The following is a 53,270-nucleotide window of genomic DNA, read 5'->3' on the forward strand; positions in this document are numbered from 1 at the left end:
GTACACGCCGGGGGCGATCGTGGAGGTGCGGCACACGGGGGCGCTGGTGCGGGGTGATGGGGTGTTCCGGGTGTCGCCGTTGGGGGGTGGGCGGAGCCGGGTGGAGTGGGTGGAGGAGCTGGAGTTGCCGTTCGGGGTGGTGGGCCGGGTGGGGTGGGTGGTGGCGCGGCCGGTGGCGGCGGTGGTGTTGAAGGTGTCGTTGCTGCGGTTGGCGCGGTTGGCGGTCAGGGGGTGAGGGCGTCGGTGGTGCGGTCGCGCAGGTGGGGTTCGTGGGTGGCGTCGGTGTGGAGGGTGAGGGTGAGGCCGGTGTCGGCGGCGACGGCGAGGATGTCGAGGAGGGTGGCGTACTGCTCGGGGGGTTCGGCGCTGAGGAGGTCTTCGGCGTGGCGGACGATGAGGGTGGTGGTGCCGGCGCGGATGGCGTCGCCGAGGGAGTCGGCGAAGGCGTCCCAGTTGCGGCCGAAGTAGTCGGGGAAGTGCAGGACCCGCGCCGTTTCGTCGAAGAGGGCGGCGCGGGTGCGGCAGGCGTGTCCGTCGATGACCGCCGGGGCCGGGCCGGTGGTGAGGGTGAGCCAGGTCGGCAGGGGTCGGGCGGCGGTCATGGGGCGGTTCCTAGAGGCGGTAGAAGTTGGCGTAGTGGTCGGGGGTGAACCAGGTGGCGCCGGTGCTGCGGTTGACGACGATGCGGTAGGCGTCGCGGGCGGCGCCGCGGGGGCGGGGGTAGACGTCGTATTCGTAGTAGGTGGCGTTGGTGGGGAGTTGGCCTTCGCGGTTGTAGTGGCGGCCGCCGGTGTAGTTGTAGAGGCCGCCGGTCCAGGTGTACCAGCCGGCGCTGGTCGGGTAGCCCTTGGATTTCCAGGTGGTGTTGGCGGTGCGGGCGTCGGCGCAGCGGGTTTGGGTGCAGCTGCCGTAGACGGCGGCCTGGGCGGGGGCGGGGGCCGATACGGCGATGAGGGAGATGAGGGTGGCCAGGATGAGGGTGAGCCTGGCGGGCCAGGTGGGGCGGGGGCGCTGCGGGGTGGGCACGGTGCCTCCTTGGGGAGTGGCGTGGTCATCCGGAATGATCACTTTGGGGTGTGGTCAAGTGCAATGTAAGACGATCAACGGGACGGTGAACAGTTAGCGGCGTTTTCGGCATGGCCGTGTCCTGGGGTTTCGTGCGTTTCGTGGGGTCGGCTGGGTGTGTGGGCGCTGGTGTGGTGTGGGGGGTCTTGACGGGGTGGGGGTCTCTTGTCAGGGGGACCGGGGGTGCGGAATTGTCGGTGGGCGGGGCTAGGGTCGGGTCTCGTGGCTGAGGAACCGTTGATTTTCGCTCGTGGGCTGGTCAAGCGTTTCGGGGATTTCACGGCGGTCGACGGGATCGACGTGTCGGTGGAGCGTGGTGAGGCGTTCGGGTTTCTGGGGCCGAACGGGGCCGGGAAGTCGTCGACGATGCGGATGATCAGTTGTGTGTCGCCGCCGACGGCGGGTGAGTTGCGGATTCTGGGGATGGATCCGGTGCGTGACGGGGTGGCGATCCGGGGGCGGCTGGGGGTGTGCCCGCAGTTGGGCAATCTCGACACCGATCTGTCGGTGTTCGAGAACTTGACGACGTATGCGCGCTATTTCGGGTTGTCGCGGGCCGAGGCGCGGCGGCGGGCGGGTGAGTTGCTGGAGTTCGTGCAGTTGGCCGATCGGGCCAGGGGGAAGGTCGAGCCGCTGTCGGGGGGCATGAAGCAGCGGCTGACGATCGCGCGGGCGTTGGTGAACGATCCGGAGATCGTGTTGCTCGACGAGCCGACGACGGGGCTCGATCCGCAGGCGCGGCATCTGCTGTGGGAGCGGCTTTACCAGTTGAAGCGGCAGGGGGTGACGCTGGTGCTGACGACCCACTACATGGATGAGGCCGAGCAGTTGTGTGATCGGCTGGTGGTGATGGACGGCGGGCGGATCGTGGCGGAGGGGTCGCCGCGGGAGCTGATCGGGCGTTATTCGACGCCTGAGGTGGTGGAGTTGCGGTTCGCGGGCGGCGCCGATGTGGCGGTGAAGCTGGATGGGGTGGGTGAGCGGGTCGATTCGCTGCCCGATCGGGTGCTGGTCTATGCGCGTGATGGTGACGCGGTGGTGGCCGAGGTGCACCGGCGGGGGCTTGCGCCGTTGAGCGTGCTGGTGCGGCGTTCGACGCTGGAGGATGTGTTCCTGCATCTCACGGGCCGGACGTTGGTGGACTAGTGACGCATCCGACGGTGCGTTCGAGGGTGCATCCGACGGTGGCGGTGCTGGAGCGGCATCTGGCGCTCTACCGCAGGTTGTTCTGGGCGTCGGCGATGTCGTCGTTCCTGTTGCCGGTGTTGTTCCTGGTCTCGATCGGGGTGGGGGTCGGCGGTTATGTGGGCGACCTCGACGGGGTGAGTTATCTGCAGTGGATCGTGCCGGGGGTGATGGCGTCCACGGCGTTCCAGATGGCGGTCGGTGAGACGACCTATCCGGTGCTGGGTGATTTCAAGTGGACGCGCGGCTATCACGCGATGCGGGCCACGCCGGTGCGGATCGGTGACATGGTGGCCGGTCAGGTGGTGTTCATGGTCGTGCGGGTGTTGCCGCAGACGGTGGTGTTCCTGCTGGTGGTGGTGGCGTTCGGCGGGTTGCGGTCGTGGTGGTCGGTGGTGACGCCGCTGGTGTGCGCGGCGGTGGTGGTGGCCTCGGCTCTGCCGGTGATGGGGTTCGCGGCGCGGATCGACAACGACGGCTATTTCGCGCTGCTGTTCCGGTTCGTGATGATCCCGATGACGTTGTTCGCGGGGGTGTTCTTCCCGGTGTCGCAGCTTCCGCTGGTGGCGCAGTGGCTGGCGTGGGTGGCGCCGTTGTGGCATGGGGTGGAGTTGTGCCGGGCGGCGACGCTGGGGGTGGCGCCGCCGTGGCCGGTCGGGGCTCACGTGGTGTGCCTGGTGGTGTGGGCGGTGGCGGGCGGCTGGTTCGCGATGAGCGGGTTCGCCCGCCGGTTGGCGGTGTAGCGCGATGATGACGCTGATGGTGGCCGGGCGGGCGGTCCGGCGTGGTCTTTTCGGCGGGGTGTCGGCGGGCCGGGTGGCCGCGGTGGTGGGCCGCAACGTGGGGGCGCTGCGGTCGGGGCCGGCTTATTGGCTGGTGTTGTTGTCGGGGTTCTTCGAGCCGCTGCTGTATCTGCTGTCGATCGGTGTCGGTGTGGGGGCACTGGTGGGGACGGTCCCGGTCGGGGGGCGTCCGGTCGAGTACGCGGTGTTCGTGGCGCCGGCGATGCTGGCGGTGTCGGCGATGTCGGGGGCGTTGTCGGAGACGACGTTCAATGTGTTCTTCAAGTTCAAGTACGCCAAGACGTATGACGCGGTGCTGGCCACGCCGGTGCGGCCGGTGGAGATCGTGCTGGGCGAGCTGGTGTGGGCGCTGGTGCGGTGCCTGTTCTACACGTTGCTGTTCCTGGTCGTGATGGTGGTTTTGGGGTTGACGTCGGTCGGGGGCGCGGTGGCGGCTTTCCCGGCGGCGGCGCTGGTGGGGCTGGCGTTCGGGGCGGCGGGGATGGCGATCTCGACGTTTCTGCGCGGCTGGCAGGATTTCGATCTGCTGACGACGGGGCAGTTCACGCTGTTCCTGTTCTCGGGGACCTTCTCCCCCGTGCACGACTATCCGGTGGTGTTCGAGGTGGTCGTGACGCTGACGCCGCTTTATCACGGGGTGGAGCTGGTGCGGGGGCTGGCGGTCGGGCCGGCGGGGTGGACGCTGGTGGTGCATGCCGCCTATCTGGTGGTGATGGCGGTGGCGGGGTTGTGGGTGGCGTCGCGGCGGATCGGGAAGCTGCTGCTGGTCTAGCCGTGGACGCCGGTGGGTGCCCGGCTAAAGTGGGTGGCCGTATGTATTCATCTGATTCTGTGGGGCGGCTGGCGGCGTTCGGGACCCAGCTCGTCGAGGTGCATCTGTGGTTGCGTGAGGAGCTTGACCGGCTGGTCGACGGCGCCGGTGACGGGCGTGATCTGCGGGCCCACTGCCTGGCGTTCTGTTCGGCGCTGGAGCGTCATCACGTCGGTGAGGACACGCGCGGGTTTCCCGCGCTGGAGGAGGATTTCCCGGAGCTCGGTCCGGCGCTGGAGCTGCTGCGGCGCGACCACGAGATGATTGCGGGGATTCTGGCGCGGCTGGCGGCGATGGCCGGGCGGCCGGGTGAGGAGAGGCTGGCCGGGGAGGTGGCCGGTCTGGCGGCGATCGTGGCCTCGCATTTCGCGTATGAGGAGAGGACGATCGTCGAGGCGCTGAACCGGCTCGACGTCCCCGAGTGGCGGGATGATCCCCCGGAGTTCCTGCGCGTCTACGGCTGACCGGCCGGGGCGCGCGGCCGGTCGGTCTCCTCGGGTGTTGCGGGCGGTTGGGGGCGGCGGCGCAGGGCGTAGCGGAAGATCTCGACGATGGCCGTCACGGTCAGGGCGATGCCCAGGCCGAGCAGGAGGCCTTTGAAGGGGTTGTCCTCGAAGGCGGCGCCGCCGATGTAGCCGATCATGGCCGAGTAGAGGGCCCAGGAGATGACGGCCAGGCCGTCGAAGAAGGCGAAGCGGTGCAGGGGGTAGCGGACGACGCCGGTGGTGAGGGTGACGGCGGTGCGGCCGCCGGGGATGTAGCGGGCCACGACCAGGAGCAGGCCGCCGCGTTCCTGGAAGGCGGTGTGGGCCCAGCGGATGGCGGCGCGTTTCTGGAAGCGGGCGCCTCCGGCGCGGCCGATCTGGTAGGAGATGTTGTCCCCGATGAACGCCCCGGCGGCGGCGGCGACGATCACCAGGCCGAGGTGGGGGGCGTCGGCGGACGCGGCGAAGACCCCGGCGGTGATCACGGCGGTTTCGCTGGGCACCACGGGGAAGAACGCGTCGATCACCGCGATGGCCGCGATGGCGGCGTAGATCCACGGGGATGTCATCACGTCGTGCAGGAGGGTCATGATGGCATCGGTCATGGCAGCCGACCCTAGGCGGGGCGCGGGCGGGGGCGCCCCCGGCGATGGTCGCCCGGCGGGGCTGACTTTCGGCAGGGGTGGGGTGCGACCTGGGGATGAGGGCGGGGTGCGGCGGCGGGGGGTAGCGTGCTGGGGTGCCTCGCCTGAGAGACCTGCCGTTGTGGCTGGTGTTGTGTGTGCCGGTGGTGTTCGCGCCGGTCAATCCGTATGACTGGCGGCCGCTGTCGGGCAACACGCTGGTGGTGTCGGTGGCGGCCGGGTGCCTGGTGTTGGCGGGTGCGGTGGCGGTGGCGCGGGCGCGTCCCCTGGCGGCGCTGGTGGTGGCTCTGCTGATGGGGCCGTGGGGGTCCAGTGAGGCGCTGGCGACGGTGCAGTTGTGGCCGATGAACCATTCGGCGAAGATCGGCCCGTTGAACGGGTTCACGCCGGCGGTGGTGACGTTGAGTTTCCTGGCCGGGATGCGGATGGAGCGGGCCCGGCCGGCGGTGTGGCTCTACGGGGTGATCGTGGTGGTGGGCGGGGTGTGCGCGGCGGTCTCGACGCTGGGGCCGGCGCCGTCGCTGGAGCCGAACGTGTGGGTGTCGGGGTTGTCGGGGGTGGTGATCTGCAGTCTGCTGCCGTGGGCGGCCGGGCGGAGTGTGCGGCATCGGCGGCAGGGGCGGTTGCGGGAGCGGCGGATGGTCGAGGAGCAGGCGCGGCTGCGGGAGCGGGCGCGGATCGCTCAGGACGTGCACGATTCTCTGGGGCATGAGCTGGCGTTGATCGCGTTGCGGGCGGGGGCGATGGAGATGGCCGCCGATCTGCCGGTCCGGCATCGGGAGGCGGCGGCGGGGTTGCGGGAGGCGGCCGGTGACGCGACGGAGCGGTTGCGGCGGGTGATCGGGATGTTGCGGGCGCAGGACGAACCGGCGACGCTGCTCCCCCACGCGCGGGCGGGCGGGATCGCCGATCTGGTGGCGCGCGCGCGGGCGTCGGGGATGACGGTGGCGCTGGAGGGGGACGTGGCGGGCGCCGATCCGCTGGGGGCGGCCTACCGGGTGGTCCAGGAGGGGTTGACGAACGCGGCCAAGCACGCGCCGGGCGCGCCGGTCGTGGTCCGGCTGGAGCGGCGGGAGGGGCGGATGACGGTGAGGGTGCGCAACGACCTGGGGCCCGGAACTGAGGTCATGCGGCCGGGGACGGGCCTGGTGGGGTTGTCGGAGCGGGTGCGGCTGGCGGGTGGCACGTTCGCGGCGCGGGCCGAGGACGGCGTGTTCGAGATCAGCGCCGGGATCCCCGAGGAGGCGCCCGCATGATCAAGGTGGTGCTGGCCGACGACGAGATGCTGATCCGGGCGGGGGTGCGGGCGATCCTGGACGCCGATCCGGGCATCGACGTGGTCGCCGAGGCCGGCGACGGGCGGGAGGCGGTGGAGCGGACGTTGTCGCACCGGCCCGACGTGGTCGTGATGGACATCCGGATGCCGGTCATGGACGGGCTGGCGGCCGCCGCCGAGATCCGCCGCGTGTGCCCGGCGACGGGGGTGGTGGTGTTGACGACGTTCGGGGAGGACGAGTACATCGCGCGGGCGTTGAAGGTCGGCGCGGGCGGGTTCCTGCTGAAGTCGGGTGATCCGCGTGAGCTGCTGGCCGGGATTCACGCGGTGGCGGGCGGGGCGGCGTATCTGTCGCCGAAGGTGGCCGCGCGGGTGATCGCCGAGTTGAACAACCGTGATTCGGGGCGGGCGGCGGCGGCGCGGGATCGGGTGGCGGTGCTGACGCCGCGTGAGCGTGAGGTGCTGGAGCTGGTGGGGGCGGGGTTGTCGAATCAGGCGATCGCGCGGTCGCTGCGGCTGACGGAGGGGACGGTGAAGACGTACGTGAGCGCGATCCTGACCCGGCTGGGGGTGGCCAACCGGGTGCAGGCGGCGATCGTGGCCTACGAGGCGGGGGCGGTCGTGCTGGAGGAGTGAGGGGTCAGGTCGCGAGGCTGAAGGGGGTGACCGCGGCGACGGCTTCGACGGGGAGGGGGCCGTAGATGTGCGGGAACTCCTCGGCCGTGCCTTCGGGGGTTTCCATCACGACCGGGACGGTCAGCCGGGTGTCGTCGATGTGGAGCAGCAGGAGCGGCTCGGTGACGCCGGCGTAGAAGCGGGTCGCGACGGCGCGGGCCTGCGGCAGGTCGCGGGAGGCGTGGATGAAGCCCTCCTGCTCCAGGGTGCGTCCCAGGGTGGAGATGCGGTATTCCCCGTCTTTCTGGGCGTGCGCCCAGTCCGAGGCCAGCGCGAGATGAAAGATCACCCTTCGACTTTATGTCAGTGGGTTCCGGACAGGTTGAGCAGGACCACGCCGCCGATGATGAGGGCGATGCCGCCGGCCTTGGCCGCCGTCATCGCCTCGCCGAGGAAGAGTGCGCCGATGGCGGCGATCACCGCGGTGCCGGCCCCGGCCCAGACGGCGTAGGCGACGCCGACGGGCATCTGGAGTTTCAGGGCCCTGGACAGCAGGGCGAAGGAGGCCACGTAGCCGATCACGACGACGACCGACCACGGTTTGTGGGAGAAGCCGTTGCTCAGTTTCAGCGCGGTGGTGGCGAGCACCTCGGAGACGATGGCTCCCGCCAGGAAAATCCACGCCACAGCTGTTCCTTTCGAGTTATTTGCACCTTTTGTGACACGTTATCGGTGCGCGCGTCCGACTGGCGAGAAGGGTCGAATGCGTGTTCTACTGGTCGTCATGCGTTGGGACGCACCCACCCTGCACGAGGCCGGGCCCGCGCGCCCCCGGGTCGAGCGGCAGGCGATCACCCGCGAGTTCGGCGACATCACCTGCTACGAGGTGAGCGCCCGCACCGCCGTCGAGGCCGTCCCGGCCGCCGCCGAACTCCCCTACGCCTGGGCGGTCAGCCCCTACCGCGGCTGCCGGACCGGCTGCCGCTACTGCGCCGCCCGCAAGGGCCACCGCTATCTCGGCCTGGACACCGGCGACGACTTCGACACCAAGATCGTGGTGAAGACCGACCTGGCCGACCGGCTGCGCCGGGAGCTGGCCGCGCCCCGGTGGCGGGGCGAGCCGGTCGCGGTCGGCCTCAACGGCGACTGCTACCAGGGCGCCGAAGAGGTCTACCGCCTCATGCCGAAGATCATCAAGGCGCTGGCCGACGCCGGCAACCCGTTCACCGTCCTGACCAAGAGCCCGCTGGTCCTGCGCGACCTGCCGCTGTTACGCGAGGCCGCCAAGGTCACCCGCGTGTCGGTGGTGGTGTCGGTCGGCTTCGTCGACGACCGGCTGCGGCGCGGCCTGGAACCCGGCGCCGTCTCCCCGCAGCGCCGCCTGGAGATCTGCGCGGCCCTCAACGAGGCGGGCATCCCGAGCGGGGTCCTGATGGCGCCGATCCTGCCCCTGATCACCGACTCCCCCGACCACCTGCAGGCGACCGTCCGCCGCGCCGCCGAGGCGGGCGCGGTCAGCCTGGTCCCGGGCGTGCTGCGGCTGCCGCCGGGGGCCCGCGACCCGTTCCTGGCGTGGCTGGCGCGCGACCATCCGGGCCTGGTGCCGCGTTATGAGGACCTGTACGGCGCGGGGCCGCTGACCCCGCCCGGCTACCGCTCGCGCATCGCCGCCCAGGTCGAGGCGCTGGCCGCCGCCTACGGCATCGGCAAGACGTCCCGGCAGTGGAAACGCCGCCGCTCCCCCGACCGCCAGCTCACCCTGGTGTGAGTGAATCAATGGTGTGAATAAACCGTTGGTCCGCGGCGGGCGGCCTTCGCTAGCGTCGCCCGCATGTCCGCGCCCTTCTCCGCCTCCGATCTCGACGCCTTCGCCCGCGACGGCTTCCTGAAACTGCCCGCGATCGTCCCCCGGGAGGTCGCCGACGCCGCCCGGGCCATCCTGTGGCAGCAGATCGGCCTGTCCCCCGACGACCCGGCGTCCTGGACGCAGACCGTCGTGTGGACGGCCGACCCGGCCGGTTTCGGCCCGTTCGGCCAGATGGCCGGCTCCCCGCGCCTGGCCGCCGGCCTCGACCAGATCGCCGGCCCTGGCCGGTGGGGCAAGCGCACCACCCTGGGCAACATCCCCGTCCGGTTCCCGGGGCTGCCCGACGCGGGCGACACCGGCTGGCACATCGACCTCAACGCCGCCCCCGACTGGTCCAGGATCGCCGTCCGGTCCCGCAGCCTGCTGCTGCTCACCCTGTTCTCCGAGGTCGGCCCCGACGACGCCCCCACCCGCATCCGCGTGGGCTCCCAGCGTGACGTCGCCGCCCTGCTGGGCGAGGAGGAGGCCGACCTGATGGCCTACGGCCCCCGCCTCGAGGAGGTCAGCCGCCACCGCCCCCTGGCCCACGCGACCGGCGAGCCGGGCGACGTCTACATCTGCCACCCGCTCCTCGTGCACGCCGCCCAGACCCACCAGGGCACCCGCCCGCGCTTCATGTCCCAGCTCCCGATCATGCTCGACCCCCACCTCGACCCCGCCGAGGACACCCCGCTGGGCGCCGCCCTCCGCTGAAAAGCCCTTCCTTCCGTTACGGCTCCGCCCGCCCCGGCACCGCCCCCGGCCCGGGGCGGGCACCGTATCCGGCGCCAACCGGCCGCGCCACCTCCCGCCGCGACGACAGCGCCCCCGGCCGGGCCGGTCCCATCGATGGAGGACCGCCACGGGCGCCCGCCGGACGCGCGAGCCGGCGGATTCAGCCCGTCCCGGACGAACGCCCCCGCCCTTCCAGCGCCTCACGCAGCACGGCCGCCACCCGGTGCCTGCCGCCGTGCTCGGCCCAGCCGAGCGGGGTCGCCCCGAACCGCGGGTCGGTGATCGCGGGATCGGCCCCGAGCTCGATCAGCGCCCTCACCGTCTCCACGTCGTCGTTCCACGCCGCCTCGTGCAGCGGCGTCGACCGCTCCCCATGGTCGAGGTCGAACCCCAGCCCGGCCAGCAACCGCACTGCCTCCGTCTTGCCCAGCCCGGCGGCACGATGGACCAGCCCCGGAAAGCGCGCCGGCGCCCGCGCGAGGACCTCCCCCCCGAACCCGGCCACCGCCGCGGCGTCGGCGCGCATGCACGCGGCGACGAAGGCGTCCATCTCCTCAAGGTCCGCCGACGCGCCCGCGGCGGCGAGCACCCGCGCGACCTCGGTGTGCCCGTTCAGCAGCGCCAGCTCATAGGGCGTGTGCCCGCCGAAGGCGGGATGCCCGCCCCGCCCGTCGACCTCGGCGCCGTGCGCGAGCAGCAGCCGGGCCCGCCGCGGCCCGCCCCGCAACGCCGCGGTGGCCAGCTCCTCACGCATCAACTGCCGCGGCGAGCGCAGCGCCGGCCCCAGCCGCACCTGCCACGGCCCGCCCCCGCCCCGGCCCAGGCCGAACTCCAGCAGCAGCTCAAGATGGGAGACGTCGTCGGAGAACGACCCGCCCAGCCCCCGGTTGTAGAGGGTCTGGCCGTCGTTGGGGTCGGCGCCGGCCTCCAGCAGCGACCGCGCCAGCGCCAGGGCGTGCGGATGGGGCGGCTGATCGGCCTCCCCTCCGCCGAACGCCCCGGTGAGCGCCGTGAACGGCGAGGTCAGCCCTTCCCACAGGAACCCGGCGTCCGGGTCGGCCCCGTGCCGGAGCAGCACCCGCGCCGCCGCCACCGGCTCCCCCGGTGTGGCAAGCCGCGCGTAGGTCAGGTAGAGCAGCGGCTCCCACCCGAACGGGCCGCCCTGGGCCCGTGCGAGCTCCGGCTCGGCGGCCAGCACGCCGGCGAGCGCCTCGGCGGAGCCGGTGGCCGCCATCGTGAAGACGTCGGCCGTGGCGAGTTCCGGATGCCGGGCCAGCAGCAGGTCGGCCTGCCCGGTCCGGCCGGGGTGGTCGGCGCCGTAGGTGAGGCAGGCCAGCCGCAGGAACTCGGCCGGCAGGTCGGCGGCGGGTTCGACCAGGTGCGGGGAGCGGGAGTGGCGGGCGATGGTGTCGAGGTGGTGTCTGAGCCGGGGCCAGCTGGCGAAACCGTACATGCGGGCGACGACGAGCTGCGCGTCCGACAGCGTGAACGTGCGCGGCGGGCGGGGATGGAACTCGGCGACCAGTTCCTCCGACCGGCCCGCGTCGACCTGCCGGAGGAGCGTCTTGGCCTGCTTGCGCAGCCAGTCGATGCGGGGATTGTCGGGCAGCGGGCGAACCGCCATCACAACCTCGTTTCCGTCGGGCCTGGCATCCGCGTGGTCAGGCCGGGAAAGAGGTCGGGCGTGGCTGTGCGAGAAGCGTCAGGTGGGCTCGGCCCTTCCCGCGGATCGGTCGCGCCCTGAGCGCGCCCTCAGCTTACGTCAGCCGTCCTGCCCCTGTCCGGCCAGGACGGGCGGCGAGCGCGGGCCCCGGGTGAGAACCCAGGCGATGCCTCGTCGCGACCAGCCCGGGAACGGGGAGGCTACTATTGATCGGCGTGACGCACACGCAGATCGATGTCAGCGCGGAGCTGGTCCGGGACCTGCTGCGCGATCAGCACCCCGATCTGGCCGATCGCCCGGTGCGGCTCGGTGCGCGCGGCTGGGACAACCAGTTGTGGCGGCTCGGCGACGATCTCGCCGTCCGCCTGCCCTGGGCGACGGAGTCCGCCGACGACCTGCTCCGCAAGGAGCACACCTGGCTGCCGGTCCTGGCCCCGCGGCTGCCGCTGCCGGTCCCCGTTCCGCAGCGCCTGGGTGAACCCTCCGCGCGGTTCCCCCGCCCCTGGATCGTCACGACGTGGGTTCCGGGGGACCCCGCCGACCGTGCGCCCGTCACCGGCGGCGCCGACGTCCTGGCCGCCTTCCTCCGGGCGTTGCACCAGGAGGCCCCCGGCCACGCGCCGCTGGGGCGGGGGCGCGGCGGCCCGCTCGCCGGATACACCGCGGGGTTCGAAAGGCAGCTCGCCGAAGCCGCCGGAGCCGGACTGGTCGGCGACCCGGACGCCGTCCGGGCCGTCTGGGAGGAGGCCGTACGGGCGCCTGCGTGGCCGGGCCCGCCGCTGTGGCTGCACGGCGACCTGCACCCGGCCAACGTCCTCACCGCCGGCGGCGTGATCTGCGGCGTCGTCGACTTCGGCGATCTGTGCGCGGGAGACCCGGCCTGTGATCTGTCCGCCGCGTGGCTGCTGCTGCCCGACGGCGCCGCCGACGACTTCCACGCCGCCTGCCAGGTGGATGCCGCGACGGTGCGCCGGGCCCGCGGATGGGCGGTGGGGCGGGCGCTCAGCGGGATCCTCATCGGCGAGGCGGGCGTGCGCGGCCGTCCGGGCGGCAAGGCCACGTGGGGGCCGCCCGCGCAGGCGGCCCTGCGCCGTCTTCTCGCCACGGCGGTCAGGTGAGCGCCAGGTCCAGTTCGTGCGGGTCGTGGGCGCTGAACACCCGTACCTCCCCCGGCAGGTCCCGCAGCCGGGCCAGGTTCTCCAGCCGTTCCCGGTGATCGGTCGCGATCAGCCGCTGGGCCACCGCCAGCACGCGCGGGCAGTGTGGCTTCCGGGCCACCTCCCCGTGGAACCAGTAGGCGTCCCCGGCGTGCAGCAGCCACCCCGAGCCGGTGTCGACGGCCACCCCCGAATGCCCGCGCGAATGCCCCGCCAGCGGCACCAGCGCCAGGTCCGGCAGGTCGCACAGCGGCCGGATGGCCGACAGGCCGAACAGCGTCTCCCCGCCGCGGTCGTCGTAGGTCATCCAGTCGACGCCGTGCGCCCACTGCCGCGGCCGGTAGCGTGCCCTGTCGGCCGAGGTGGCGGGCCGGGTCGCGGCCGAGTGTTCCGCGGCGTGCAGGTGGACGCGGGCCCAGGGGAAGTCGCGCAGGCCGCCCGCGTGGTCGAGGTCCAGGTGGGTGACCACGATGTCGCGCACGTCGCGGGGGTCGTAGCCGAGCGCGGTCACCTGGGTGCGGGCCGCCTCGGAGTCCAGCAGCGCCGGCCGGATCAGGGGGCGGTAGTAGCCGGGCAGCGCGCCGAAGGCCGCCTCTCCGGTGCCGAAGCCCGTGTCGACCAGGCACAGGCCGCGGGGGGTTTCCAGGAGCAGGCAGTGGCAGACGATGGGGAATCCGCCCGGAGGGCGCATCGTGCCGCAGTTGAGGTGGTGGACCTTCACCGCCCCATAGTGGCGGCTAAGGGTAACGTTGGGGTCATGTTTGCGCGTAAGCCCCTGGAGGAGCGGATCGCCGACCGCGTCGCCAAGCGGCCTCCACTGAAAGAGGGCCGGCACTTTGAGCACCGGCCCGCCTTCATCGTCTTCTGCGTCGTGGTGGGGGTCGTCGTCGTCAAGTTCGCGGGGGCTCTGCTGCTGATGCAGCTCGGCGTGCGCTAGGGCTCCCGTCAGGTTTCCCGTCAGGTTTCCAGGGCGCTGCCCTGCTTCCACTTGGCGAACGACATCTGCCAGAAGCCCCAGCCGTTGTTCCACTCCAGTTCGCGGTCGGTGCCGACGATGTCGACGACGTCGCCGCGCTGGAAGTTGTCGTAGTACCACTTGGCCTGCGACGGGCTGGCGTTGATGCAGCCGTGGCTGACGTTGGCGCGGCCCTGCGAGCCGACCGACCAGGGGGCCGAGTGGACGTACTCGCCCGAGTTGGAGATCCGCACCGCGTGGTTGACGACCTCCTTGTAGTAGCCGGGGTCGCCCTCCTTCTTGCCGGGGGAGATCATGATCTCGGGGTTGTGCTTGGACATCGTGAGGTGCACGCCGCTGGTGGTGGTGTATTCGCGGGTGTCGGCCTTGCCGGCGCTGATCGGCATGCGCTGCTTCACCTTGCCGTCGACGCGGACGACCATCTGGTGGGTGCGGGTGTCGACCTTGCTGATCTGCGCGGCGCCGATCTTGATGCTCTGGCGGAACGACTTGGTGCCCCACATGTCGCCCGCGCCGCGCACGCCCGTCAGGTCGGCGGTGAAGACGACCTTCTGGTGGGCCTGCCAGTACTTGGCGGTGCGGTAGATGACCAGGCGGTCGGAGATCCACCGCCAGGCGCCGGTGGCCTTCTTCTCGGCCTCGACGTGCAGGGCGGCCTCGACGGCGGCCTTGTTGGTGACGTCGTTGTTGAACGTCACCATGATCGGCATGCCGACGCCGACGGTCTCCCCCTTGATGCCGGGGGTGATGTCGATGACCTGCAGTTCCCGCTTGGGCTTCAGCGTGGTGAACTCGCTGGTCAGCGCGGCGGGGCCGCCCGCGCCGGTCGCCTTGGCCGACACGGTGTAGGTGGTGGAGGGCTTCAGCGGCTTGCTGGAGGTCCACTTGGTGCGGGTGGCGTCGAACTCGCCCTCGACCGGGACGCCCTGCGACTGGACGGTCACCTCGTCGAGGGCGCCGCCGTCGGCGGTCACCACGACGTTCTTGTCGGGGCGGACCTTCTGGGCCCCTTCGGCGGGCGAGACCTTGATGGCGGGGGCGGCCACGGCCGGCTTGTCGCCGCCTGTCACGTTCCCGCCGCCGCCCGGTGTCGGCGTCGTACCCCCCGAGCATGCCGTCAGGACCGCCGACATCACGACGGCGGCCGTGACGAAAGGCAGATTCCGGCGACGAGACTTGCTGTTCACAACTACTCCCCCACAGTGGCAAAGCGCATCTAAAACCCTATTAGGGCTTACCTGGCTTGTGAGCCACTTTCACCTGACTTGACTCACAATTCGGTAGCGATGCCACTTGAGACGTCTGACGATCAAGTAAGGTTCACCGCCGGATCAGCCGATGTCAGATCGGCGTCAGATCAGCCGGTGCGTCAGCCCGGTGTGGCGGCGTCCGGCGCCCTTCACCCTGACCGCCTGGCCCAGCGCCCTGCGGGAGCCCACCACGACGACCAGGCGTTTGGCCCGGGTGATCGCCGTGTAGAGAAGGTTCCGCTGCAGCATCATCCACGCGGAAGTCGCCAACGGAATCACCACCGCCGGATATTCCGACCCCTGGGAGCGGTGGATGGACACGGCGTAGGCGTGGGCGAGTTCGTCCAGTTCGTCGAAGGCGTAGTCGACGAGTTCGTCCTCGTCGGTGGAGACGGTCAGTTTGTGGTCGTCGGGCGTGATCGCGGTCACCACGCCGACCGTCCCGTTGAACACCCCGGCGGCGCCTTTGTCGTAGTTGTTGCGGAGCTGGGTGACCTTGTCGCCGACGCGGAAGACCCGGCCGCCGTAGCGGCGTTCCGGCATTCCCTCCCGGTAGGGCGTGAGCGCCTCCTGCAGCGCCCCGTTGAGCGCGCCCGCGCCGGCCGCGCCCCGGTGCATGGGGGCCAGGACCTGGACGTCGCGGCGCGGGTTGAGGCCGAACCGGGCCGGGATGCGGCGGGCCACGACGTCGACGGTGAGGGCGGCGATCTCGTCGGGGTCCTCGGCGGGGAACAGGAAGAAGTCGGGGAAGTCGCGCACCAGCGGGAGCTGGCCGGCGTTGACGCGGTGGGCGTTGACGACCACGCCCGACTGCTGGGCCTGGCGGAAGATCTGGGTGAGCCGCACCCGCGGCACGTCGGGGGCGGCCAGCAGGTCGCGCAGCACCTCCCCGGCGCCGACCGAGGGGAGCTGGTCGACGTCGCCCACGAACAACAGGTGCGCGCCGGGCGCGACCGCCTTGGCCAGCTTGTTGGCCAGCAGCAGGTCGAGCATCGAGGCCTCGTCGACGACGACCAGGTCGGCGTCGAGCGGGTTGTCGCGGTCGAAGGTCGGCTCGCCGCCGGGGCGCAGCTGCAGCAGGCGGTGGACGGTGGTCGCCTCGTGGCCGGTCAGCTCGGCCAGGCGTTTGGCGGCCCGGCCCGTCGGGGCGGCCAGGATCACCTTGGCGCGTTTGGCGCGGGCCAGCGTGACGATCGAGCGCACGGTGAAGCTCTTGCCGCAGCCGGGGCCGCCGGTCAGCACCGCGACCTTCTCGGTCAGCGCCAGCCGGACCGCCTGGTCCTGCTCCCTGGCCAGCTCGGCGCCGGTCTGGGTCTTCAGCCACGCCAGCGCCTGGGGCCAGTCGACGTCGGCGAAGGCGCGCAGCCGGTCGCGGGAGGAGCGCAGCAGCCCCAGCACCGTGGTGGCCAGCGAGCGTTCGGCGCGGTGGAAGGGCACCAGGTAGACCGCCGGGACGGTGCCCTCGGCGGCCGGGACCTCCTCCCGCACCACCCCCTCCTCGGCGACGAGGGCCTCCAGGCAGGCCGAGACGAGCTCCGGCGGCACCGACAGGATCTTGACGGCGTCGGCGACGAGGTTGGGGGCCGGGAGGTAGACGTGGCCGTCGTCGGCCGCCTGGGACAGGGTGTAGCGCAGGCCGGCCTTGACGCGTTCGGGGCTGTCGGCGGCGATGCCGACCGCCTGGGCGATGGTGTCGGCGGTCTTGAAGCCGATGCCCCACACGTCGTCGGCCAGCCGGTAGGGCTCGGCCCGCACGACGTCGATGGAGGTCTCGCCGTACTGCTTGAAGATGCGGACCGCGATGGACGTCGAGACGCCCACCCCCTGCAGGAAGATCATCACCTCCTTGATGACCTTCTGCTCCTCCCACGCGGCCGCGATCATCGTGGTGCGCTTGGGGCCCAGCCCCGGCACCTCGACGAGCCTGGCGGGTTCCTCCTCGATGACGCGCAGGGTGTCGAGGCCGAAGTGCAGCGTGATGCGCTCGGCCATCTTGGGGCCGATGCCCTTGATCAGCCCCGAGCCCAGGTAGCGCCGGATGCCCTGGATCGTCGCCGGGAGAACGGTGGTGTACGACCAGACCTCGAACTGCCTGCCGTACCGGGGGTGGGAGGTCCAGCGGCCGGTCAGCCGCAGCGACTCGCCCGGCTGGGCGCCCAGCAGCGGGCCCACCACCGTCAGCAGGTCGGGGCCCGACCGTTCGGTGGCCACGCGCGCGATGGTGTAGCCGGTCTCCTCGTTGGCATAGGTGATCCGTTCGAGGACGGCCTCGATGACGGAGCCCGATTCCACGCGCCAGAGCGTAGACCATAGCCTGGCCCCATGGTCTTGGAGAGTACGGCGCGGGCCCTCGCGCTACGGGTGGCCACCGAGCAGGCCGCCTCCCGCATCCCCGCTCTGGCGGTCGCGGTGATCCGCGGCGGCGAGCTGGTCTGGTCGGGCTACCGGGGACGGGTGGGCGAAGGCCCGCCGACGGCCTCCACGCAGTTCCGGATCGGGTCGATCACCAAGAGCATGGTCGCGGTCATGGTCATGCGGCTGCGCGACGAGGGGCTGCTGGATCTGCTCGACCCGCTGGAGAAACACCTGCCCGGCACGCCCTCCGGCGAGGTGACGATCGCGCAGCTGCTGTCCCACACCGGCGGGCTGACGGCCGAGCCGCCCGGCCAGTGGTGGGAGCGCACCCCGGGCGTGGCGATGCCCGAGCTGATCGGCATGCTCGACCCGATGACCGGCCGCCACCGGCCCGGCCGCCGTTTCCACTACTCCAACCTCGGGTTCGGCTTCCTCGGCGAAGTGGTGGCGCGCCTGCGGGGCCGGGGGTGGGCGCAGGTCGTCCACGACGAGGTGCTGGCCCCGCTGGGCATGCGCGACACGACCGAGCGGCCGAGAACCCCGCACGCGACCGGCTACGCCGTGCACCCGTGGGCCGACGTGCTGCTGCCCGAGCCCGAGCACGACGCGGTCGCGCTGGCCCCCGCCGGGCAGATGTGGTGCTCGCCGGCCGACCTGGCCCGGTGGGCGATCTTCGTCGGCGGCGACGGCGCCGGCGTCCTGCGCCCGGCCACGATGGCCGAGATGCGCGAACCGGCCACCGTCGAAGACGGCCCGTCGTGGACCTCCGGCTACGGCCTGGGCCTGCAGCTGCGCCGCCACAACGGGCGCCGCCTGGCCGGGCACACCGGGTCGATGCCCGGCTTCCTGGCCACCGTGTGGGCCGACCCCTCCGACGGCGTCGGCGTGTTGTTCATGGCCAACACCACCAGCGGCGTCAAGGGCAACGCCCTGACCGGCGACCTGCTCGACATCCTCGACGAGCACGAGCCGCCGCTGCCGGCCGAATGGCGGCCCGCCCCGGTCGACGACGACCTGCTGGCCCTGACCGGCCCCTGGTACTGGGGGCCGGCCCCCTACGTCATGCGGGCCCTGCCCGGCCGGGGCCTGGCCCTGACCCCGGTCGGCGAGACCGGGCGCGCCTCCCGGTTCGCCGCGCTCGCCGACGGAACCTGGCTGGGCCTTGACGGTTACTACGCCGGCGAGACGCTCCGTGTGGTGCGCACCGGCGAGGGCGTTCACCTCGATCTCAACACGTTCGTGTTCACTCGCGAGCCCTACGGGCCGCCCGGACCGGTGCCCGGCGGCGTCGACCCGGAGGGCTGGCGCTGACGTTACCCGCACAATGTGTTGATTGTCCAAGTTTGACCGATTCTGGGAGTTGTACTACCTTCTGGGGAACTCGAGGCGGTGTGACCTACGTAACCGCAGGTCAGCCGCCGAAGGAAGACAACTAGAGATCGCCGAATCCGCGCGCCCCGCGCGGAACCGGGGAACCAGCGAGGACCCGGTGATCACCTCTCTCCCGATCACCACGCACACCCACCGGGTCCTCTGGGGTGAATCGGCCTGTCAGCCCCTCACGACAGGCCGTAGGGCGGCTTCCACGCCCGAGTCCGTCAGCTAACCCGGTAGGCGCATGGAAGCAAGGAGTCAACCCCACCCATGCGAGCCCCCAAACCTGGAATTCGTGCTGTCCTGGCAACCGGCCTGATGACGGCGGCCCTGGTCACCGGCGGCACCGTCGCCGCCGTCGACCTGACCCCCGTCGCCCGCGCCGAAGCCGCCGCCGCCCCCGCCGGGGCGGCGCCCGAGGGAGTCACCCTGGCCTACAGCCCTCTGCTGGAGGTCGCCAAGCGACTGCCGAAGGTCAGCGCCCAGCAGGTGCTCAACCTCGCCACCAGCCAGGTCGGCACCAGCGAGAACGTGTACGGCGGCGGGACCAAGTTCCACGACTGGTACATGAACTCCGACCGCGCGGCCGAGACCATCGCCCGTGACGGCGGAACCCGCCTGGGCTACCTCAACGCCCCCTGGTGCGACATGTTCGTGAGCTGGGTCGGCAACCAGCTCGGCATCAGCCCGGTGCTCGGCCAGGACGCCTACACCGTCCGCCACGCCGAGTGGTTCGCCGAGAACAACCGCTGGGGCACCGTCCCCGCCCCGGGCGCGGTCGTGTTCTTCGACTGGAACGGCGGAAAGGACATCCACGACATCCAGCACGTCGGCTTCGTCATCCAGGACAACGGCGACGGCACCATCGAGACCGTGGAGGGCAACACCGGCAACGGCGTGGTCGAGGTCCGCGAACGGCAGACCGCCGACGTCGTCGGATACGGCTACCCGGTCTACACGGCCTGATCACACGGCCTGATCACACGGGTTAGAAGTTCTCCCCCAGCCAGGCCCGCCAGGCCTTCTCGGCGAGCGGCCTGGCGATCTCCCCCGGAAAGGCGTGGTGCTCCGCGACGACGGCGTCGCGGTAGCCGTGGATGAGCGTGATCAGCGACGTAGCGGTCACCACGCACAGGAACCCCGACTCGGCGAACACGACCTGCGCGTCGTCGGGGTTCAGGCCGGGCACCGCGACACGGCCCTTCTCCGGTGGCTGCCCCAGAGAGAAGGCGTCGAGAAAGGCCGCCCACACCCTCGCGGCATCGGGGGTGGGGCGGCCGATCTCGAACAACGCGTAGTCGGCCGTGAGGCCGCGGAAATGCCGCAGATAGGCCTGGAGTTTGCGCAGGTAGAGGCCGTCGCCCACGGACACGGCGTCGTACTGGTCCTCCCAGTCGCCGCTCATCACGCCCGAGTGGACGAACCGCAGGACCGTGCTGCCGCCCGCCCGGCCCTCCAGCAGGTATTCGAACGCCATGAACGACCCGTCGGCTGCCGTGTCGGTCGTGAACGCCAGCCGCTCGCCCGGATCCCAGCCGGTCACGGTGGCGTGGGTGGTGAACCCGGCGACCGTCTGACGGCCCGCGCCGCCGACCCCGGGTTCGAAGTCGTTGGCGCCCATGAACCACGAGTCGACCCCCGGCCCGGTGGCGATCGCCTCCCACACCTCCTCGGTGGTGGCGGGCAGGACGATTTCCTCACGGACCTCGAACTCGTGTGCCATGCCGGTCAGCCTAGCGAGACAGGTTCCGGTAGGCCCGCACCGAGAGCGGCGCGAAGACCGCCGTGATCACCAGCGGCCAGGCCAGCGCCAGTTCGACCGCGTGCGCGGCCGCCCAGGTGTCGTTGGCCCAGCCGGGGTTGCCGAACAGCTCCCGGGCCGCGGCCGCCGTCGACGACAGCGGGTTCCAGTCGGCGATCGCGCCCAGCCAGCCCGGCATCGTGGCCGGCGAGGTGATGGCATTGGACAGGAAGCCGATCGGCCACACCAGGATCTGCAGCGCCATCACCGCCTCCGGATTACGGATCTTCAGCCCGAGCCAGATCCCCGCCCACAGCAGCGCGAAGCGCAACCACAGCAGCAGCCCCACGGCCGCCAGCGCGTCGCCGAGGCCGTTGCGGGCGCTCCAGCCGACGGCCAGCCCGCAGGCGATCAGCACCGCCAGCGACAACACCGTGGTCAGCATGTCGGCCGCCGCCCGGCCCGACACCACCGCCGAGGAGGCCATCGGCAGCGACCGGAACCGGTCGGTGACGCCCTTGGTGACGTCGTTGCCGATGGCCGTGAAGGTGCCCTCCAGCCCGAAGACCATCGTCATGGCGAACATGCCGGGCAGCAGGAACTCCCGGTAGTCGCCGCCGGGCACCTCGATGCCGCCGCCCAGCAGGTAGGCGAACAGCAGCAGCACCATGACGGGGAACAGCAGGCCCGCGACGAGCTGGCCGGGGTTGGCGGTCCAGTGGGTGACCTCCCGCCGGGTGACGGTCCAGCCGTCGGCGAGGGCCCAGGTCAGTCGGTTCACGCGTGACTCCTTTGGACGGGGGCGCAACGGAACGGGATTCTCACGCGGCGCCCCTGGTGAGGTGCAGGAACACCTCGTCGAGGGTGGGGCGGCGGATCGCGACGTCGTCGGCGGCGATGCCGCTCGCCGCCAGGTCGTGGACGACGGCCGTCAGGGTCGCCATCCGGTCGGGGGCCGGCGCGCTGACGCGCCGGGTGTCGGGGTCGGTCTCGGCGGACGGGCCGAGCAGGGCCGCGGCGGCCGGGAGGTCGGCCGGGTCGTGCACGACGATCTCCACCCGGTCGCCGCCGAGGGTCTTCTTCAGCTCCTCCGGGCTGCCCTCGGCGACCTGGCGGCCCTCGTTGACGACGGTGACGCGGTGGGCGAGCTGGTCGGCCTCCTCCAGATATTGCGTGGTCAGCAGCACCGTGGTCCCGTCGGCGACCAGGGCGCGGACGGCCGCCCACACCTCCGCGCGGCCCCGCGGGTCCAGGCCCGTGGTGGGCTCGTCGAGGAACAGCACCGGCGGCGACAGGATCAGCCCGGCCGCCAGGTCCAGGCGGCGGCGCATGCCGCCCGAATAGTCCTTGACCGCCTTGCGGCCGGTGCCGGCCAGCCCGAACCGGTCGAGCAGCTCCCCGGCCCGGCGCCCGGCGGCCTTGGGGCGCAGGTGGGACAGGCGGCCGAACATCTCCAGGTTGGCCCGGCCCGACAGGGCCTCGTCGAGGGCGGCGTGCTGGCCGACCAGGCCGATGCGGCGGCGCACCTCGCGGCCGTCGCGGGCCACGTCGAACCCGGCCACCCGCGCGGTGCCGGCGTCGGGGCGCAGCAGCGTGGTCAGCACCCGCACCGCCGTGGTCTTGCCCGCCCCGTTGGGGCCGAGCAGCCCGTGCACCGTGCCCCGCGGGACGGCCAGGTCGAACCCGTCGAGGGCGGCCCGCGCGCCGTAGCGCTTGACGAGCCCGTGCGCCTCTATCGTGTACGTCATGCCGTACAGCGTACCGTACGCCATACGGTTAAGTGTCCCGAGTACGCTGAGCGGCATCATGACGACCGAATACATCGGGCGGGGCGACCCCGCGCGCACGCTCGCGCTGCTGTGGCGCGACCCGTCCCGCGCCCGCGAGCGCGCCCCCCGCAAGGGCCGCCCCGAACTGACCGCCGACCGGGTCATCGCCGCCGCGATCGAGGTCGCCGACGCCGACGGCCTGGCCGCGTTGTCCATGCGCAAGGTCGCCGACCACCTGGGCGTGGGCACGATGTCGCTCTACACCCACGTCCCGGGCAAGGCCGAACTGATCGACGTCATGCTCGACACCGTCTTCAAGGAGACCTTCGCCGACGCGGAGATCCCGCAGGGCTGGCGGGCCCGGGTCGAGCGCATCGCCCGCGACAACCTCGCCCTCTACCGCCGCCACCCGTGGATCCTCCAGGTCGCCGTCAGCCGCCCCCCGCTCGGCCCCGGCACGCTGGGCAAGTACGAACACGAACTGTCGGCCCTCGACGGCATCGGCCTGACCGACCTGGAGATGGACAACGTCCTGACCCTCATCGGCGCCTACGTCCACGGCGCCGCCCGCGGCGTGGTCGAGGCCGCCCGCGCCGCCCAGGAGACCGGCATGACCGACGAGGAGTGGTGGCGCGCGCACGAGCCGTTCCTCGCCGCCGCCGGCGACATGTCCGCCTACCCCCTGGCCGGCCGGGTCGGCAGCGCCAGCGGCGAGGCCTACAACGCCCCGGCCGACCCGGCGGGCGCCTTCGAGTTCGGCCTGGCCCGGCTGCTCGACGGCATCGCCGCCCTGATCGAGGGGCGGTAGGGGCCGCCGTTACCCTGACTGCCATGACCCCTGAGCGGCTGGCACGGTTCGAGGCCAACCGGCGTCGCCTGTTCGGGGTCGCCTACCGGCTGCTCGGGGAGGCGTCCGCGGCCGAAGACGTGGTGCAGGACGCCTACCTGCGCTGGGCACGCTGCGACACGGCGGTCTCCCCGGAGGCCTGGCTGACCAAGGTCGTCACCAACCTGTGCCTCGACCGGCTCACCTCCGCGCGCGCCCGGCGCGAGCGCTACGTCGGGACCTGGCTGCCCGAGCCGATCCTCACCGGCGGCGCGCCCGACCCGCTGGAGGTGGTGGCCCAGCGCGAACTGCTGTCCCTGGGCGTGCTGGTGCTGCTGGAACGGCTCACCCCGCCCGAGCGCGCGGTGTTCGTGCTGCGGGAGGCCTTCGGCCACAGCCACCGCGAGATCGCCGACATCCTGGAGGTCACCGAGCCGCACGCCCGCCAGCTCTACCACCGGGCACAGCGGCACGTCGCCGAGGAGCGCACCCGGTTCACCCCCTCCCCGGAGCAGAGCGCCCGGCTCCTGGAGCGCTTCATGGCCGCCACCCTGGCCGGCGACGTGGCCGCGCTGGAGCGGATGCTGGCCGACGACGTGGTCGCCTGGGCCGACGGCGGCGGCAAGGCGCCGGCCACCCGGGGTCCGGTGGCCGGCCGCGAGCAGGTCGTGCGCCACCTGCTCGCCCTCACCCGCTACGCCCAGCGGATCCGCCTCGAACCCGAGACGGTGAACGGACAGCCGGCCCTCGCCTTCTACCTCGACGACCGGCTGTCCGGGATCACCGTCGTCGAGTTCGACCACGACCGCGTCGTGACCATCCGCGCGGTCGCCAACCCGGACAAGCTCGCCTACGTCGCCAAACAGAAAATCTGATGTCCCTCCGGCCCTGCTGTCACGAATCGTGCCCCTCTCCCGTTCATCGCGCATGACGAAAACGCCCCGCATCGCGGTCCTGGGAGCCGGATACACCGGACTGACGATCGCCAACCTGCTCGCCCGGCGCACCGCCGCCGACGTCACGCTCGTCAACGACCGCGCCCACTTCGTGGAACGCATGCGCAACCACCAGGTCGCCGCCGGCCGGACGGCACGCCGCCTGCCGCTGCGCGACCTGCTCACGGGGACCGGCGTCCGGCTGGTCGTCGACCGGGTCACCCGCCTGGACGCGGTCGCCCGGCACGTCGAACTCGCCGGCGGCGCGCAACCCCTCTCCTACGACCTGCTGGTGTACGCCCTGGGCAGCCACGCCGACCTCGACGCCGTCCCCGGCGCCGCCCAGCATGCCTACGCGGTGGCCGGCGTCGGACAGGCGGAGCAGCTACGCGAACGGCTGCGCGGCGCGGGCACGGTCGCCGTGGTCGGCGCCGGGCCGACCGGCCTGGAGACGGCCGCCGAACTGGCCGAGACCCACCCCGGCCACACCGTGCGCCTGATCACCGCCGGGACACTGGGCCGCGAACTGACCGAACCCGGCCGCGACCACCTGCGCCGCGTCCTGGACCGCCTCGGCGTCCAGGTATGGGAGAACACCGCCGTCGCCGAGGTCGGCGCGGACGGCGTGCTGCTGGAGGACGGCCGCCACCTCGCCGCCGACGCGGTCGCCTGGACCGCCGGGTTCACCGTCCCCGCCCTGGCCGGACAGGCCGGCCTCGCCGTCGACGAGCGCGGCCGCATGCTCGTCGACGCCACCCTGCGCTCCCGCTCGCACCCCGAGGTGTACGGCATCGGCGACGCCGCCGCCGCCCGCGCCGGGGACGGCCACGTGCTGCGCATGGGCTGCGGACCCGGAAGCCTGGCCGGCGCGTGCGCCTTCCACGCCATCACCGCCCGCATGGCCGGACGCGACCCCAGACCCCTGCGCGTCAAAGCCGACACCCTGTGCATCGGCCTCGGCGCGTGGGACGGCGTCCTCCAGCACGTCGGCCTCGACGGCGCCCCGCACGGCAAACCGCTGACCGGCCGCCCGGTGGCGCTGATCAAGAAGGCCGTCCTGCGCACCACGGGCCGCTACAACCTGCGCCACCCCGGCATCAGCGTGATCGCCGCCCGCCAGGGCTGAGGGTCTCATCCCGCCGGAACACGCACCGCCAGCACGACGATGTCGTCGACGTTGCCGCCCTCGCCCGCCATCTCGTCGGCCAGTTCCTCCAGCAGGCCCGGCAGCGCACGCCCGGCCCGGCCCGGCAGGGCGGCGAGCAGGCGCGCGGTCGCGGCGTCCAGGTCGACGCCGGGGGTCTCGATCAGGCCGTCGGTGAACATCACCAGCAGCGTGCCGGGCGGCAGCAGCCGGGTCGACTCGGTGCGCGGGCCGTAGGTCTCGTGCGGGTCCAGGGTCGGGAAGAACATCAGGTCGTGGACGGCGAGCTCCTCGGCCGTGCCGTCCGGATGGACCAGGATCGGCGGCGGGTGCCCGGCGTTGGTCCAGGTCAGCTCCCAGCCGCCCGGCCGGGGCACCAGATGGGCGTGCACGAGGCTGCCGGTCGCCTGCGGCAGCACGAGTCGGCAGGCGCGCTCCAGCGCCGTGACCGAGGTGGCCGGTCCCTGCCCGGGGTGGTCGACGCCGGCCTGGCGCAACATGCTGCGCACCTGGCCCATCAGGGTCGCGGCCTGCATGTCGTGGCCGGTGATGTCGCCCACCGTGACCGCCAGCGCCTGGCCGGCCTCCCCGCCGGTCTCCCCGCCGGTCTCCCCGCCGGTCTCCCCGCCGGGCAGGCGCAGGAAGTAGGCGTCGTACCAGTCGCCGCCGACCAGGTCGGCCGTCATCGCCGGGCGGTAGAGCGCCGCGATCTCCAGGCCGCACACCGGCGGCAGGTCGGTCAGCATCGCCCGCTGGAGCTGGTGGGCGACGGTCACCCGCTGGTGCAGCACATGGGCGCGCTCGACCGCGCGGGCGGTGTGGCCGGCGACCGCCAGCAGGACCGCGCGTTCCTCGGCGTCGAGCGGATGCGGCCGGTCCCAGCCCAGCACCAGCACCCCGACCGGCCCCGTCACCCCCGGCAGCGGCACGCACACCGCCGACTTCAGCCCCAGTTCGGTGAACGCGGCCAGCGCCGCGTCGCCGTAGCCGTCGTGCAGGGCGGCCGGGTCGGTGAGCTCGACCATCCGCTCGCGCCGGAACGCCTCGGAGGTCGGGCCGCGGGGGTCCACGTCGTACTGCCGGGCGCTGGTCTCGACCGTGGGGGGGATCTCGTCGTCGATGATCCGGCGCAGCCGTCCGTCCTCGGCCAGCACCAGGCCGACGTAGACCGGCTCCAGGTCGCTGCCCATCAGGCGGTGGACGCGCCGCCGGATGTCGACCAGGCTGGTGGTGCCGGACAGGTCTTCGGCCAGGCTCAGCAGCAGTTCCGACCGCGACAGCGCGGCCTTGGCCTCGGCGAGGTGGTCGTGTCCTTCCCCTGTCATGGCCGGCCTCCCGGGTGAGCTCCTCCTCACCCTCCCCTACCCGAAAAGGCGCTCAGGTTGCCACGCCCATGGCGTGGCCGACCGTCGAGGGCTGGTTCGCCATGGCCAGCATGGCGGCGGCCACGTCGGCGCGCGGGATCGACAGGCCGCCGCGCAGGTTGCGGTCGGGGGCGGTGCGGTAGCGGCCGGTGCCGGGCTTGTCGGTCAGCCGGGGCGGGCGCACGGACGTCCAGTCCAGGCCGCTCCCGCGCAGCACGTCCTCGGCGGCCGACAGGTCGGCGTACACCGACGGAAGGGCCCGTTTGACGATCGGGGTCAGCACATAGCGGGCGAACGGCCCCTCGCCCGGGTCGTGCCGGGGGGCGTCGGGGTTGGCCGGGGTGGGGATGGTCGAGACGGGGGCGGCGCTGACGATGAGGATCCGGCGGGCGTGGGCGGCGTGCATGGCCGCCACGATCACGCGGGTCGCGGCCGTCACGACGCCGCGGTCGTGCTTGGGCGAGCGCGGGCCGACGCACGACAACACCGCGTCGGCGCCCTCGCAGGCCACGACGAGTTCCTTCTTGTCGGGCGCGACGCGCAGGTCGGCGACCATGACGTGGTGGGGGTCCAGCGACAGGCGGGCGGCGTCGCGGACGACCACGGTGACCTCGTGGCCCGCCTCCATGGCCTGTCGGAGGCATTCGCCGCCGACTCCGCCGGTGGCGCCGAATATCGTGATCTTCACGGATTCCTCCGAAACGCGAATAGTATGAAAGTCGTATTATATGGTTTCAGTATCGTCCATCCAGGATGCGCTGCGCGCGTTGACCGCCCAGGTGTCGCTGCTCAACCAGCAGGTCGGCGGGCGGCTCGACCTGCGCCCGGTCGACCGTGACTGCCTCTATCTGATCTCCCGGCACGCCCCCATGACGCCCTCGGCGCTGGCCAAGCTGGCCGGGCTCCATCCGGCGACCATGACCGGCGTGCTCGACCGGCTGGAGAAGGGCGGCTGGATCGCCCGCGAGCGCGATCCGCAGGACCGGCGCGCGGTGCTCGTGCGCCCGCTCCCCGGCCGGGTCCCCGAGATCGTCGCCCTCTACGCCGGCATGACCCGCGCCCTCGACGGCATCTGCGCCGGCTACTCCCCCGAGGAGCGCGCCCTCCTCCTCGACTTCATCACCAAGGTCACCGATGCCGCCACCACGGCGAAAGATTCCCTATGACTCCCTATCAAAGGGAGTGATAGGGTGCGTGAATGGAAATCTTCACGTCCCCCGACGCCGGACGCGCCCTCCTCGACCGCTACCGCGAACTGCTGGACACCTGGCCGGTCGAGGCCGACCACCTGACGGTCCCGACCACGCTCGGCGACACCTTCGTGCTCGCCTCCGGGCCGCCCGACGCGCCGCCCGTGATCCTCGTGCACGGCGCGGTGGCCAACTCCCTCACCTGGTTCGGCGACATCGCCGCCTGGTCGAAGGACCACCGCGTCTACGCCGTCGACATCCCCGGCGAGCCCGGCCTGTCGGCCCCCCACCGGCCGCCGATCGGCGACTACCCGGGCTGGCTCGGCGAGGTCATGACCGGGCTCGGCTGCGCGTCGGCGTCGGTGGTCGGGCTGTCGCTGGGCGGCTGGATCTCGACCGGGTTCGCCGTCGGGAACCCCGCGCGGGTCGAGCGGCTGGCGCTGATCTGCCCCGGCGGGATCGGGAAGGTCCGGCGCGGCCTCCTGCTGGTGGCGCTGCTCCTGCTGGCGGTCGGCCTGCGGAGGCGCTCGCAGAAGCTGATCCTCGGCGCCGACCTGAGCGCGACCGGATGGTTCGGCGAGTTCCACGAGCGCGTCAACCGCGTCTTCAAGCCGCGCCGCGACGCCCTGCCGATCTACACCGACGCCGAGCTGGCCGGGCTGACCATGCCGATGCTGGTCATCGCGGGCGACCGCGACGCCCTGATCAACGGCCCCGAGACGGCCCGGCGCGTGCGCGCCGGCGTCCCGAAGGCCGACGTCCGCCTGCTCCCCGGCGTCGGCCACCTCGTCACCGGCCAGACCGAGACGATCAGGGAGTTCCTGTCCTGAGAAAGGCCCGCGCCGTTCATCGGCGCGGGCCTTTCTCCTTCTTTACGGCTCCGCCCACCCCGGGCGGTCCACCCTCACGGCCGGCTCGGCCGAACCGGACGCGCATCCCGGTGAGCCACCGCCACGACCAGCACCAGCGGCCCGGCCGCCAGCCACCACCCCTGACCGGGAGTGGCCCACGTGCCCGCCCCGCAGGCCAGCACCGGCACGGCCCCCGCCAGCGCCACCGCCCGCCCCTCCACGTGACGCACCGCCCACCCGGCCCCGGCCAGCGCCAGCAGCAGCGCCACCACCGCCTCCCCGGCCAGCACCCCCGGCACCCCCGCCAGCCGCCACGCCAGCGCCCACGCCGCCCCCGCCACGAGAGAGGCCATCAGCGTGCGGGCCCACTGACGCACCCAGCGCGGCACCGGAGTCGCCGCGGTCGCCGCGGCCATCCCGTCGACCAGCGCGAACGCCGCCGCCGAGGCGAGCACGGCCCCCGCCGCCCGCACCACCGCGACCCCGAACTCGGCGGGGACCAGCCAGGCCCCGGCGACCGCGAGCGGCGCCGCCACCGCGAGGGGCGCCCAGTCGATCGCCCGGCCCAGCGGCACCACCAGCGCACCGTTCACTCCGCCTCCCCGCACGCCTTCGCGCCGCCGATCGGCGCGATGCCCAGCAGCGGCGCGGCCTGCTCGGTCGTGGTCGCCGGGTCGGTGAGCACCGCCCAGTTCGCCCTCACTTTGACCGCCGCTCCCGGGTCCGCCAGCAGGGCGCGGGCGTTGACGAGATCCGCGCCGTCGTAGACCACGCCCGGCAGCCGTCCCGGGCTGACGGAGGACCTGCCGCTGTCGGTCAGCGGGTACTCGTGCCAGCCCGGGCCCTTCTCGATCGGGTCCGGTGGGCGCGTCCAGTCGGCGGGCGCGCTCTCCTCCAGCCCGGAGACCAGCCCGGTCAGCCACAACGCCACCACGGTCTGCGCCTTACCGCAGGCCGGGCCGCCCTCCAGACCGGCCACGCCGGTGGCGACCCGGCCCGCGACGGACATCTCGGTCACGCCGGTGAGCCACACCTGCGGCAGGCCGCCGAAGGTGTCCTGGCGCAGCGCCGGCATGTCGGCCAGCGCCTCCGGCGGCACCGCCGACGTGATCGGGCGCAGCGCCGCCGCCCACCGCCCGACCCACGGCTCGTATCCGGCCCGCGGGCAGAAGCTCAGCCCGTCGAGCTGCCGGCACGCCACCGGCGGAGGTTTGGGCAGGTAGTCGGCCTGGGCGATGGCCGGGACCGCGATCGCCGTCGCCACGGCGGCCACCGCCGCGGGGACCAGCCGCAGGCCGTGCCGCAGGAGGGCCACGGCCCCGATGGCGACCGCGAGCAGCAGCAGGTAGAGCAGGTGGAGCGCCGACGGGCGCGGGCCGAGGGTCGGGTCGTGCAGGGGGATCCACGGGAGCGCCCAGCCGCCGTATTCGCCCAGGCCGTTGACGAAGATCAGGGCCAGGAAAGCGAAGATCACCAGAAGCGGGGTGAACGGCCAGGGTGTCCAGCGGGCCAGCGCCGCGCCCACGGTCGCCGCGAGCGCGGCCAGGGCCACCCCGTTGAGGGCCTCCCACACGTCGAGCGATCCGGCGGCGGGGCCGCGCAGGTGGCCGTACAGGACCAGGGGGACGATCACCACGGCGGCGGCGAGCGCGCCCACCACGGGCGCGGCCAGCAGGACCGCGCGGGTCCGCGACGGCGCGCGGCCCGGCAGGGCGGCGAGGGTCTCGGGGAAGCGGCGGTCGCGCCCGGCCGCCAGATTGGCGGCGACCAGGACCGCCCCGGCCACCAGCGTCGAGGCGGTGACGGCGCGCAGGGTCACGACGGTCAGGTCGGGCCACCACTGCGCCGCCCGCACGCCCTCCAGGGCGATCGCGAGCACGGCCGCCGCCCAGATCAGCGGATTGCGCAGCATCCGGCGCAGCTCGAACACGGTGAGCGTCACGCCGCCACCTGCTCCCCGCCGAGCAGCAGCAGGTAGCCGTCCTCGACGCCCGGCTCCCCCGGCACGGCCGCCGGCGGCCGGTGGCCGAGGGTGCGGTAGCGGCCGTCGGGGGTGCGCCAGAAAGTGCCCTCGGGCGGGGTCGTGGTCAGCCACACCTGCCCGGCCGCCTGCGCGGCGAGTTCGCCCGGGGTGCCCTCGAAGACGACCCCGCCGGTCCTCATCACCACGACCCGCTCACACAGCGTCGTCACGTCCTCGGTCTGGTGGGTCGACAGCAGGACGGTACGGCTCGCGCCCAGCCTCGACAGCAGCGCCCGGAACCGCATGCGCTGCTCCGGGTCGAGCCCCACGGTCGGCTCGTCGAGGATGAGCAGATCGGGGTCGCCCAGCAGCGCCTGGGCCAGGGCCAGCCGCTGCCGCATCCCGCCCGACAACCTGCGGACCTTCGTGTGGGCGCGGTCGCCCAGGTCGACCTCGGCCAGAACGCGGCGCACCTCGTCGTGGCGGGCCCGCCGATCATCGATCTCCTTGAGGATCGCGACGTACTCCACCAGCTCGAACGCCGTGAAGTGGGGATACGCCCCCGGGCTCTGCGGCAGGTAGCCGAGGCGGCGGCGGATCGCCAGGCGCTGCTCCCGGTCGGCCGGGTCGAGCCCGAACGCCGCGACGCGGCCCGCGTCGGGCGCGAGCGTGGTCGCCAGGACGCGGATCAGCGTCGTCTTCCCCGCCCCGTTGGGTCCGAGCAGGCCGGTGACGCCCCGGCCGAACGCCAGCGACACCCCCTCCAGCGCGGTCCGGCGGCCGAACCGCCGGGTCAGATCGTGCACGGTCAGAGTCGGTTCCATCGACGTGCCCCCAGATAGATGAACGGAACGAGCACGACCGCGTAGACGGTCTGCGCGGGCGCCGCGAACACGGCCTCCCGCCCGGCCAGCACCACCGCCAGCCAGCCGCAGGTCAGCAGCGCCGACGCGTGGTGCGGCGCGATCCGCGTGCCGAGCGCGAGCACCGCACCCGACAACGCCAGGGCGGGCAGCAGCCAGGCTGCGGTGTAGTCGGGCAGCGCGCGCGCCGCCAGCGCGGTCACCAGCAGCGCGGTCACCAGCACGGCCAGCGCGCGCAGCAGCACGACCCGGGTGCGCGGGATCGGCGCGGCGGCGATGACCTCGTACAGCGAATCGGCCCGCGCGCCCGCGGCGGCGATGCCGAGCAGCGGCAGCACCGGCGCCACCGCCAGAAAGACGATCATGGACCGGTCGGCGGTGTGCGCGGCGAAGACCGCGAACGCCAGCGCGCCCGCCACCCCCAGCAGCCACGACCGGGCCAGTCCCGGTGTCGCCGACAGGAGCACCGCCACATGGCCGGGCACCCCCAGCGCGGTCAGGAACCGGGTCAGCGGGCGCGGCCGGGGCCGGTCGACGACGTCGGCGATCGCCGCCCACGAGGTCTCCAGCCACGCGCCGTCGGCGGGGAAGGCGGCCTGGCAGGCGGAACAGGACTCCACGTGGGCCTCGACCGACATGGCCGTCGCGTCCGGCAGCCCGCCGCCCAGATAGGCCGCTCGCAGATCGTCGGGCACGTGCCACTCGTTCATGTGAGCAACTCCCTGAGCTGGGCCTTGGCCCGCATCACACGGGTCTTCACGGTGCCTTCCGGGACGCCGAGCAGGTGCGCGGCCTCCTTCACGGTCAGGCCGTCGAGGATCGTCGCCTGGATCGCCGCCCGCAGGTCGGGCGACAGCCGGGACAACGCGGTCCCCAGGTCGCCATGCTCGACCGCCCGCAGGACCAGGTCCTCGGCCGACTCGGTCACACCCGGCTTGCCGGTCACGGGGGCCGGACGGCCGCGCAGCGCGCTGACCAGCCTGCGGATCGCGATCGTCCACAACCACGCTCCCGCCGCGCCCTCGGAGGGCCGATAGCGGCCGGCGTCCTGCCAGACCGCCACGAACGTGTCCTGCACCGCGCTCTGCACCAGGTCGGGATCGCCGCACCGCCGCGCCAGCCGCGCCCGCAACCAGGGCGCGTGGCGGTGGTGCAGGACACGCAGCGCCTCCATCTCGCCGCCCGCCACGGCGGCCAGCAAGGCGGCGTCGTCGCTGTCTGGGCTCATACACCCCCTATCGCGGGAAGGGCCGCGAAAGGTTCCGCCGGACCTGAACAATTCGGGTGAACTCCGGCGAGCTCACCCGCTACCGTCATGTTCGTGACCAAGCTCAACCAGATCCTGGCCGTCGAGAAAGGCGTCAAGGCCGACGTCCAGCGCAAGGTGACGGACGCCAACACCCTCATCCAGAAGGCGCCGCTGCTGTCCGGCATCTCGCGCACCTACCAGCCGATCGACGACGAGGGCGAGCAGCTCCCGCCCGAGTCGACGCGCGTGCAGGTGCAGGCCGAACAGGTTCTGCGGGACGTCACGGTCACCCTGACCCGGCTGTTCGACGTCACCGCGACCAAGGACGTGGCCAACTGCTCGGCCAAGGCCGACGTCGTCGTCGACGGGACGGTCCTGGTCCGCGACGTGCCGGTGACCTACCTGCTGTTCCTGGAGAAGCAGCTCACCGACCTGCACGGCCTCATCTCCCGGCTGCCCACGCTCGACCCGTCGGAGACCTGGTCGCTCGACGGCAACACCGACACCTGGCGCACCGAGCCGGTCCGCACCACCCGGACCAAGAAGGTGCCGCGCAACCACGTGCTCGCCGAGGCGACCGACAAGCACCCGGCCCAGGTGCAGGTCTTCACCGAGGACGTCGTCGTCGGCTACTGGACGCGCGTCGCCTTCTCCGGGGCGCTGCCCCAGCGGCGCGTCAACGAACTGCTGACCCGGCTGACCAAGTTGCAGGAGGCGGTGAAGTTCGCCCGCGAGGAGGCCAACGGCACCGAGATCACCGACCAGCGGATCGGTGAGGCGCTGTTCGGTTACCTGCTCGGATGACCCCAAGGACCCCCGCCCGCGAGGGCGGGGTGCGCGATGAGCGCAAGCTGAAACTGAAGCATCACGACTGAACGACGGTGACAGCGCAGGTTCGAATCCTGCCCCCCGCATCCCACGCGGGGGTGGCCCAACCGGTAGAGGCAGCCGTTCAAACTCAGGCTCTCGCTCCAGACTCAGCATTGCCGCCGGTCGCCGGAGCGACCGGTCACGGACGAAAGTCGTCAGGTTGGGGGTTCGAATCCCACCGGGTGCTCTCCCTGCGCCCGTAGCTCAACGGAAGAGCGGACGACATGACCGTGATCCGTGGCCTTCAAAGGCTCCGGCACCGCGATGTGGCGGCGTAACGGCCCCCGGGATTCAGGGTATTTCCTGGGGGCCACCGCCGTTCGCGGGTGTCAGTCGCGCCGGCGGAGTTCCTCGTTCATGCGCAGCGCCTCGGCGAGCTGGTCTTCCAGGATGATGATGCGGCACGCCGCCTCCACCGGGGTGCCGCCGTCGACGAGTTCGCGGGCGCGGGCGGCCAGCCGGAGCTGATAGCGGGAGAAGCGGCGGTGACCTCCCTCGCTGCGCAGCGGCTCGATCAGCTTGGCGGCGCCGAGACTGCGGAGGAAGGCCGGGGTGACACCGAGGATCTCGGCGGCCCGGCCCATGCTGTACGCGGGATAGTCCTCATCGTCGAACCGTTGTTCTGAGGCTGACGCCTGATGTGCTTGATCCACTCAACCTTCCTGAAAACGCGAACAGGGGCCCCGGCGCGGTGATGCGCCGGGGCCCAGAGGTTTAACACCATCCACCGGCCATGTCGGCCGGTTCACCTATGTGCGTGGATCGCATATGCGTGACCGTAGACCACCATCCTGTTCATGGAGCTCCGGTACCCGTGCGGCCGAAAGCGGCCGGCGACGGGCGATCCCTGATGGCGTTCAACACTCCTTTCCGGTTATCTCTGCTTCGGCGCCTCAACCGTCGGCGCCTGATTCGTGCAACGGCGGCGCGTCCACCGTCCCGGCCCTGTCTGACTTCGCCGGCCGCGACGGTCCGACCTTCCGCCTCCTCCGCATCGTTACTGCTTCCACGCTCGTCCAGGCAGGTCGTCGTGATGCTCGTGCTGCCCTGCCCTCGTGGTTTCTTCTCTTACGCTGATACAAACCTTATCCCCCGCGTCGCCGAATGTCTATCGCGACGACTACAGATTTTCTTCCTTCTCCCGGTCAAGGATCAGGTGGTCCCCGAGTGCGGCGGCCAGGTCGCCGGCCGCCCGGATCTGCGCGGGTGTGAGGCCGTCGACGAACAGTTCGCGGATGGCGCGCAGGTGCGGGACGGTCGCCCGGTGGAAGGCGGCGGCGCCCTCCTCGGTGAGCACGGCCTCCGCGCCCCGGTTGTCGCTCGTGCAGTTCTCCCGCCGGATCAGGCCGCGCCGGTCCATGCGCCCCAGGTGGTGGGACAGGCGGCTGCGCTCCCAGCCGATCGTCGCCGCCAGCTCCGAGGAGCGCAGCCGGCCGTTCTCAGCCTCGGTCAGCGCGAGCAGGACGCTGTAGTCGCCCGTCGACAAACCCGACTCGCTCTGCAGCCGGGCGGCCATCGCGGCCCGCAGCGCCTCCGTCGTCTCGATGAAATCCCGCCAGATCCGCAGTTCCTCCCGGGTGGGGAACCGGCCTCTGCGCTGCGTCAACGTGGTCTCCTCCCCGCCGGGAATATAATTGACACGTCAATCATTTCCGAGCATATGACGTTGAGGCACGACATGTTCGAACTAGGGCTGAACTCCTTCGGGGAGGTCGCCACGGACGGCGGACGGACCCTGTCCGACGCCGAGACCGTGCGGCTGATCGTCGAGGAGGCCCGCCTCGCCGAGGCCTCCGGGCTCGACGTGTTCAGCCTGGGCGAGCACTACCGCGAGGGCCACACCGACTCGGCCACGCCGGTCCTGCTGGCCGCCATCGCCACGGCCACCGGCCGCATCGCGCTCGGCACCTCGGTGACCGTGCTGAGCACCAACGACCCGGTGCGGCTCCACCACGAGTTCGCCACCCTCGACGCGGTGTCCGGCGGCCGGGCCCGCATCGTGCTCGGCCGCGCCTCGGCCACCGAGTCGTTCCCGCTGTTCGGCTACGACCTGGCCGACTACGAGCGGTTGTTCGAGGAGAAGCTCGACCTGTTCCTCCGGCTCGAACACGAGGAGGAGGTGACCTGGTCGGGCACGGTCAGAACCCCGCTGCTCCGGTACGCCCCCCGCCCCCGCATGCGCCCGGGAGGCATTCCCACCTGGATCGGCGTCGGCGGCAGCCCCGCCTCGGTGCTCCGCGCCGCCCGCCACGGCCTGCCGCTCATGATGGCGGTCATCGGCGGACGGCCTCAGCGCTTCGCCGGCAACGTCGACCTCTACCTCACCGCGCTGCGGCGCGTGGGCCGCCCGGAGCTGCCGATCGGGCAACACTCCCTGGGCCTGGTCGCCGACACCGACGAGGAGGCCAGGGAGACGTGGTGGACCTACTGGCAGCCCGTCGTGGCGGCACTCGCGGCCGAACGCGGCTTCTACGCCCCCACCCGCGACCGCTTCGAAGCCGAACTCGACCACGGCGCCCTCTACGTCGGCTCCCCCGAGACCGTCGCGCAGAAGATCGCAAGAACCGCCCGCGACCTGCGGCTCAGCCGCTTCGACCTCAAATACGACATCATGCGGCTCCCCCGCGACGCCCGCGCCCGCACGATCGAGCTGCTCGGCCGCGACGTCGCCCCCCGTGTCCGCGAACTCCTCTCCTCCTCGCAGAAAAGAAGCGCATGAGCGACATCACCTTCGGCCTGGACACCTTCGGCGACGTGCCGTCGGACGGCTCCGGCGCCCCCCTGTCCCACGCCGCGGCCATCCGCCAGGTCCTCGACGAGGCGGTGATCGCCGACGAGCTCGGCGTCGACGTGATCGCCCTGGGCGAGCACCACCGCCCCGAATACTCGATCTCCACACCCGAGACCGTGCTGGCCGGCATCGCCACCCGCACCTCGCGCATCCGCCTGGCCTCCGGCGTGACCGTGCTGAGCTCCGACGACCCCGTCCGGGTGTTCCAGCGCTTCGCCACCGTCGACGCGTTGTCGAACGGCCGGGCCGAGGTGATCCTCGGACGCGGCTCCTTCACCGAGTCCTTCCCGCTGTTCGGCTACGACCTGGCCGACTACGACAAGCTGTTCGAGGAGAAGATCGAGCTGTTCGTCAAGCTCCTCGACGAGCGGCCCGTCACCTGGAGCGGCACCGTCCGCGCCCCGCTCGACCAGGCCGACGTCTACCCCAAGACCGAGTCGGGCCGCCTGTCGACGTGGGTCGGCGTCGGCGGCTCGCCCCAGTCGGTCGTCCGCACCGCCCACTACGACCTGCCGCTCATGCTCGCCATCATCGGCGGCGCCCCCGACCGCTTCGTGCCCTACATCGATTTGTACAAGCGGGCCGCCGAGCAGTTCGGCACCACCGCCCACCCGGTCGGCATGCACTCGCCGGGCTTCGTCGCCGACACCGACGAGGAGGCGCGCGAGGGGTTCTGGCCGGGCTACAAGGTGATGCGCGACCGGATCGGCGCCACCCGGGGCTGGCCGCCGATCAGCCGGTCGGAGTACGACGCCGAGATCGCCCACGGCTCCCTCTACATCGGCTCGCCCGAGACCGTCGCCCGCAAGATCGCCCGGGCCGTCGACGCGCTCGGGGTCGCCCGGTTCGACCTCATCTACAGCGTCGGCCCGCAGCCGGTCGCCGCCCGCACCAAGGCCGTGGAGCTGTTCGGCGGCAAGGTCATCCCGATGGTCCGCGACCTCCTGGGCGACCGGTCATGACCGAAATACAGACGATCGGCATTCTCGGCGCGGGCAAGGTCGGCACCGTCCTGGCCCGGCTGGCGCTGGCGGCCGGATACCGCGTGCTCATCGCGGGCTCGGGCGACCCCGCCAAGATCGCCCTCATCGTCGAGGTGCTCACCCCGGGCGCGACCGTGGTCACCGCGCAGGAGGCGGCGGCCGGGGCCGACGTGGTCGTGCTGGCCCTGCCGCTCGGCAAACACCGGAACATCCCGGCACGGGCGCTCGACGGCAAGCTCGTCATCGACGCGATGAACTACTGGTGGGAGGTCGACGGCGTGCGCGACGACCTGACCGACCCGCGCACGACCACCAGCGAGATCGTCCAGGAGTTCCTGGCGGGCGCGCGGGTGGTCAAGGCGTTCAACCACATGGGCTACCACGACCTGGAGGACGGCGCGCTGCCCGCGGGCGCGCCCGGCCGCCGGGCCATCGGCGTGGCCGGGGACGACCCCGGCGACGTGGCGGCCGTCGCCGGGATCGTCGACGCCCTCGGCTTCGACCCCGTCGTCGCCGGGCCGCTCGCCGAGGGGGTGCGGATGGAGCCGGGAACCGAGCCGTTCGGGGCCAACGTCGAGGCCGGCGAACTACGCGCGATGCTGGCCCGGTTCCCGCAGTCGGAGCGGGCCCGTCACCAGGCGGTCGCGCCCCCGTCGACCATGTAGTTGGCGCCCGTGATGTAGGCCGCCCGGTCGGAGGCGAGGAAGACCACCAGCTCGACGATCTCCTCCGGCCGGGCGAACCGCTTGAGCAGCGTCTTGCGCGTGATCGCCGCACGGGCCGCCCGGTCGTCGCCCAGATCCCGCTCGCTGGCCGGGGTCAGCACCGGCCCCGGGCTGACGGCCACCGCGCGGATCCCGTGGGGCGCGCCTTCGAGCGCGAGCTGACGGGTCATGCCGATGACCCCGGCGTTCGCCGCGGCGTGCGCGACCATCGGCGGCACCTCGCCGGCGATCAGGCCGGCCATGGACGCCACGTTGACGATGACGCCGCCGCCGCGCGCCACCAGGTGCGGCCAGGCGAACTTCGACACGAAGAAGGGGATGTCGAGCTCGCCCGCGATGGTGGTGTGCCAGTCGTCGACCGAGAAGCCGGGCAGCGGCCCGAAGCGCGGCAGGGCCGCGTTGTTGTAGACGACGTCGAGCCCGCCGTAGGCCGCGACGGCCTCCTCGACGACCCGTCGCGCCTGCTCCGGGTCGGTCAGGTCGATCGGCGCGACGCCGGTCATCTCCCCGCCCGCCCGGCGCACCAGCTCCGCCGTCTCGTCGTTGGCGGCGGTCTGGATGTCACACCCGACCACCTTTGCCCCCTCGCGGGCGAAGGCCAGCGCCGCGACGCGGCCCTGCCCTCCGGCGGTGCCGGTGATCAGCACGACCTTCCCGTCCAGTGATCCCATCGGAGTCCTCCCCGAGTAATAGTTGCTTCGTCAAAAAAATACATTACTTCCTTCGTGAAGCAACTAACATGTGGGGATGACCACACGACCGCTCTCCCCCGACGAGGACGCGCTGGTTCGCGCGCTGCCCCGGCTCATGTACGCCCTCCCCCGGGCGATCGACGCCGACATGGTGCGCGAGCAGCAGCTCCCGCTGATCGAGTGGACCGCCCTGATGCGCCTGTCGGAGGCCCCGCGGCGGCGGATGCGGATGGGCGAGCTCGCCACCGCGTGCGAGTTGTCGCTGAGCGGCATGACCCGCATCGCCAACGTGCTGGAGAGACAGGGCCTCATCGAACGGGTCAGGAGCGACGAGGACGCCCGGGGCTGGAACGCCGTCATCACCGACGCCGGCCTGGCCCGCCTCGAACGGGCCTGGCCGACCAACCTGGCCAGCGTGCGGCGGCACCTGCTCGACCACCTCGACGGCATCGACGTCGCCCGCCTGGCCCGCGCTATCGAGAAGGTCGCCCTCGCCGACTGAGCCCGGGTGTGCCCACCGCCCCGATTTCTTCGCCATCATGAAGGACAACGGGAGGGGACAGCTTGACCCTGGGGGTACCGGCCGCCGGCAGGACGGCCGACACACTGAGTTATCCGCCGGGATCGTTGGTGATCCTGACCGGCCTGCCGGGCGCCGGGAAGACCACACTGCTGCGCCGCCTCTACGCCCTCAGCGGCGAGGAGACCCGGCCCGTCGGCCGCGGCGGCCTGACCGTCATCGACAGCTACCAGTCGCGGCTCCACTGGAGGGGCCGCATCCCCTGGGCGCCCAAACCCGTGCGCACCGCGATCACCTGGTTCACCCACATGTCGCGCATCTCCCGGGCCATGCGCACCGGCCCGGTGATCGCCCACAACCGGGGCTGCGGCGTCTTCGCCCTCCACGTGCTGGCCTGGCTGGCCGTCCGGCGCGGCACCCGGCTCCACCTGCTGATGCTCGATACCCCGCCCGGCCTGGCGATGGCCGGGCAGCACGACCGGGGGCGGGTGGTGCCCAGGGCCGCCTTCGGCCGGCACCTCCGCAGGTGGGGGCGGCTGCTGGGCCGCGTACAGCAGGGAGACCCGGCGCCCGCCCGCACGGCCCACGTGCTGACCCGGGCCGGCGCCGACCGGCTCAAAGAGGTCAGGTTCGACCGCTGAGCCGCTCGACGGTCGCCGCCGCGATGGCCTCCACACGCCGCCCGTAGGCCTCGGCGCCGTCGAACACGAAACTGCCGTCGACGACGGGAAGCGTGCTGAACGAGGCCCGGAAGTCCGTCGCCGCCGCGCCCGGTGGCAGCGGCTCGTACTTCTCGAACGGCGTCATGTCGTAGCCCCGGCGCGAGGTGTGCCGGTTGCGCGCGACCTGGTGGGCCGCGACCCGGACCACCGCGTCGACCCCCTGGTCGAGCAGCAGTTGCAGCCAGCGGAACTGCACGTCGAGGTGTTTGGCGTGGCCCTCGGCCGGGTGTTGCAGCAGGTAGGAGCAGACGACGGGGTTGTGCCAGCGGTACATGTCCGGGTCGGCCTGCTCCTCGGCCAGGATCGCGTAGTAGTAGTCGGCGCACCGGCCCAGCGGCCCGGCGGGCGCCCCGCAGTCACAGTGATCCGTCATGACCTGGATCATAGGTGGGTCGACGAGCGCGACGTGCTCTACCGCCGGGTGGCGGCCGACCTCCGCGAGGCCGTCGCGGGCGGGGCGGGACGCTGCTGCGGACCGGTGGTTGTACAGCCGGCTTTGCGGTGCGAGATGTCCGAAAGGTGAAATTCGGTTGAGCGGGACGGGCCCGGTTCGTGAGGCTGGGGTGCGTGTTGCTGTTCGGGATCGTCGTGCTGGGGGCGTCCGTGCAGCGCCTCGCCGGGATCGGGTTCGCGCTGGTCGGCGTGCCCGCGATGGCGCTCCTGCTGGGCCCCGCCGAAGGGGTGCGGCTGGCCAACTGCGGCGCGCTGGTCATCAGCGCCGCCGGACTCCTCGGCACCTGGCGGTCGGTCCGGCCCGGGGCGATGATCCCGCTGGTGGCCGCGGCGGCGGCGGCCGTACCGGCCGGGGCCTGGATCTCCCGTAGCCTGCCCGAACCCGCGCTGCTCGCCGTCACCGGGGCGCTGGTCAGCGCCGCCGCCCTGCTCGTGATGAGCGGGGCCCGGATACGGTCGCTGCGCGGGCGCGGCGGCGCGCTCGCGGCCGGCGCCGCGAGTGGTCTCCTCAACGCCTCGGCCGGTGTGGGCGGCCCCGCCGTCTCCCTGTACGCCGTCAACGCCGGCTGGACGGTACGCGAGTTCGTCCCCAACGCCCAGTTCTACGGCGTCGTCGTCAACGTCTTCTCGATCGCCGCCAAGGGACTCCCCCGGCTCGACGGCCCCACGTGGGCCCTGGTCGCCGCCGGTATCGCGGCCGGGCTGGCCGCCGGATCGGTGCTGGCCCGCCACGTGCCCGAACGCCCCGCCCGGTGGATCGTCCTGTCGCTCGCGCTGGCCGGTGGCCTCACGACGCTGGCGAAGGGCCTGCGGGGCTGACCGTGGCGGTGCCCCGCGCGTGGAACGACCACGGCGTGCGGACCGGCGGGAAGTTGTAGCGGTGCACGCCGGTGACCGTGAACCCGCCGCGCTCCAGCGACGCGACGGCGTCACGGTTGGTGTGGCAGCCCCCCGCGAGCGGGGGCCAGATCGTGGCGTCGAGGGCGCGCTGCATGCGGACCAGACCGGTGGTGTCGGCCCTCCCGTGCTCCAGGAACCGCAGCTCACCCCCGGGCCGCAGCACCCGCCTGGCCTCGGCCAGCGCCTGGCCGACATCGGGAACCGAGCACAGGACCAGGCAGAACACCACGGCGTCGGCACTGGCGTCGAGCGCCGGCAACCGGCTCGCCGTCCCCGCGCTCACCTCCACGGGTACCGGCGCGGCCGCGGCCGAGGCGGCGGCGTGCCGCCGCAGCAGGGCCTCCGGCTCCACCGCCAGCACCCGCGTGACGGCCGGCGGATAGTGCGCGAAGTTCGCGCCGTCCCCCGCCCCGACCTCCACGACCTGCCCTGACAACCCCGCCAGCAGGGCGCGGCGGTGCTCGGTCATCCCCCGGCGGTCCATGGTCTGCCGCTGACGCGGCCACATCCTGGCGAAGAGCTTCGGCATTACTCCATTAGACCCGCATAAGATCGTCCGCATGGCGACGAGGCTGGTGCAGATTCACATGAAAGCCGCGGACGACGACGCGGTCGGCCGTTTCTGGGCGCAGGCCCTCGGCTGGGGCGTCTCCAGCGAAGGCCCGGGCGTGACCAACCTCGAACCCGAGGGCTTCGTCTACCCCGACCCGACGGCCGTCTGCATCGACGTCGTCCACGACCCCAACCCCAAGACGGTCAAGAACCGCGTCCACCTCGACCTGGCCACCACCTCGGCCGCCCACCAGGCCGACCTGGTCGCCCGCCTGCGCTCCCTCGGCGCGACCCCCATCGACATCGGCCAGGGCGAGGTGCCCTGGACGGTCCTCGCCGACCCCGAGGGCAACGAGTTCTGCGTGCTCGAACCCCGGGAGATCTACCGCGACACCGGCCCCGTCGCCGCCGTCGTCGTCGACTGCGCCGACCCGCGCGCCATGGCGCGATTCTGGGACGAGGCGATCGACTGGACCCTCCACGAGGTCACCGACGACCACGCCCGGCTGCGCTCCGCCAAGGGCGTCGGCCCCTACCTGGAGTTCGTCCGCACCCCCGACGCGAAGACCGTGAAGAACCGCGTCCACCTCGACCTGCGACCCTACCCCGGCGACGGGCAGGCGGCCGAGGCCGCCCGCATCCGCGCGCTCGGCGCCGTCGACATCAACATCGGCCAGGTCGACGTGCCGTGGACCGTCTTCGCCGACCCCGAGGGCAACGAGTTCTGCGTGCTGACCCCGATGTGAGAAACACCGCTCAGAAATCCGCCGCCGCGTCGTCAGTCCTGGTAGCCCCTCGCCGCCCTCGGAAGGATTGACGACCATGACCGACGCCAGACCGCTCGGCGACGACGAGGCCGCGTTCATCGCGGCGGCCCGCTCGAACGACGCGGCACCGTTCACGCTCATCACCGAACGCTACCGGCGTGAGCTGCAGGTGCACTGCTATCGGATGCTCGCGAACTACGAGGACGCCCAGGACCTGACGCAGGAGACGTTCCTGCGGGCATGGCACAAGCGGGAGTCGTTCAAGGGCCACGCCGCCCTGCGGACCTGGTTGTACCGGATCGCGACGAACGCCTGCCTCGACTTCCTGGACAAGCGCGACGACCGCACACCCGCGCCCGCCGAACTGCCGGGCGCCGGCTCCGAAGTGCTCTACCTGCAGCCCTACCCCGACCGGATGCTCCCGGAGGACCCGCAGGAATCGGTGGTGGCGCGCGAGACGATCGAGCTGGCCTTCATCGTCGCCGTCCAGCACCTGCCGCCGCGGCAGCGGGCGGTGTTCGTCCTGCGCGACGTCCTCGGCTGGCCGGCGTCGGAGGCCGCCAACGCCCTTGAGCTGACCGTGCCATCGGTGACCAGCGCACTGCAGCGGGCCCGCGTGACGATGCGCACGCGGCTACCCGACCACCGCCTCGACTGGCGCAGCCCCGCCAGGCACGAGTTGTCGGACGACGAGCGCGGCGTGGTGAAGTCGTACATGGAGGCCCATGAGCGCAACGACCTCGACGGGCTGACCGCCCTGCTGCGCGACGACCTGCGCTTCGTGATGCTGCCCGAGGCGGGCACCCTGACCGTCACGGCCAAGGACGCGGTGGACGGCTGGGTCACCGGTGGGCTCTTCCAGCGCGGCTACGACGACTGGCGCTGCGTCGCCACGACGGTCAACCGCATGCCCGCCGCCGCACTGTACCGCCGCACCCCCGGCGACCCGGAACACCGCTTGTTCACCATCGCGGCCCTGCACATCGTCGACGGGAGGATCGCCGAACTCACCGGATTCGACGCCCGCGACAAACCATGGCTGGGCCTGCCCGTGACGCTGTGATCGGAGGAGTGCTCATCGCCTCGTCTCGTATCGGGTCAGCACCACGCCGCCGGGAAATGTCCGCGTCTCGACCAGCTTCAGGTTCACCCAGCCGTCCAGCGCGGTGAAGAACGGCGTGCCGCCGCCCACCAGGACCGGCACGGTGACCAGCGCGTACTCGTCGATCAGCCCGGCCCGCATGGCCGCCCCGGCGAGCGTCGCGCCGCTGATGTCCATCGGGCCGCCGTCTTCGGCCCTGAGCCGGGCGATCTCGGCGACCGCGTCGCCGGTGACCAGGCGGGTGTTCCAGTCGACCTTGTCGATCGTCGATGAGAACACCACCTTCGGCATGTCCCGCCAGAGGCGCGCGAATCCGGCCTCCGCCGGGGTGGCGCCGGGCCGCTGGTCGCCGGTCGGCCAGTGGGAGCTCATCATTTCCCACACCTTGCGCCCGTACAGCGTCAGTTCGCTCGCCCGCATCTGGTCGTACCACCACTGGAACAACTCGGCGCTCGGCGACGAGTCGGGTCCCTCCCCGCCACCCCAGCCGATGTCGTCGCCGGGCGCGGCGATGTAGCCGTCCAGGGTCACGTTCATGCCGAAGAACAGTTTCCGCATCGTGCCAGCCTTCCGTGAGTCGATTTCACACGTACAGACGGGCGCGGCGCGAAAACCTAATCGGTGCGCGATCCGCTACGGCTTCGCCCGGCCGGCCACCCGAGCATGTCTCCCCCGCGCCACGCCCGCCCGCCGGTCCTGGGCGTGCCGGTGCTTGCTCAGCACGGGAGGACGCTCGCGGAGGGCAGATCTCACCCTTCAACGGCCGGAGCGGACCTGAGCTCGGCCGCGACCGCCCGCTCCCGCAGCACGGCCGCCTCCGTACGCGCCGACTCCAGCTCCGACCGCAGGTCACCCAGCCGCGCCCGCTCCAGCGCGAGTTCGGCACGCAACGTGGCGACGCTCTCCTGAGCGGCCGCGTGTTCGCCGCGAAGCCGGGTCACCTCGGCCTGGGCCGCCTCCCCGGCAACCCGGAGTGCGGCCACCTCGGCCTGGCAGGTGTTCAGCTCCGCAGCCAGCACGTCCCGATCCTTCCGGGCCTGAGCCATCGCCTTCTCGGATTCACCCAGCAACCCGGTGACCCGGGCCACCTCCGCCCTGGCCTCGGCCGCACTCGCGGCGGCGTCGGCTCGCGCCTGGTCGGCGGCCTCCGCCCGCGTGACGGCCCGATCACGCTCGGACTCGGCCGCGTCGGCACGCGCCGCCGCCGCCGCGGCCGCCTTCTCGGCGGTGGCCACGTCTTTGCGCGCCTCCAGAACGTCCCTCTGCGCCGCGGCCGCCTTGGCCTCCGCCCGCCGGGCCTTCTTCTCGGCCTCCGTGGCCGCCGCACGAGCCTCCTGCGTCTCGGCCTCCGCGTGATCCCGCCGCGCCTCGGCCTGCTCGGCCCGCCGCCGCGCCTCGTCGGCGGCCTGCTTGGACACCCGCTCGGTCGCCGCCGCCTCGCGGAGCGCGGCCAGCGCCTGCTCCCGCGCGTTCTCGGCGTCGGTGAACGCGTTGTCCCGCTCGGCCGCCGCCTCCTCGGCACGCTGCTCGGCCTGCTGGGCGTTCCTCCGCGCGTCCTCGGTGGCGGCGCGCGCGAGCCGTACCTGCTCGAAGGCCTGCTCCCGCTCCGCACGCGCGACGGCGACCCGGGTGTGCGCCTCGGCCTGCACCGCACTGAGCCGCGCCTCGACACCGGCCGGCGAGAGCTCGTCGGCGAGCACCTGGGCCAGCGGGGCTATCGCCGCGGCCAGGCCTTTCTCCATGCGCTCGTAGAGTTCCTCGGCGCGGGCCAGGGATCCGTCGAGGCCGGGGGTGGCGCGGCGTAGTTCGCGGGATTTCTTGGCGGCGGCCTGGCAGTCGGTCTCGGGACAGTACTCCTTCGGGCGGCCTCGGCCTTGCCGTTGCTCCAAGGGCCTGCCGCAGTGCTTGCACGTCACGAAGATCACCCTAGCATTTTCGATTTTCTGGAAACAGAAAATCGAAAATTGAGATCCGTTGTGTCGGGGGTGTAGATGATCTTCCAACATAATCCTCGTTATGTTGATGTACGGTGCTGCTGTCCACGGGGAGCTCAGATCGCGGTTGTCCTGGCTCAGTGATAGTGATGCCGACTCACCGAACCTGATGCGAAGGGAGCCTGAATCTGACGCCGCGGCTCAGCGAACCTGACGCTCAGCTCGGCGATGCTCCCGCTCCGAACGTGTCGGTGGCCGCCCGCCCGTCGCTCTATGCCGCGACCGACTGGGCCCTGGACGGCGAGACGGGCCTGGTCATCGGTCCGGAGGCGGGACCGGTCGCGGCGTACCCGCCGAGCCTGGACACACGCACGATCACCGCGATCCTGGCCTTGAGGAAACCGTGATCAGGCCCGGTCATGCTCACGAACATGGTGATCGTCAAGCGATCGGCCGGCGGGGCCGCGGCCGGGAGTCTCGTCTGCATCGTGGTCCTGCTGGTCGCCCTCGCCCCGTTCTGGCTTCCGCTTCCGCTGCCCACACTGTTCTTGACGGCCCCTCTTGCGGTCCCCGCCAGGGTGATCGTGGCCGGGCCTCTTCTCCGTGCGTTCCAGGTGCGGCCCGCGTGGCCGGCGGCCCTGCTGGGATGCGTCCTGTCCCTGGCTGGGATCCATCTGGTCCGCCAGTACGAGTATGCGTCGAACCTGCTGGTGGCGGCGGTCGTGGTCGCGGCCTACGGGGTGGCGGCGGCCGTTTCCCCTGGTGGCGCGCCATCTTTTGTGGGCGCGCAGGGCCAGCCGGGCGGCCTCGGTGCCGGGCTGGCCGGTGTGCCCGGACAGCCGGTGCATGGTGCGGATGGCGGCGATGGCCTGCTCGATGCTGTCCGGGGCCTGATCCTCGGCGCACAGCGCGGCGGAGTATTCGGCCAGGGTGTGGCCGGTGGCGGGTAGCGGGACGCCACGATGGTGTACGACGCCGATGGGGAACGCTTGATCCGCCGCGACTCTGACGGCACCGCGACCCGCTACCTGGGCTCGATGGCAATTTCCGTCAGCGGCACTACGCCGCTCCAGACGGCGAAACGGTCGCGATCCGCACCGCCGGCGCCGACCTCACCTGGTTGCTGTCTGGACTGCACAGTTCAACGCAACTCTCCATTCCGACACCGCGCGATGTCATCCACACCATCAACGGTAAAGGCCTCGACGCGCTGGACCGTAAATGGGGAGGTGGCCATTCCCGCCTGATCACACAGGATTCACCAGAGCATGAATTCGATCGTGCAGGACGCAGTTCTTTGGAACGTACGCCACGCGTGGTCGCCAAATAGATCAGCGGTAACGCCGGATGTGCCAGCCAGTTCCCTGAACGGCGCTTAGCGGGGCAATCCGGACGACCTCGCCGGTGTGCGGGGCGTGGACCACCTGCTCGGTCGTCCTCCGTCCCTCCTAAAGAGGGGCAGCCAAGGCGGGGACCGGGTCTCCCGGCCATTGGTGAGTTTGGCCGCAAGCTCCTCATCGGAGTGGCTGCCGCCTTCACCCGATGCGTCGCATGGGTGCTGCGGGCAGACCCAGGCACCCAAGTGGAAATTGTTGGCTTGAGTGTCGTGGTGAGCAGGTGCCCGATCGTCTTTCAAGTGAGGCTTGGCTCAGCCGACCCGTGTGCACAGCGGGCAGGGGTCTCGCCCGCTCACGCTCCTGAAGGAGCACGGAAAGATCCACTCAGTGGAGGAAGAAGGCACATCATGCATCCGATGTTGAACACGATCGACATCGTGGTCTCCGACATGGCGGCGTCCGTGGAGTTCTACGCCCGGCTGGGGCTCGACTTCAAGCTCGACCCGCACTCCCCCGAGCACGCCGGCTGCGACCTGCCCAACGGTCTGCACCTCATGCTCGACACCGAGGCCTTCCGCACCCCGTTCCTGCCCGGCTGGAAGGCCCCGGTCGGCGGCCCGCGCACCCTGCTGTGCTTCCAGTTCGAAAGCCCGGCCGAGGTCGACGCCGCCTACGCGGAGCTGACCGCAGCCGGATACAAGGGCCTGGCCGAGCCGTTCGACGCCTTCTGGGGTCATCGGTACGCCACCATCGCCGACCCCGACGGCAACGGCGTCGACCTCTACGCGACGCTGCCGGCCTGACGAGACGACCGAGGTAAGGGGGGAACCGAAGGTGAAGTACGTCCTGATGTTCGTGGAGACCGAAGAGTTCGCCAAGGAACTGGAGGCGATGGGCGCGCTGGAGCGCGAGGACGCCTACGCGGCGGTCGGCCGCTGGTTCGCCGAACACGCCACCAAGATCACCCACCACACCCATCTGGCTCCGGTGCACACCGCGACCACGATGCGGCTGCGGCGGGGCGACGAACCGGTGGTGACCGACGGGCCGTTCGTGGAGGGCAAAGAGGTGGTCACCGGGTTCGCCGAGGTCGAGGTGGCCGACCTCGACGAGGCGCTGAAGATGGCCAGATCCTGGCCCGCGTGCCCGATCGTGGAGATCCGCCCCGCCTCATGACCGGTGCCAACTCCGAGCGGGTGAGCCAGGAGGCGCTGGCCCGGGTGGTGCGTGACCACGCGGGCCGGCTCGCCGCCTCCCTCGTCTCGCTGCTCGGCGACTTCTCGGCGGCCGAGGATCTCGTCCAGGACGCGGTGGAGACCGCACTGCGGCGCTGGCCGGTGGAAGGGGTGCCAGACCGCCCGGACGCGTGGTTGTTCACCGTCGCCCGTCGGCGCGGGCTCGATGTGCTGCGCAGGGAGACGAACTACCGCGCCAAGCTCGCGCAGCTCCAGTGGGTCGAGCCGGCCCCGAAGGATGATCGGCTGCAGCTGATCTTCACCTGCTGCCATCCCGCGCTGTCCCTCGAGGCCAGGATCGCGCTGACGCTCCGGGTGGTGTGTGGCCTGAGTACCGCGCAGATCGCCGCCGCGTTTCTGGTGCCGGAGACCACCGTGGCGCAGCGGCTGACGCGCGCCAAACGGAAGATCACCGAAGCGGGTATCCCCTACCGGATCCCGGACGGCGGCGACCTGTCCGAGCGGCTCGACGGCGTGCTCGCCGTCATCTACCTGCTGTTCAACGAGGGCTACCTGTCCAGCGGCGGGACTCGGGCGCAGGCCCGCGACCTCGTCGACGACGCCGAATGGCTGGCCAGCCTGCTGGCCGGGCTCATGCCGGACGAACCGGAGGTGGCGGGGCTGCTGGCGTTGATCCGGCTGCATCGAGCGCGTGGCGCCGCCCGGTTCGACGACCGGGAACAGCTCGTGCTGCTCGCTGACCAGGATCGCGGCTTGTGGGACCACGAGGCGATCGGCGCGGCCACCGCGCTGCTGGTGCGCGCCGCGCGGGCCCACCGGCGGCCAGGTCCCTACCAACTGCAGGCGGCGATCGCCGCCTGCCACGCCGAGGCCGAGAGCTTCGAGAGCACCGACTGGCCGCAGATCGTGGTCCTGTACGACATGCTGCTGCACCTGGCGCCCTCGCCGATCACCCGGCTGCACCGGGCGATCGCCCTGCGATATGCCGTCAGCCCGGAGGCGGCGCTGGACGAACTGAAGGACCTCGATCGGGACCTGGAGAACTATCCGCTGCTCCACGCCACCCGCGCCGAACTCCTGCGCGCGCTGGGCCGGAGTCAGGAGGCCAGGGAGTGCGATGAGCGGGCGCTGGCGCTGACCGCCAACCCCGCTCAGCAGGCACTGCTGGCAGAACGGCTGAGCTGGAACTGACTCCTCAGGCGGCGGGACGTATCTCCACGACCGGGCAGGCGGGCCATGCCCGCGCCAGCCGCAGGGCTTCGTCGAGGTCGGCGACCTCGATCTCGGCGTAGCCGCTGAAGGTTTCCGGGCCGTCGCCGACCGTCCCGTCGATGATCGCCTCAGACCGTACAGTAGTGGCGGTATGGGGGTGCTTCAGGCTAGTCCAATGGGTGATCTTGTCGGCGTTCTCGGCTAACCACCGTCCGACGGCCTCGAAGGCGATGTCCTGTTCGGCCTCGTACGACTCGGTTTCGAAGAACATCAGGACGTACTTCACGGCGATCCTCCCTGGCGATGGCGTTCATCAGGAAGACGATCGGAAACCGGGCTTATACGACATGAGCGAAGATTTCCGAGACTCGGTCGATCTCCGCCTCGGTCGTCCAGCGGCCGAGGGAGAACCGGATCGCGGACAGGGCACGGGCGCGGTCGAGGCCCATGGCCGTGAGTACCGCGGACGGTTCGGGGTCGCCGGTGTGACAGGCCGATCCGGTCGCGGCGGCCAAGCCAGGCAAGTCGGCGAGCAGGTCACGGGCGATGATCCCGGGAAGGCTGACGTTCAGCGTGCCGGGCAGGCGATGGTCGGGATGGCCGTTCAGCCGGACCCCGCCGGGCCAACCGGCGTCGAGCCGGTCGAAGAGGCGGTCGCGCAGTCTGCCGATCCGGGCGGCTTCGACGGCCAGACCCTCTCCCGCCAGGCGGGCGGCCTCGCCGAGGGCGACGGCGAAGGCGACGTTCTCGGTTCCGGACCGGCGGCCCGCCTCCTGACCCCCTCCGGGGATCAGCGGTTGGAGGGTGACGCCGTGGCGGACGTACAGGGCGCCGACGCCCTTGGGCGCGTAGAACTTGTGCCCGGCGACGGTGAGCAGGTCGACGCCCAGGTCGGAGACCGAGACGGGGATCTTGCCGACCGCTTGGGCGGCGTCGGTGTGGAACAACGCGCCGTGCTCGTGCGCGATCGAGGCGAGTTCCGCGACGGGCTGGATCGTGCCGGTCTCGCCGTTGGCGAGCATCACCGACACCAGCCGGGTCGCCGGGGTGAGCACCCGGTGCAACTCGGCCGGGTCGACGCGGCCGAATCGGTCGACGGACAGCAGGGTGACCCGGATGCCCGTCCGTTCGAGGGCGGCGCAGGTGCGGAGCACCGCCGGGTGTTCGCTCACCTGAGTGATCAGATGATCGCCGGGAGCCAGGGCGGGGCCGCGCAGGGCGAGGACGTCGGACTCCGAGCCGCCGCCGGTGAAGACGATCTCGCCGGGTTCCGCGCCGATCAGCGCCGCCACCAAGGCCCGCGCCTCGCCGAGGGCCTCGCGGGGCTCCTCGGCGTAGACGCCCGTGGTCGACGGGTTGCCGAAGTGGAGGTCGAGGTACGGCCGGGCCGCCTCCGCCACCCGCGGGTCGACCGGGGTGGTGGCGTTGTGGTCGAGGTAGACGACGTCGTCGCGGAGACCCGGTGGTCTCATGAGGCGACCGGCAGTCCCTCGGCGTGCCACTGCGGCCATCCGTCGGCGAGCAGGCGCGCCTCGAATCCGTTGGCGCGCAGCAGCCGGACGGCCTCGGGCGCCATCACGCAGAACCGGCCGCGGCAGTAGGCCACGATCAGGCTCTCCTTCGGGAGTTCGGCCAGGCGGGCGGCGAGCTGGTCGTGCGGGATGGACAACGCTCCGGCGATGTGGCCGGCGGCGTACTCCTCGGCCGGGCGCACGTCGACCACGACGACCTCACCGCGGGCGATCAGCTCGGCCAGATCTCCCCGTCCGACCGGCTGTAGTGCGGAGACGTCGCCCAGGTAGTCGCGGGCCGCCTTCTCCGCGTCCGGAAGGGTCTCGGTCGCCATCGCCTTGAGCGACTCGACGAACTCGAGGACGGAGGTGTCGGCCACCCGGTAGAAGATCTTCACTCCGTCGCGCCGGGTCCGCAACAGGCCGGCGTGCTGAAGCACCTTGAGCTGGGCAGAGGTGTTGCTGAGCTTCCAGCCGCAGGAGGTGGCCAGGTCGTCGACGCTGCGTTCGCCCTGGGCCAGGACGTCGATCAGTTCCAGCCGCAGGGGGTTGGCCAGGGCCTTGCCCATACGCGCGAACTGTTCGTAGAGAAGAAGCTTGCGCTCGCGGTCGCTCATCTATAATCCTCCAAATACTTATGGAATATCGTATCAGCCGTCCGGGAGGTAGCACAGTGGACACGAACGTCATCCCGCTTGTGGACGAGGGCCTCGGCAACACGGCTTACCTCACCGCCCTGGGCGACGGGCGCGCGTTAGCGGTGGACGCCTCCCGTGACCTGCGGCAACTCAGGGCCGCCGCCGAACGCCGGGGGCTGAAGATCGCCTACGCCGCCGAGACCCATCTCCACGCCGACTTCCTGTCCGGGGCCCGCCAGCTGGCGGCCGACGACGGGGCGACGATCCTCGCCTCGGCCATGGGCGACCGCGAGTTCCCCCACGTGGGCCTGCACGACGAGGAGGAGGTCGACCTCGGCGGGCTGACGCTGCGCATCCTGACCACCCCGGGACACACCCTGGAGCACATCGTGTACGTGCTCCTCGACGGCGACCGGCCGCTCGGTGTCTTCACCGGGGGTTCCCTGATCGTCGGCTCGGCCGCCCGGACCGACCTCGTCGACCCCGACCGGACGGTCGAACTCGCCCACCTGCAGTACGCCTCGTTGCAGCGCCTGATCACGCTGCCGGACGCCACCCACGTCTGGCCCACCCACGGGGCCGGTTCGTTCTGCTCGGCGCCCCCAGGGGCGGAGCGCACGTCCACGATCGGGACCGAGAAACGCACCAACACCCTGCTGCGTTCGGACGGCCCCGACGCCTTCGCCGCGAACCTGGTCGCCGGGCTCGGCTCGCATCCCTCCTACTTCGCCGACCTGCCCGAGGTGAACCGCAGGGGGCCGGTCGTAGTCGGCGAACGGCCGTCATTGCAGCCGGTCGGCCCTGAGGAGGTGGCGCGCGCGGGTGGCGTCGTGGTCGACGTCCGGCCGGTGCTCGACTTCGCGCGCGGGCACGTGCCGGGTTCGGTGTCGAATCCGCTGCGCGGGCAGTTCGCCACGTGGCTGGGCTGGACCGTGCCCGCCGGTACGCCGGTGGCGTTCGTGCGCAATCCGGCGCAGGACCCCGACGAGATCGTGTGGCAGGCGCTCAAGGTCGGCTACGACGCCGTCCTCGGCGAGCTGACCGACGAGTGGAGGGCGGTCGCCGAGAGCGTCGAGGTGATCGGCCCCGCCGAAGTGGGCGCCGACCAGGTGATCGACGTGCGCCAGGAGTCGGAGTTCGCGACCGGTCACCTGCCGGGCGCGCGGAACGTGGAACTCGGCGGGATCGAGGCGCTCACGCCGGGCGAGGAGCCTCTCGTGGTGATGTGCGGCCACGGTGAGCGCGCCGCGACGGGGGCTTCCCTGCTCATCCGTCGTGGGCACCGGAAGGTGCGCATCCTGTCGGGCGGGCCCGGCGACTGGTCGCGCCTCACCGGCATGGCGCTGGAGCACGGCCGATGACAGGTGCGCCTCGCCTCGGCCTGCGCGCGAACCTCCCTCAATTCACTCTGCTCGTCGTCGTCAACGCGCTGGTCGGCGGCATGCTCGGTCAGGAACGCACCGTCGTGCCCCTGCTGGCCGAGCAGGTGTTCACCCTCAGCGCCCACACAGCACTTCTGACGTACATCCTGGCCTTCGGTCTTTCGAAGGCGGTCACCAACCTGTTCTCGGGTTCGTTGTGCGACCGTTTCGGCCGCAGGCCGGTTCTGGTCGCGGGCTGGCTGGTCGGGCTGCCGGTGCCGCTGCTGATCATCTGGGCGCCCGGGTGGGAGTGGGTGATCGCGGCGAACGTGCTGCTCGGGATCAACCAGGGGCTCACCTGGTCGGCCACGGTCATCATGAAGATCGACCTGGTCGGCCCCGAACGCCGGGGCCTGGCCATGGGGTTCAACGAGTCGGCTGGCTACCTGGCCGTAGCGGTGACCGCCCTGGTCACCGGCTACCTGGCAGAGCTGTACGGGCTGCGGCCCGCGCCCTTCCTCCTCGGCCTGGCCTACGCGGTGATCGGCCTCGGGCTGTCCGCCGTCTGGGTCCGGGAGACCCGGGGATTCGTGTCACTGGAGGCAAGCGGAACCGACCGGCGCTCGCTCCGGGAGATCTTCGTGACGACCAGCTTCCGCGATCCCTCGTTGTCCTCGGTCAGCCAGGCGGGCCTGGTGAACAACCTGAACGACGGCGTGGCGTGGGGCCTGTTCCCCGTCCTGTTCATGGTCGAGGGGCTGAGCCTCGCCGAGATCGGTGTTCTGACGGCCACGCTCCCCGCCGTGTGGGGGTTGGGCCAGATCGCCGCCGGCGCGTTGTCCGACCGCTGGGGGCGGAAACGCCTGATC

At 72.0% G+C, this 53,270-nt stretch carries 62 protein-coding genes, 1 pseudogene and 1 riboswitch (1 of these 64 running past the window's edge); of the genes and pseudogenes, 34 read left to right on the plus strand and 29 right to left on the minus strand.

The genetic code is table 11. From position 1 onward, the window contains the following. A pseudogene (locus AW273_RS38200) lies at positions 1-235 on the plus strand (SRPBCC family protein); the annotation flags it as partial. Here the strand turns inward: AW273_RS38200 and AW273_RS29815 are convergent. After that, the gene (locus tag AW273_RS29815; RefSeq protein ID WP_062355339.1) at positions 225-602 is read right to left on the minus strand and encodes a barstar family protein; all 378 of its coding nucleotides are present in this window, start codon (positions 600-602) and stop codon (positions 225-227) included. The pseudogene AW273_RS38200 and the gene AW273_RS29815 overlap by 11 nt on opposite strands. A gap of 10 nt (positions 603-612) precedes the next feature. Next, positions 613-1,026 (minus strand): ribonuclease domain-containing protein, encoded by a 414-nt coding sequence (locus AW273_RS29820; protein WP_062355342.1) that lies wholly within the window; start codon positions 1,024-1,026, stop codon positions 613-615. A gap of 261 nt (positions 1,027-1,287) precedes the next feature. Here AW273_RS29820 and AW273_RS29825 point away from each other — a divergent pair, with 261 nt between their 5' ends. The 4 genes from AW273_RS29825 to AW273_RS29840 are packed head-to-tail and all read left to right on the plus strand — an operon-like array spanning position 1,288 to position 4,328. Continuing rightward, entirely contained in the window at positions 1,288-2,211 is a 924-nt protein-coding gene (locus AW273_RS29825) for an ABC transporter ATP-binding protein (protein WP_062355345.1), read from the plus strand. A gap of 26 nt (positions 2,212-2,237) precedes the next feature. Next, complete coding sequence (locus tag AW273_RS29830) at positions 2,238-2,993, plus strand: ABC transporter permease (protein ID WP_157556318.1); 756 nt, start codon at positions 2,238-2,240, stop codon at positions 2,991-2,993. A 4-nt stretch (positions 2,994-2,997) separates the two neighbouring features. Further along, positions 2,998-3,825, plus strand: a complete 828-nt coding sequence (locus tag AW273_RS29835) for an ABC transporter permease (protein ID WP_198168432.1) — start codon at positions 2,998-3,000, stop codon at positions 3,823-3,825. Between the two features lie 59 nt (positions 3,826-3,884). Next, a complete protein-coding gene (locus AW273_RS29840; protein WP_198168433.1) occupies positions 3,885-4,328 on the plus strand; it encodes a hemerythrin domain-containing protein in 444 nt (147 codons plus the stop codon). On the opposite strand, the gene AW273_RS29845 is transcribed toward AW273_RS29840, so the two are convergent. Next, positions 4,319-4,954, minus strand: coding sequence for a DedA family protein (locus tag AW273_RS29845; protein ID WP_062355353.1), 636 nt, complete (start codon positions 4,952-4,954; stop codon positions 4,319-4,321). The genes AW273_RS29840 and AW273_RS29845 overlap by 10 nt on opposite strands. 134 nt (positions 4,955-5,088) lie before the next feature. Between AW273_RS29845 and AW273_RS39230 the strand changes: the two genes are divergently transcribed. Then, positions 5,089-6,249, plus strand: a complete 1,161-nt coding sequence (locus tag AW273_RS39230; RefSeq protein ID WP_062355357.1) for a sensor histidine kinase — start codon at positions 5,089-5,091, stop codon at positions 6,247-6,249. Next, positions 6,246-6,905 carry a response regulator gene (locus AW273_RS29855; RefSeq protein ID WP_062355360.1) on the plus strand — a complete coding sequence of 220 codons (660 nt, stop codon included), beginning with the start codon at positions 6,246-6,248 and terminating at the stop codon, positions 6,903-6,905. Before AW273_RS39230 ends, AW273_RS29855 begins: the two co-directional genes overlap by 4 nt. Positions 6,906-6,909: 4 nt before the next feature. Here the strand turns inward: AW273_RS29855 and AW273_RS29860 are convergent, their stop codons facing one another. Then, positions 6,910-7,233 (minus strand): DUF952 domain-containing protein, encoded by a 324-nt coding sequence (locus AW273_RS29860; RefSeq protein ID WP_062355363.1) that lies wholly within the window; start codon positions 7,231-7,233, stop codon positions 6,910-6,912. 14 nt (positions 7,234-7,247) lie between these two features. After that, the gene (locus AW273_RS29865) at positions 7,248-7,571 is read right to left on the minus strand and encodes a DMT family transporter (protein ID WP_062355365.1); all 324 of its coding nucleotides are present in this window, start codon (positions 7,569-7,571) and stop codon (positions 7,248-7,250) included. Between the two features lie 97 nt (positions 7,572-7,668). On the opposite strand from AW273_RS29865, the gene AW273_RS29870 reads away from it, so the two are divergent. Together AW273_RS29870 and AW273_RS29875 are read left to right on the plus strand one after the other, a co-directional pair. Further along, positions 7,669-8,652, plus strand: coding sequence for a radical SAM protein (locus AW273_RS29870; protein WP_062355368.1), 984 nt, complete (start codon positions 7,669-7,671; stop codon positions 8,650-8,652). A 63-nt stretch (positions 8,653-8,715) separates the two neighbouring features. Then, a complete protein-coding gene (locus AW273_RS29875) occupies positions 8,716-9,444 on the plus strand; it encodes a phytanoyl-CoA dioxygenase family protein (RefSeq protein WP_062355371.1) in 729 nt (242 codons plus the stop codon). Between the two features lie 181 nt (positions 9,445-9,625). Here AW273_RS29875 and AW273_RS29880 read toward each other — a convergent pair whose 3' ends face one another. Continuing rightward, a complete protein-coding gene (locus AW273_RS29880) occupies positions 9,626-11,089 on the minus strand; it encodes an ankyrin repeat domain-containing protein (RefSeq protein ID WP_062355373.1) in 1,464 nt (487 codons plus the stop codon). A gap of 254 nt (positions 11,090-11,343) precedes the next feature. Between AW273_RS29880 and AW273_RS29885 the strand changes: the two genes are divergently transcribed. Next, positions 11,344-12,246, plus strand: coding sequence for an aminoglycoside phosphotransferase family protein (locus tag AW273_RS29885; protein ID WP_062355612.1), 903 nt, complete (start codon positions 11,344-11,346; stop codon positions 12,244-12,246). Here AW273_RS29885 and AW273_RS29890 read toward each other — a convergent pair. After that, on the minus strand, positions 12,239-13,006 hold the full coding sequence (locus AW273_RS29890) for an MBL fold metallo-hydrolase (RefSeq protein ID WP_062355376.1): 768 nt from the start codon (positions 13,004-13,006) through the stop codon (positions 12,239-12,241). The two genes, AW273_RS29885 and AW273_RS29890, sit on opposite strands and share 8 nt — an antisense overlap. Positions 13,007-13,042: 36 nt before the next feature. Between AW273_RS29890 and AW273_RS29895 the strand changes: the two genes are divergently transcribed. Next, positions 13,043-13,222 (plus strand): hypothetical protein, encoded by a 180-nt coding sequence (locus AW273_RS29895; protein ID WP_030453809.1) that lies wholly within the window; start codon positions 13,043-13,045, stop codon positions 13,220-13,222. Between the two features lie 20 nt (positions 13,223-13,242). Here the strand turns inward: AW273_RS29895 and AW273_RS29900 are convergent, their stop codons facing one another. Together AW273_RS29900 and recD2 are read right to left on the minus strand one after the other, a co-directional pair. After that, positions 13,243-14,331, minus strand: a complete 1,089-nt coding sequence (locus tag AW273_RS29900; RefSeq protein ID WP_232327666.1) for a L,D-transpeptidase — start codon at positions 14,329-14,331, stop codon at positions 13,243-13,245. Between the two features lie 282 nt (positions 14,332-14,613). Then, positions 14,614-16,803 carry an SF1B family DNA helicase RecD2 gene (gene recD2 / locus AW273_RS29905; RefSeq protein ID WP_062355382.1) on the minus strand — a complete coding sequence of 730 codons (2,190 nt, stop codon included), beginning with the start codon at positions 16,801-16,803 and terminating at the stop codon, positions 14,614-14,616. Positions 16,804-16,833: 30 nt separating this feature from the next. Between recD2 and AW273_RS29910 the strand changes: the two genes are divergently transcribed. Together AW273_RS29910 and AW273_RS29915 are read left to right on the plus strand one after the other, a co-directional pair. Continuing rightward, a complete protein-coding gene (locus AW273_RS29910) occupies positions 16,834-18,177 on the plus strand; it encodes a serine hydrolase domain-containing protein (RefSeq protein WP_062355385.1) in 1,344 nt (447 codons plus the stop codon). 119 nt (positions 18,178-18,296) lie between these two features. After that, positions 18,297-18,498: riboswitch (cyclic di-AMP (ydaO/yuaA leader) on the plus strand. 60 nt (positions 18,499-18,558) lie between these two features. After that, positions 18,559-19,206 (plus strand): CHAP domain-containing protein, encoded by a 648-nt coding sequence (locus AW273_RS29915; protein WP_062355388.1) that lies wholly within the window; start codon positions 18,559-18,561, stop codon positions 19,204-19,206. Between the two features lie 22 nt (positions 19,207-19,228). On the opposite strand, the gene AW273_RS29920 is transcribed toward AW273_RS29915, so the two are convergent. The 3 genes from AW273_RS29920 to AW273_RS29930 are packed head-to-tail and all read right to left on the minus strand — an operon-like array spanning position 19,229 to position 21,729. Next, positions 19,229-19,963 carry an SRPBCC family protein gene (locus AW273_RS29920; RefSeq protein ID WP_062355391.1) on the minus strand — a complete coding sequence of 245 codons (735 nt, stop codon included), beginning with the start codon at positions 19,961-19,963 and terminating at the stop codon, positions 19,229-19,231. Between the two features lie 10 nt (positions 19,964-19,973). Continuing rightward, positions 19,974-20,762: an ABC transporter permease gene (locus AW273_RS29925; RefSeq protein WP_157556306.1), complete on the minus strand. Its 789-nt coding sequence runs from the start codon at positions 20,760-20,762 to the stop codon at positions 19,974-19,976. 40 nt (positions 20,763-20,802) lie between these two features. After that, positions 20,803-21,729, minus strand: a complete 927-nt coding sequence (locus AW273_RS29930; RefSeq protein ID WP_062355615.1) for an ATP-binding cassette domain-containing protein — start codon at positions 21,727-21,729, stop codon at positions 20,803-20,805. Positions 21,730-21,787: 58 nt separating this feature from the next. Between AW273_RS29930 and AW273_RS29935 the strand changes: the two genes are divergently transcribed. The 3 genes from AW273_RS29935 to AW273_RS29945 are packed head-to-tail and all read left to right on the plus strand — an operon-like array spanning position 21,788 to position 24,637. Further along, a complete protein-coding gene (locus tag AW273_RS29935) occupies positions 21,788-22,558 on the plus strand; it encodes a TetR/AcrR family transcriptional regulator (protein ID WP_062355396.1) in 771 nt (256 codons plus the stop codon). A gap of 23 nt (positions 22,559-22,581) precedes the next feature. After that, entirely contained in the window at positions 22,582-23,451 is an 870-nt protein-coding gene (sigJ, locus tag AW273_RS29940) for an RNA polymerase sigma factor SigJ (protein WP_062355399.1), read from the plus strand. Positions 23,452-23,503: 52 nt separating this feature from the next. Further along, entirely contained in the window at positions 23,504-24,637 is a 1,134-nt protein-coding gene (locus AW273_RS29945) for an NAD(P)/FAD-dependent oxidoreductase (RefSeq protein WP_062355402.1), read from the plus strand. A 5-nt stretch (positions 24,638-24,642) separates the two neighbouring features. Here the strand turns inward: AW273_RS29945 and AW273_RS29950 are convergent, their stop codons facing one another. Continuing rightward, the gene (locus tag AW273_RS29950; protein ID WP_062355405.1) at positions 24,643-25,980 is read right to left on the minus strand and encodes a PP2C family protein-serine/threonine phosphatase; all 1,338 of its coding nucleotides are present in this window, start codon (positions 25,978-25,980) and stop codon (positions 24,643-24,645) included. A gap of 52 nt (positions 25,981-26,032) precedes the next feature. Next, entirely contained in the window at positions 26,033-26,707 is a 675-nt protein-coding gene (locus AW273_RS29955; protein WP_062355408.1) for an NAD(P)-dependent oxidoreductase, read from the minus strand. A gap of 40 nt (positions 26,708-26,747) precedes the next feature. On the opposite strand from AW273_RS29955, the gene AW273_RS29960 reads away from it, so the two are divergent. Then, complete coding sequence (locus AW273_RS29960) at positions 26,748-27,185, plus strand: MarR family transcriptional regulator (RefSeq protein ID WP_062355411.1); 438 nt, start codon at positions 26,748-26,750, stop codon at positions 27,183-27,185. Between the two features lie 32 nt (positions 27,186-27,217). Further along, the gene (locus AW273_RS29965; protein WP_062355414.1) at positions 27,218-28,039 is read left to right on the plus strand and encodes an alpha/beta fold hydrolase; all 822 of its coding nucleotides are present in this window, start codon (positions 27,218-27,220) and stop codon (positions 28,037-28,039) included. A 74-nt stretch (positions 28,040-28,113) separates the two neighbouring features. On the opposite strand, the gene AW273_RS37565 is transcribed toward AW273_RS29965, so the two are convergent. From AW273_RS37565 to AW273_RS29990, 5 genes are read right to left on the minus strand one after another with little or no spacing between them, the layout of a single operon-like run. Beyond that, the gene (locus AW273_RS37565) at positions 28,114-28,653 is read right to left on the minus strand and encodes a hypothetical protein (protein WP_062355416.1); all 540 of its coding nucleotides are present in this window, start codon (positions 28,651-28,653) and stop codon (positions 28,114-28,116) included. After that, positions 28,650-30,002, minus strand: a complete 1,353-nt coding sequence (locus AW273_RS29975; RefSeq protein WP_062355419.1) for a hypothetical protein — start codon at positions 30,000-30,002, stop codon at positions 28,650-28,652. The genes AW273_RS37565 and AW273_RS29975 overlap by 4 nt, the downstream gene beginning before the upstream one ends. Next, positions 29,999-30,847, minus strand: coding sequence for an ABC transporter ATP-binding protein (locus AW273_RS29980; RefSeq protein ID WP_062355421.1), 849 nt, complete (start codon positions 30,845-30,847; stop codon positions 29,999-30,001). Before AW273_RS29980 ends, AW273_RS29975 begins: the two co-directional genes overlap by 4 nt. Continuing rightward, positions 30,832-31,596: a zf-HC2 domain-containing protein gene (locus AW273_RS29985; protein WP_062355425.1), complete on the minus strand. Its 765-nt coding sequence runs from the start codon at positions 31,594-31,596 to the stop codon at positions 30,832-30,834. The genes AW273_RS29980 and AW273_RS29985 overlap by 16 nt, the downstream gene beginning before the upstream one ends. Further along, positions 31,593-32,114, minus strand: a complete 522-nt coding sequence (locus AW273_RS29990) for an RNA polymerase sigma factor (RefSeq protein WP_062355428.1) — start codon at positions 32,112-32,114, stop codon at positions 31,593-31,595. Before AW273_RS29990 ends, AW273_RS29985 begins: the two co-directional genes overlap by 4 nt. 93 nt (positions 32,115-32,207) lie before the next feature. Here AW273_RS29990 and AW273_RS29995 point away from each other — a divergent pair, with 93 nt between their 5' ends. Beyond that, positions 32,208-32,939, plus strand: coding sequence for a DUF7873 family protein (locus AW273_RS29995; protein ID WP_062355618.1), 732 nt, complete (start codon positions 32,208-32,210; stop codon positions 32,937-32,939). 395 nt (positions 32,940-33,334) lie between these two features. Here the strand turns inward: AW273_RS29995 and AW273_RS30000 are convergent, their stop codons facing one another. Both AW273_RS30000 and AW273_RS30005 read right to left on the minus strand, forming a co-directional pair. Then, positions 33,335-33,589, minus strand: coding sequence for a MerR family transcriptional regulator (locus tag AW273_RS30000; RefSeq protein WP_083950153.1), 255 nt, complete (start codon positions 33,587-33,589; stop codon positions 33,335-33,337). Between the two features lie 536 nt (positions 33,590-34,125). Further along, complete coding sequence (locus AW273_RS30005) at positions 34,126-34,611, minus strand: MarR family winged helix-turn-helix transcriptional regulator (RefSeq protein ID WP_062355434.1); 486 nt, start codon at positions 34,609-34,611, stop codon at positions 34,126-34,128. A gap of 72 nt (positions 34,612-34,683) precedes the next feature. Between AW273_RS30005 and AW273_RS30010 the strand changes: the two genes are divergently transcribed. Genes AW273_RS30010 through AW273_RS30020 form a run of 3 tightly spaced genes read left to right on the plus strand, consistent with a single transcriptional unit; the run spans position 34,684 to position 37,444 of the window. Then, the gene (locus AW273_RS30010; protein WP_198168434.1) at positions 34,684-35,724 is read left to right on the plus strand and encodes an LLM class flavin-dependent oxidoreductase; all 1,041 of its coding nucleotides are present in this window, start codon (positions 34,684-34,686) and stop codon (positions 35,722-35,724) included. Next, a complete protein-coding gene (locus tag AW273_RS30015) occupies positions 35,721-36,758 on the plus strand; it encodes an LLM class flavin-dependent oxidoreductase (protein ID WP_062355441.1) in 1,038 nt (345 codons plus the stop codon). Before AW273_RS30010 ends, AW273_RS30015 begins: the two co-directional genes overlap by 4 nt. Next, entirely contained in the window at positions 36,755-37,444 is a 690-nt protein-coding gene (locus AW273_RS30020) for an NADPH-dependent F420 reductase (protein WP_062355444.1), read from the plus strand. The genes AW273_RS30015 and AW273_RS30020 overlap by 4 nt, the downstream gene beginning before the upstream one ends. Here the strand turns inward: AW273_RS30020 and AW273_RS30025 are convergent. Beyond that, positions 37,411-38,175 carry an SDR family NAD(P)-dependent oxidoreductase gene (locus AW273_RS30025; protein WP_062355447.1) on the minus strand — a complete coding sequence of 255 codons (765 nt, stop codon included), beginning with the start codon at positions 38,173-38,175 and terminating at the stop codon, positions 37,411-37,413. The genes AW273_RS30020 and AW273_RS30025 overlap by 34 nt on opposite strands. Positions 38,176-38,251: 76 nt before the next feature. On the opposite strand from AW273_RS30025, the gene AW273_RS30030 reads away from it, so the two are divergent. Both AW273_RS30030 and AW273_RS30035 read left to right on the plus strand, forming a co-directional pair. Beyond that, complete coding sequence (locus AW273_RS30030) at positions 38,252-38,698, plus strand: MarR family winged helix-turn-helix transcriptional regulator (RefSeq protein ID WP_062355450.1); 447 nt, start codon at positions 38,252-38,254, stop codon at positions 38,696-38,698. A 128-nt stretch (positions 38,699-38,826) separates the two neighbouring features. Further along, positions 38,827-39,357, plus strand: a complete 531-nt coding sequence (locus AW273_RS30035; RefSeq protein WP_232327668.1) for an ATP-binding protein — start codon at positions 38,827-38,829, stop codon at positions 39,355-39,357. Here the strand turns inward: AW273_RS30035 and AW273_RS30040 are convergent. Continuing rightward, positions 39,341-39,811, minus strand: a complete 471-nt coding sequence (locus AW273_RS30040; protein ID WP_157556308.1) for a DUF5946 family protein — start codon at positions 39,809-39,811, stop codon at positions 39,341-39,343. The genes AW273_RS30035 and AW273_RS30040 overlap by 17 nt on opposite strands. Before the next feature lie 194 nt (positions 39,812-40,005). Here AW273_RS30040 and AW273_RS30045 point away from each other — a divergent pair, with 194 nt between their 5' ends. Then, positions 40,006-40,710 (plus strand): TSUP family transporter, encoded by a 705-nt coding sequence (locus AW273_RS30045; RefSeq protein WP_232327669.1) that lies wholly within the window; start codon positions 40,006-40,008, stop codon positions 40,708-40,710. Here the strand turns inward: AW273_RS30045 and AW273_RS30050 are convergent. After that, positions 40,679-41,320 carry a class I SAM-dependent methyltransferase gene (locus AW273_RS30050; protein WP_062355455.1) on the minus strand — a complete coding sequence of 214 codons (642 nt, stop codon included), beginning with the start codon at positions 41,318-41,320 and terminating at the stop codon, positions 40,679-40,681. The two genes, AW273_RS30045 and AW273_RS30050, sit on opposite strands and share 32 nt — an antisense overlap. Before the next feature lie 31 nt (positions 41,321-41,351). Here AW273_RS30050 and AW273_RS30055 point away from each other — a divergent pair, with 31 nt between their 5' ends. Next, positions 41,352-42,089 (plus strand): VOC family protein, encoded by a 738-nt coding sequence (locus tag AW273_RS30055; RefSeq protein ID WP_062355457.1) that lies wholly within the window; start codon positions 41,352-41,354, stop codon positions 42,087-42,089. Positions 42,090-42,165: 76 nt separating this feature from the next. After that, positions 42,166-43,173 (plus strand): RNA polymerase subunit sigma-70, encoded by a 1,008-nt coding sequence (locus AW273_RS30060; RefSeq protein WP_062355460.1) that lies wholly within the window; start codon positions 42,166-42,168, stop codon positions 43,171-43,173. 12 nt (positions 43,174-43,185) lie between these two features. Here the strand turns inward: AW273_RS30060 and AW273_RS30065 are convergent, their stop codons facing one another. Then, on the minus strand, positions 43,186-43,770 hold the full coding sequence (locus tag AW273_RS30065; RefSeq protein WP_062355463.1) for a dihydrofolate reductase family protein: 585 nt from the start codon (positions 43,768-43,770) through the stop codon (positions 43,186-43,188). A 191-nt stretch (positions 43,771-43,961) separates the two neighbouring features. Then, positions 43,962-45,137 (minus strand): coiled-coil domain-containing protein, encoded by a 1,176-nt coding sequence (locus AW273_RS30070; RefSeq protein WP_232327670.1) that lies wholly within the window; start codon positions 45,135-45,137, stop codon positions 43,962-43,964. 254 nt (positions 45,138-45,391) lie between these two features. On the opposite strand from AW273_RS30070, the gene AW273_RS38205 reads away from it, so the two are divergent. The 5 genes from AW273_RS38205 (at position 45,392) to AW273_RS30090 (ending at position 48,870) form a co-directional block, all read left to right on the plus strand. Continuing rightward, positions 45,392-45,553, plus strand: coding sequence for a hypothetical protein (locus AW273_RS38205; RefSeq protein ID WP_198168436.1), 162 nt, complete (start codon positions 45,392-45,394; stop codon positions 45,551-45,553). 24 nt (positions 45,554-45,577) lie between these two features. Next, positions 45,578-46,096, plus strand: a complete 519-nt coding sequence (locus tag AW273_RS30075) for a hypothetical protein (RefSeq protein ID WP_157556310.1) — start codon at positions 45,578-45,580, stop codon at positions 46,094-46,096. Positions 46,097-46,899: 803 nt separating this feature from the next. Beyond that, positions 46,900-47,286 carry a VOC family protein gene (locus AW273_RS30080; RefSeq protein ID WP_232327671.1) on the plus strand — a complete coding sequence of 129 codons (387 nt, stop codon included), beginning with the start codon at positions 46,900-46,902 and terminating at the stop codon, positions 47,284-47,286. A 31-nt stretch (positions 47,287-47,317) separates the two neighbouring features. Continuing rightward, positions 47,318-47,659: a YciI family protein gene (locus tag AW273_RS30085; RefSeq protein WP_062355471.1), complete on the plus strand. Its 342-nt coding sequence runs from the start codon at positions 47,318-47,320 to the stop codon at positions 47,657-47,659. Continuing rightward, positions 47,656-48,870 (plus strand): RNA polymerase sigma factor, encoded by a 1,215-nt coding sequence (locus AW273_RS30090; protein ID WP_062355475.1) that lies wholly within the window; start codon positions 47,656-47,658, stop codon positions 48,868-48,870. Before AW273_RS30085 ends, AW273_RS30090 begins: the two co-directional genes overlap by 4 nt. Positions 48,871-48,874: 4 nt before the next feature. On the opposite strand, the gene AW273_RS30095 is transcribed toward AW273_RS30090, so the two are convergent. Genes AW273_RS30095 through AW273_RS30105 form a run of 3 tightly spaced genes read right to left on the minus strand, consistent with a single transcriptional unit; the run spans position 48,875 to position 51,019 of the window. Continuing rightward, positions 48,875-49,177: a YciI family protein gene (locus AW273_RS30095; protein ID WP_062355477.1), complete on the minus strand. Its 303-nt coding sequence runs from the start codon at positions 49,175-49,177 to the stop codon at positions 48,875-48,877. 52 nt (positions 49,178-49,229) lie between these two features. Beyond that, positions 49,230-50,363, minus strand: a complete 1,134-nt coding sequence (locus tag AW273_RS30100; protein ID WP_062355480.1) for a cysteine desulfurase family protein — start codon at positions 50,361-50,363, stop codon at positions 49,230-49,232. Next, positions 50,360-51,019 carry an ArsR/SmtB family transcription factor gene (locus tag AW273_RS30105; protein WP_062355483.1) on the minus strand — a complete coding sequence of 220 codons (660 nt, stop codon included), beginning with the start codon at positions 51,017-51,019 and terminating at the stop codon, positions 50,360-50,362. Before AW273_RS30105 ends, AW273_RS30100 begins: the two co-directional genes overlap by 4 nt. Before the next feature lie 56 nt (positions 51,020-51,075). Between AW273_RS30105 and AW273_RS30110 the strand changes: the two genes are divergently transcribed. Next, positions 51,076-52,401, plus strand: a complete 1,326-nt coding sequence (locus AW273_RS30110) for an MBL fold metallo-hydrolase (protein ID WP_232327672.1) — start codon at positions 51,076-51,078, stop codon at positions 52,399-52,401. Then, a protein-coding gene (locus tag AW273_RS30115; protein ID WP_062355489.1) for an MFS transporter crosses the window boundary here: on the plus strand, positions 52,398-53,270 show its 5' portion. Its footprint extends 366 nt past the window's final position; the window shows 873 of its 1,239 coding nt (coding positions 1-873); it begins with the start codon at positions 52,398-52,400; its stop codon lies off the right edge, out of view. The genes AW273_RS30110 and AW273_RS30115 overlap by 4 nt, the downstream gene beginning before the upstream one ends.

Source organism: Herbidospora yilanensis (assembly GCF_001570565.1).
In the GTDB taxonomy this organism is placed as follows: domain Bacteria; phylum Actinomycetota; class Actinomycetes; order Streptosporangiales; family Streptosporangiaceae; genus Herbidospora; species Herbidospora yilanensis.

What these genes read in the sequence shown, in the direction of transcription:
- AW273_RS30000 (WP_083950153.1), bottom strand. Translation starts at nt 33,589, where the DNA reads ATGGGCCGGGCCGCCGAGATCCTCGGTGTCACCCCGGCCTTCCTCCGC.
- AW273_RS29835 (WP_198168432.1), top strand. Translation starts at nt 2,998, where the DNA reads ATGATGACGCTGATGGTGGCCGGGCGGGCGGTCCGGCGTGGTCTTTTC.
- AW273_RS29875 (WP_062355371.1), top strand. Translation starts at nt 8,716, where the DNA reads ATGTCCGCGCCCTTCTCCGCCTCCGATCTCGACGCCTTCGCCCGCGAC.
- AW273_RS30040 (WP_157556308.1), bottom strand. Translation starts at nt 39,811, where the DNA reads ATGACGGATCACTGTGACTGCGGGGCGCCCGCCGGGCCGCTGGGCCGG.
- AW273_RS30060 (WP_062355460.1), top strand. Translation starts at nt 42,166, where the DNA reads ATGACCGACGCCAGACCGCTCGGCGACGACGAGGCCGCGTTCATCGCG.
- AW273_RS29930 (WP_062355615.1), bottom strand. Translation starts at nt 21,729, where the DNA reads ATGACGTACACGATAGAGGCGCACGGGCTCGTCAAGCGCTACGGCGCG.
- AW273_RS29990 (WP_062355428.1), bottom strand. Translation starts at nt 32,114, where the DNA reads ATGAGCCCAGACAGCGACGACGCCGCCTTGCTGGCCGCCGTGGCGGGC.
- AW273_RS29980 (WP_062355421.1), bottom strand. Translation starts at nt 30,847, where the DNA reads ATGGAACCGACTCTGACCGTGCACGATCTGACCCGGCGGTTCGGCCGC.
- AW273_RS30050 (WP_062355455.1), bottom strand. Translation starts at nt 41,320, where the DNA reads ATGCCGAAGCTCTTCGCCAGGATGTGGCCGCGTCAGCGGCAGACCATG.
- AW273_RS29960 (WP_062355411.1), top strand. Translation starts at nt 26,748, where the DNA reads ATGGTTTCAGTATCGTCCATCCAGGATGCGCTGCGCGCGTTGACCGCC.
- AW273_RS30080 (WP_232327671.1), top strand. Translation starts at nt 46,900, where the DNA reads ATGTTGAACACGATCGACATCGTGGTCTCCGACATGGCGGCGTCCGTG.
- AW273_RS29965 (WP_062355414.1), top strand. Translation starts at nt 27,218, where the DNA reads ATGGAAATCTTCACGTCCCCCGACGCCGGACGCGCCCTCCTCGACCGC.
- AW273_RS29935 (WP_062355396.1), top strand. Translation starts at nt 21,788, where the DNA reads ATGACGACCGAATACATCGGGCGGGGCGACCCCGCGCGCACGCTCGCG.
- AW273_RS29985 (WP_062355425.1), bottom strand. Translation starts at nt 31,596, where the DNA reads ATGAACGAGTGGCACGTGCCCGACGATCTGCGAGCGGCCTATCTGGGC.
- AW273_RS29845 (WP_062355353.1), bottom strand. Translation starts at nt 4,954, where the DNA reads ATGACCGATGCCATCATGACCCTCCTGCACGACGTGATGACATCCCCG.
- AW273_RS30065 (WP_062355463.1), bottom strand. Translation starts at nt 43,770, where the DNA reads ATGCGGAAACTGTTCTTCGGCATGAACGTGACCCTGGACGGCTACATC.
- AW273_RS29920 (WP_062355391.1), bottom strand. Translation starts at nt 19,963, where the DNA reads ATGGCACACGAGTTCGAGGTCCGTGAGGAAATCGTCCTGCCCGCCACC.
- AW273_RS30015 (WP_062355441.1), top strand. Translation starts at nt 35,721, where the DNA reads ATGAGCGACATCACCTTCGGCCTGGACACCTTCGGCGACGTGCCGTCG.
- AW273_RS30075 (WP_157556310.1), top strand. Translation starts at nt 45,578, where the DNA reads ATGGTGATCGTCAAGCGATCGGCCGGCGGGGCCGCGGCCGGGAGTCTC.
- AW273_RS29895 (WP_030453809.1), top strand. Translation starts at nt 13,043, where the DNA reads ATGTTTGCGCGTAAGCCCCTGGAGGAGCGGATCGCCGACCGCGTCGCC.
- AW273_RS29855 (WP_062355360.1), top strand. Translation starts at nt 6,246, where the DNA reads ATGATCAAGGTGGTGCTGGCCGACGACGAGATGCTGATCCGGGCGGGG.
- AW273_RS30100 (WP_062355480.1), bottom strand. Translation starts at nt 50,363, where the DNA reads ATGAGACCACCGGGTCTCCGCGACGACGTCGTCTACCTCGACCACAAC.
- sigJ (WP_062355399.1), top strand. Translation starts at nt 22,582, where the DNA reads ATGACCCCTGAGCGGCTGGCACGGTTCGAGGCCAACCGGCGTCGCCTG.
- AW273_RS30020 (WP_062355444.1), top strand. Translation starts at nt 36,755, where the DNA reads ATGACCGAAATACAGACGATCGGCATTCTCGGCGCGGGCAAGGTCGGC.
- AW273_RS29880 (WP_062355373.1), bottom strand. Translation starts at nt 11,089, where the DNA reads ATGGCGGTTCGCCCGCTGCCCGACAATCCCCGCATCGACTGGCTGCGC.
- AW273_RS30055 (WP_062355457.1), top strand. Translation starts at nt 41,352, where the DNA reads ATGGCGACGAGGCTGGTGCAGATTCACATGAAAGCCGCGGACGACGAC.
- AW273_RS29950 (WP_062355405.1), bottom strand. Translation starts at nt 25,980, where the DNA reads ATGACAGGGGAAGGACACGACCACCTCGCCGAGGCCAAGGCCGCGCTG.
- AW273_RS29910 (WP_062355385.1), top strand. Translation starts at nt 16,834, where the DNA reads ATGGTCTTGGAGAGTACGGCGCGGGCCCTCGCGCTACGGGTGGCCACC.
- AW273_RS29915 (WP_062355388.1), top strand. Translation starts at nt 18,559, where the DNA reads ATGACGGCGGCCCTGGTCACCGGCGGCACCGTCGCCGCCGTCGACCTG.
- AW273_RS30025 (WP_062355447.1), bottom strand. Translation starts at nt 38,175, where the DNA reads ATGGGATCACTGGACGGGAAGGTCGTGCTGATCACCGGCACCGCCGGA.
- AW273_RS30030 (WP_062355450.1), top strand. Translation starts at nt 38,252, where the DNA reads ATGACCACACGACCGCTCTCCCCCGACGAGGACGCGCTGGTTCGCGCG.
- AW273_RS29870 (WP_062355368.1), top strand. Translation starts at nt 7,669, where the DNA reads ATGCGTTGGGACGCACCCACCCTGCACGAGGCCGGGCCCGCGCGCCCC.
- AW273_RS30090 (WP_062355475.1), top strand. Translation starts at nt 47,656, where the DNA reads ATGACCGGTGCCAACTCCGAGCGGGTGAGCCAGGAGGCGCTGGCCCGG.
- AW273_RS30010 (WP_198168434.1), top strand. Translation starts at nt 34,684, where the DNA reads ATGTTCGAACTAGGGCTGAACTCCTTCGGGGAGGTCGCCACGGACGGC.
- AW273_RS29945 (WP_062355402.1), top strand. Translation starts at nt 23,504, where the DNA reads ATGACGAAAACGCCCCGCATCGCGGTCCTGGGAGCCGGATACACCGGA.
- AW273_RS30105 (WP_062355483.1), bottom strand. Translation starts at nt 51,019, where the DNA reads ATGAGCGACCGCGAGCGCAAGCTTCTTCTCTACGAACAGTTCGCGCGT.
- AW273_RS29815 (WP_062355339.1), bottom strand. Translation starts at nt 602, where the DNA reads ATGACCGCCGCCCGACCCCTGCCGACCTGGCTCACCCTCACCACCGGC.